Source organism: Sphingosinicella flava (assembly GCF_016025255.1).
Taxonomy (GTDB): domain Bacteria; phylum Pseudomonadota; class Alphaproteobacteria; order Sphingomonadales; family Sphingomonadaceae; genus Allosphingosinicella; species Allosphingosinicella flava.
The window spans coordinates 845,614-900,699 of the sequence record NZ_CP065592.1 but is presented as its reverse complement, the minus strand read 5'-3'; the positions used below and the strand labels follow the sequence as shown (position 1 = coordinate 900,699).

General features: G+C 63.5%; 56 protein-coding genes and 1 tRNA gene (1 of these 57 only partly in view). 30 read left to right on the top strand and 27 right to left on the bottom strand.

Translation table 11 applies throughout. The features are described 5' to 3' along the window. Nucleotides 1–147: 147 nt before the first annotated feature. Together folK and IC614_RS04690 are read left to right on the top strand one after the other, a co-directional pair. Nucleotides 148–654 carry a 2-amino-4-hydroxy-6-hydroxymethyldihydropteridine diphosphokinase gene (folK, locus tag IC614_RS04695; protein WP_200972748.1) on the top strand — a complete coding sequence of 169 codons (507 nt, stop codon included), beginning with the start codon at nucleotides 148–150 and terminating at the stop codon, nucleotides 652–654. A 16-nt stretch (nucleotides 655–670) separates the two neighbouring features. Then, a tRNA-Lys gene (locus IC614_RS04690) sits at nucleotides 671–746 on the top strand. Nucleotides 747–756: 10 nt separating this feature from the next. On the opposite strand, the gene IC614_RS04685 is transcribed toward IC614_RS04690, so the two are convergent. Then, complete coding sequence (locus tag IC614_RS04685; protein ID WP_200972747.1) at nucleotides 757–1,068, bottom strand: hypothetical protein; 312 nt, start codon at nucleotides 1,066–1,068, stop codon at nucleotides 757–759. A gap of 150 nt (nucleotides 1,069–1,218) precedes the next feature. Between IC614_RS04685 and IC614_RS04680 the strand changes: the two genes are divergently transcribed. After that, a complete protein-coding gene (locus tag IC614_RS04680; protein WP_200972746.1) occupies nucleotides 1,219–1,827 on the top strand; it encodes a phosphatase PAP2 family protein in 609 nt (202 codons plus the stop codon). A gap of 31 nt (nucleotides 1,828–1,858) precedes the next feature. Here the strand turns inward: IC614_RS04680 and ilvC are convergent, their stop codons facing one another. The 8 genes from ilvC to IC614_RS04640 form a co-directional block, all read right to left on the bottom strand. Continuing rightward, nucleotides 1,859–2,842, bottom strand: coding sequence for a ketol-acid reductoisomerase (gene ilvC, locus IC614_RS04675; protein WP_200972745.1), 984 nt, complete (start codon nucleotides 2,840–2,842; stop codon nucleotides 1,859–1,861). Nucleotides 2,843–2,956: 114 nt separating this feature from the next. After that, nucleotides 2,957–3,295: a VOC family protein gene (locus tag IC614_RS04670; RefSeq protein WP_200972744.1), complete on the bottom strand. Its 339-nt coding sequence runs from the start codon at nucleotides 3,293–3,295 to the stop codon at nucleotides 2,957–2,959. 12 nt (nucleotides 3,296–3,307) lie between these two features. Next, entirely contained in the window at nucleotides 3,308–3,979 is a 672-nt protein-coding gene (lexA, locus tag IC614_RS04665) for a transcriptional repressor LexA (protein ID WP_200972743.1), read from the bottom strand. An 84-nt stretch (nucleotides 3,980–4,063) separates the two neighbouring features. Continuing rightward, nucleotides 4,064–4,468: a TadE/TadG family type IV pilus assembly protein gene (locus IC614_RS04660; RefSeq protein WP_200972742.1), complete on the bottom strand. Its 405-nt coding sequence runs from the start codon at nucleotides 4,466–4,468 to the stop codon at nucleotides 4,064–4,066. Continuing rightward, complete coding sequence (locus IC614_RS04655) at nucleotides 4,465–4,932, bottom strand: TadE/TadG family type IV pilus assembly protein (protein WP_207791154.1); 468 nt, start codon at nucleotides 4,930–4,932, stop codon at nucleotides 4,465–4,467. Before IC614_RS04655 ends, IC614_RS04660 begins: the two co-directional genes overlap by 4 nt. After that, nucleotides 4,932–6,176, bottom strand: a complete 1,245-nt coding sequence (locus tag IC614_RS04650; protein WP_207791153.1) for a TadE/TadG family type IV pilus assembly protein — start codon at nucleotides 6,174–6,176, stop codon at nucleotides 4,932–4,934. The genes IC614_RS04655 and IC614_RS04650 overlap by 1 nt, the downstream gene beginning before the upstream one ends. A 122-nt stretch (nucleotides 6,177–6,298) precedes the next feature. Next, nucleotides 6,299–6,880 carry an anthranilate synthase component II gene (locus IC614_RS04645; RefSeq protein WP_200972739.1) on the bottom strand — a complete coding sequence of 194 codons (582 nt, stop codon included), beginning with the start codon at nucleotides 6,878–6,880 and terminating at the stop codon, nucleotides 6,299–6,301. A 57-nt stretch (nucleotides 6,881–6,937) separates the two neighbouring features. Continuing rightward, complete coding sequence (locus tag IC614_RS04640; RefSeq protein WP_200972738.1) at nucleotides 6,938–8,875, bottom strand: peptidylprolyl isomerase; 1,938 nt, start codon at nucleotides 8,873–8,875, stop codon at nucleotides 6,938–6,940. Nucleotides 8,876–9,030: 155 nt separating this feature from the next. On the opposite strand from IC614_RS04640, the gene tpiA reads away from it, so the two are divergent. The 3 genes from tpiA (at nucleotide 9,031) to IC614_RS04625 (ending at nucleotide 11,948) form a co-directional block, all read left to right on the top strand. Next, nucleotides 9,031–9,765 carry a triose-phosphate isomerase gene (tpiA, locus tag IC614_RS04635; RefSeq protein WP_200972737.1) on the top strand — a complete coding sequence of 245 codons (735 nt, stop codon included), beginning with the start codon at nucleotides 9,031–9,033 and terminating at the stop codon, nucleotides 9,763–9,765. 315 nt (nucleotides 9,766–10,080) lie between these two features. After that, nucleotides 10,081–10,992, top strand: a complete 912-nt coding sequence (gene yghU / locus IC614_RS04630; RefSeq protein ID WP_200972736.1) for a glutathione-dependent disulfide-bond oxidoreductase — start codon at nucleotides 10,081–10,083, stop codon at nucleotides 10,990–10,992. A gap of 203 nt (nucleotides 10,993–11,195) precedes the next feature. Next, nucleotides 11,196–11,948: a hypothetical protein gene (locus IC614_RS04625; RefSeq protein WP_200972735.1), complete on the top strand. Its 753-nt coding sequence runs from the start codon at nucleotides 11,196–11,198 to the stop codon at nucleotides 11,946–11,948. Nucleotides 11,949–12,263: 315 nt separating this feature from the next. On the opposite strand, the gene IC614_RS04620 is transcribed toward IC614_RS04625, so the two are convergent. The 3 genes from IC614_RS04620 to IC614_RS04610 form a co-directional block, all read right to left on the bottom strand. Beyond that, complete coding sequence (locus IC614_RS04620) at nucleotides 12,264–12,980, bottom strand: SIMPL domain-containing protein (protein ID WP_200972733.1); 717 nt, start codon at nucleotides 12,978–12,980, stop codon at nucleotides 12,264–12,266. Between the two features lie 156 nt (nucleotides 12,981–13,136). Beyond that, entirely contained in the window at nucleotides 13,137–14,645 is a 1,509-nt protein-coding gene (locus IC614_RS04615) for a serine hydrolase domain-containing protein (protein ID WP_200972731.1), read from the bottom strand. A gap of 86 nt (nucleotides 14,646–14,731) precedes the next feature. Further along, the gene (locus tag IC614_RS04610) at nucleotides 14,732–15,247 is read right to left on the bottom strand and encodes an IS5 family transposase (protein WP_264175507.1); all 516 of its coding nucleotides are present in this window, start codon (nucleotides 15,245–15,247) and stop codon (nucleotides 14,732–14,734) included. A 69-nt stretch (nucleotides 15,248–15,316) separates the two neighbouring features. On the opposite strand from IC614_RS04610, the gene IC614_RS04605 reads away from it, so the two are divergent. Further along, on the top strand, nucleotides 15,317–16,111 hold the full coding sequence (locus IC614_RS04605) for a hypothetical protein (protein WP_200972729.1): 795 nt from the start codon (nucleotides 15,317–15,319) through the stop codon (nucleotides 16,109–16,111). A gap of 89 nt (nucleotides 16,112–16,200) precedes the next feature. Here the strand turns inward: IC614_RS04605 and IC614_RS04600 are convergent, their stop codons facing one another. Then, nucleotides 16,201–16,437, bottom strand: a complete 237-nt coding sequence (locus IC614_RS04600) for a helix-turn-helix domain-containing protein (RefSeq protein WP_200972727.1) — start codon at nucleotides 16,435–16,437, stop codon at nucleotides 16,201–16,203. Continuing rightward, nucleotides 16,437–17,063, bottom strand: a complete 627-nt coding sequence (locus tag IC614_RS04595) for a hypothetical protein (protein ID WP_200972726.1) — start codon at nucleotides 17,061–17,063, stop codon at nucleotides 16,437–16,439. The genes IC614_RS04600 and IC614_RS04595 overlap by 1 nt, the downstream gene beginning before the upstream one ends. Between IC614_RS04595 and IC614_RS04590 the strand changes: the two genes are divergently transcribed. After that, a complete protein-coding gene (locus tag IC614_RS04590; protein WP_200972725.1) occupies nucleotides 17,037–17,999 on the top strand; it encodes an alpha/beta hydrolase in 963 nt (320 codons plus the stop codon). The genes IC614_RS04595 and IC614_RS04590 overlap by 27 nt on opposite strands. 1 nt (nucleotide 18,000) lies before the next feature. Here the strand turns inward: IC614_RS04590 and IC614_RS04585 are convergent, their stop codons facing one another. Together IC614_RS04585 and secG are read right to left on the bottom strand one after the other, a co-directional pair. After that, nucleotides 18,001–19,638, bottom strand: coding sequence for a CTP synthase (locus tag IC614_RS04585; protein WP_200972724.1), 1,638 nt, complete (start codon nucleotides 19,636–19,638; stop codon nucleotides 18,001–18,003). 163 nt (nucleotides 19,639–19,801) lie between these two features. Next, nucleotides 19,802–20,206, bottom strand: a complete 405-nt coding sequence (secG, locus tag IC614_RS04580; RefSeq protein WP_200972723.1) for a preprotein translocase subunit SecG — start codon at nucleotides 20,204–20,206, stop codon at nucleotides 19,802–19,804. A 274-nt stretch (nucleotides 20,207–20,480) separates the two neighbouring features. Here secG and IC614_RS04575 point away from each other — a divergent pair, with 274 nt between their 5' ends. The 4 genes from IC614_RS04575 to IC614_RS04560 all read left to right on the top strand — a co-directional run bounded on the left by IC614_RS04575 (nucleotide 20,481) and on the right by IC614_RS04560 (nucleotide 23,004). Next, entirely contained in the window at nucleotides 20,481–21,146 is a 666-nt protein-coding gene (locus IC614_RS04575) for a hypothetical protein (protein ID WP_200972717.1), read from the top strand. A gap of 62 nt (nucleotides 21,147–21,208) precedes the next feature. Then, nucleotides 21,209–21,646, top strand: coding sequence for a hypothetical protein (locus IC614_RS04570; protein ID WP_200972715.1), 438 nt, complete (start codon nucleotides 21,209–21,211; stop codon nucleotides 21,644–21,646). A 4-nt stretch (nucleotides 21,647–21,650) separates the two neighbouring features. Further along, a complete protein-coding gene (locus IC614_RS04565) occupies nucleotides 21,651–22,427 on the top strand; it encodes a C39 family peptidase (protein WP_200972713.1) in 777 nt (258 codons plus the stop codon). A gap of 1 nt (nucleotide 22,428) precedes the next feature. After that, complete coding sequence (locus IC614_RS04560; RefSeq protein WP_200972711.1) at nucleotides 22,429–23,004, top strand: hypothetical protein; 576 nt, start codon at nucleotides 22,429–22,431, stop codon at nucleotides 23,002–23,004. Between the two features lie 25 nt (nucleotides 23,005–23,029). Here IC614_RS04560 and IC614_RS04555 read toward each other — a convergent pair whose 3' ends face one another. After that, nucleotides 23,030–24,346, bottom strand: a complete 1,317-nt coding sequence (locus tag IC614_RS04555; protein ID WP_200972709.1) for a transporter — start codon at nucleotides 24,344–24,346, stop codon at nucleotides 23,030–23,032. Nucleotides 24,347–24,389: 43 nt separating this feature from the next. After that, nucleotides 24,390–25,085: a helix-turn-helix domain-containing protein gene (locus IC614_RS04550; protein ID WP_200972707.1), complete on the bottom strand. Its 696-nt coding sequence runs from the start codon at nucleotides 25,083–25,085 to the stop codon at nucleotides 24,390–24,392. Nucleotides 25,086–25,429: 344 nt separating this feature from the next. Between IC614_RS04550 and IC614_RS04545 the strand changes: the two genes are divergently transcribed. The 6 genes from IC614_RS04545 (at nucleotide 25,430) to dnaE (ending at nucleotide 34,171) form a co-directional block, all read left to right on the top strand. Continuing rightward, a complete protein-coding gene (locus IC614_RS04545; protein ID WP_226372727.1) occupies nucleotides 25,430–25,705 on the top strand; it encodes a response regulator transcription factor in 276 nt (91 codons plus the stop codon). Between the two features lie 470 nt (nucleotides 25,706–26,175). After that, nucleotides 26,176–27,483, top strand: coding sequence for a proline--tRNA ligase (gene proS, locus IC614_RS04540; RefSeq protein ID WP_200972703.1), 1,308 nt, complete (start codon nucleotides 26,176–26,178; stop codon nucleotides 27,481–27,483). A gap of 103 nt (nucleotides 27,484–27,586) precedes the next feature. Continuing rightward, nucleotides 27,587–28,837, top strand: a complete 1,251-nt coding sequence (locus IC614_RS04535) for a lipoprotein-releasing ABC transporter permease subunit (protein ID WP_200972701.1) — start codon at nucleotides 27,587–27,589, stop codon at nucleotides 28,835–28,837. Continuing rightward, complete coding sequence (locus IC614_RS04530) at nucleotides 28,830–29,501, top strand: ABC transporter ATP-binding protein (protein ID WP_200972699.1); 672 nt, start codon at nucleotides 28,830–28,832, stop codon at nucleotides 29,499–29,501. The genes IC614_RS04535 and IC614_RS04530 overlap by 8 nt, the downstream gene beginning before the upstream one ends. A gap of 150 nt (nucleotides 29,502–29,651) precedes the next feature. Further along, a complete protein-coding gene (locus tag IC614_RS04525) occupies nucleotides 29,652–30,620 on the top strand; it encodes a lysozyme inhibitor LprI family protein (RefSeq protein WP_200972697.1) in 969 nt (322 codons plus the stop codon). Nucleotides 30,621–30,688: 68 nt separating this feature from the next. Next, nucleotides 30,689–34,171: a DNA polymerase III subunit alpha gene (gene dnaE / locus IC614_RS04520; protein ID WP_200972695.1), complete on the top strand. Its 3,483-nt coding sequence runs from the start codon at nucleotides 30,689–30,691 to the stop codon at nucleotides 34,169–34,171. An 82-nt stretch (nucleotides 34,172–34,253) separates the two neighbouring features. Here dnaE and IC614_RS04515 read toward each other — a convergent pair whose 3' ends face one another. From IC614_RS04515 to IC614_RS04505, 3 genes are read right to left on the bottom strand one after another with little or no spacing between them, the layout of a single operon-like run. Continuing rightward, nucleotides 34,254–35,327 (bottom strand): PA0069 family radical SAM protein, encoded by a 1,074-nt coding sequence (locus IC614_RS04515; protein WP_200972694.1) that lies wholly within the window; start codon nucleotides 35,325–35,327, stop codon nucleotides 34,254–34,256. Between the two features lie 44 nt (nucleotides 35,328–35,371). Next, nucleotides 35,372–37,123, bottom strand: coding sequence for a lytic transglycosylase domain-containing protein (locus tag IC614_RS04510; protein WP_200972693.1), 1,752 nt, complete (start codon nucleotides 37,121–37,123; stop codon nucleotides 35,372–35,374). After that, nucleotides 37,120–37,884 (bottom strand): uracil-DNA glycosylase, encoded by a 765-nt coding sequence (locus tag IC614_RS04505; RefSeq protein WP_200972692.1) that lies wholly within the window; start codon nucleotides 37,882–37,884, stop codon nucleotides 37,120–37,122. Before IC614_RS04505 ends, IC614_RS04510 begins: the two co-directional genes overlap by 4 nt. 84 nt (nucleotides 37,885–37,968) lie before the next feature. Between IC614_RS04505 and IC614_RS04500 the strand changes: the two genes are divergently transcribed. The 3 genes from IC614_RS04500 (at nucleotide 37,969) to IC614_RS04490 (ending at nucleotide 41,366) form a co-directional block, all read left to right on the top strand. Beyond that, nucleotides 37,969–39,618: an electron transfer flavoprotein-ubiquinone oxidoreductase gene (locus IC614_RS04500; protein ID WP_200973096.1), complete on the top strand. Its 1,650-nt coding sequence runs from the start codon at nucleotides 37,969–37,971 to the stop codon at nucleotides 39,616–39,618. Nucleotides 39,619–39,628: 10 nt separating this feature from the next. Continuing rightward, on the top strand, nucleotides 39,629–40,531 hold the full coding sequence (locus tag IC614_RS04495; protein WP_200972691.1) for a GHMP family kinase ATP-binding protein: 903 nt from the start codon (nucleotides 39,629–39,631) through the stop codon (nucleotides 40,529–40,531). Nucleotides 40,532–40,598: 67 nt separating this feature from the next. Beyond that, nucleotides 40,599–41,366: a tellurite resistance TerB family protein gene (locus IC614_RS04490; RefSeq protein ID WP_200972690.1), complete on the top strand. Its 768-nt coding sequence runs from the start codon at nucleotides 40,599–40,601 to the stop codon at nucleotides 41,364–41,366. A 33-nt stretch (nucleotides 41,367–41,399) separates the two neighbouring features. Here IC614_RS04490 and map read toward each other — a convergent pair whose 3' ends face one another. Together map and IC614_RS04480 are read right to left on the bottom strand one after the other, a co-directional pair. Further along, nucleotides 41,400–42,185, bottom strand: coding sequence for a type I methionyl aminopeptidase (gene map, locus IC614_RS04485; protein ID WP_200972689.1), 786 nt, complete (start codon nucleotides 42,183–42,185; stop codon nucleotides 41,400–41,402). After that, entirely contained in the window at nucleotides 42,182–42,394 is a 213-nt protein-coding gene (locus tag IC614_RS04480) for a ParD-like family protein (protein WP_200972688.1), read from the bottom strand. The genes map and IC614_RS04480 overlap by 4 nt, the downstream gene beginning before the upstream one ends. Before the next feature lie 121 nt (nucleotides 42,395–42,515). On the opposite strand from IC614_RS04480, the gene IC614_RS04475 reads away from it, so the two are divergent. Genes IC614_RS04475 through IC614_RS04460 form a run of 4 tightly spaced genes read left to right on the top strand, consistent with a single transcriptional unit; the run spans nucleotide 42,516 to nucleotide 46,609 of the window. After that, complete coding sequence (locus IC614_RS04475) at nucleotides 42,516–43,253, top strand: enoyl-CoA hydratase/isomerase family protein (protein ID WP_200972686.1); 738 nt, start codon at nucleotides 42,516–42,518, stop codon at nucleotides 43,251–43,253. Beyond that, a complete protein-coding gene (locus tag IC614_RS04470) occupies nucleotides 43,250–43,972 on the top strand; it encodes an N-formylglutamate amidohydrolase (protein ID WP_200972683.1) in 723 nt (240 codons plus the stop codon). Before IC614_RS04475 ends, IC614_RS04470 begins: the two co-directional genes overlap by 4 nt. Beyond that, complete coding sequence (locus IC614_RS04465) at nucleotides 43,956–45,422, top strand: NAD(P)H-hydrate dehydratase (RefSeq protein ID WP_318963530.1); 1,467 nt, start codon at nucleotides 43,956–43,958, stop codon at nucleotides 45,420–45,422. Before IC614_RS04470 ends, IC614_RS04465 begins: the two co-directional genes overlap by 17 nt. Beyond that, nucleotides 45,419–46,609 (top strand): class I SAM-dependent RNA methyltransferase, encoded by a 1,191-nt coding sequence (locus IC614_RS04460; RefSeq protein ID WP_200973094.1) that lies wholly within the window; start codon nucleotides 45,419–45,421, stop codon nucleotides 46,607–46,609. Before IC614_RS04465 ends, IC614_RS04460 begins: the two co-directional genes overlap by 4 nt. Nucleotides 46,610–46,728: 119 nt before the next feature. Here the strand turns inward: IC614_RS04460 and IC614_RS04455 are convergent, their stop codons facing one another. Beyond that, nucleotides 46,729–47,166 (bottom strand): MAPEG family protein, encoded by a 438-nt coding sequence (locus IC614_RS04455; protein ID WP_200972681.1) that lies wholly within the window; start codon nucleotides 47,164–47,166, stop codon nucleotides 46,729–46,731. Between the two features lie 283 nt (nucleotides 47,167–47,449). Between IC614_RS04455 and IC614_RS04450 the strand changes: the two genes are divergently transcribed. Further along, a complete protein-coding gene (locus tag IC614_RS04450; protein ID WP_200972679.1) occupies nucleotides 47,450–48,553 on the top strand; it encodes a serine hydrolase domain-containing protein in 1,104 nt (367 codons plus the stop codon). A gap of 123 nt (nucleotides 48,554–48,676) precedes the next feature. Here IC614_RS04450 and IC614_RS04445 read toward each other — a convergent pair whose 3' ends face one another. Beyond that, nucleotides 48,677–49,732, bottom strand: coding sequence for a 1,9-bis(guanidino)-5-aza-nonane synthase (locus IC614_RS04445; RefSeq protein ID WP_200972677.1), 1,056 nt, complete (start codon nucleotides 49,730–49,732; stop codon nucleotides 48,677–48,679). A 132-nt stretch (nucleotides 49,733–49,864) separates the two neighbouring features. Then, entirely contained in the window at nucleotides 49,865–51,052 is a 1,188-nt protein-coding gene (locus tag IC614_RS04440) for a type III PLP-dependent enzyme (RefSeq protein WP_200972675.1), read from the bottom strand. A 213-nt stretch (nucleotides 51,053–51,265) separates the two neighbouring features. Between IC614_RS04440 and IC614_RS04435 the strand changes: the two genes are divergently transcribed. After that, nucleotides 51,266–52,240, top strand: coding sequence for a threonine ammonia-lyase (locus IC614_RS04435; RefSeq protein ID WP_200972674.1), 975 nt, complete (start codon nucleotides 51,266–51,268; stop codon nucleotides 52,238–52,240). Next, nucleotides 52,237–52,416 carry a hypothetical protein gene (locus tag IC614_RS04430; RefSeq protein ID WP_200972673.1) on the top strand — a complete coding sequence of 60 codons (180 nt, stop codon included), beginning with the start codon at nucleotides 52,237–52,239 and terminating at the stop codon, nucleotides 52,414–52,416. Before IC614_RS04435 ends, IC614_RS04430 begins: the two co-directional genes overlap by 4 nt. 27 nt (nucleotides 52,417–52,443) lie before the next feature. Here IC614_RS04430 and IC614_RS04425 read toward each other — a convergent pair whose 3' ends face one another. Next, nucleotides 52,444–53,100 carry an alpha/beta hydrolase gene (locus IC614_RS04425; RefSeq protein WP_200972671.1) on the bottom strand — a complete coding sequence of 219 codons (657 nt, stop codon included), beginning with the start codon at nucleotides 53,098–53,100 and terminating at the stop codon, nucleotides 52,444–52,446. Nucleotides 53,101–53,207: 107 nt separating this feature from the next. Between IC614_RS04425 and IC614_RS04420 the strand changes: the two genes are divergently transcribed. Beyond that, nucleotides 53,208–54,296: a cysteine desulfurase family protein gene (locus IC614_RS04420; RefSeq protein ID WP_200972669.1), complete on the top strand. Its 1,089-nt coding sequence runs from the start codon at nucleotides 53,208–53,210 to the stop codon at nucleotides 54,294–54,296. Beyond that, a protein-coding gene (locus tag IC614_RS04415; protein WP_200972667.1) for a cysteine desulfurase family protein crosses the window boundary here: on the top strand, nucleotides 54,293–55,086 show its 5' portion. 415 nt of this gene lie beyond the right edge of the window; only the first 794 of its 1,209 coding nucleotides appear in the window; the start codon lies at nucleotides 54,293–54,295; its stop codon lies off the right edge, out of view. The genes IC614_RS04420 and IC614_RS04415 overlap by 4 nt, the downstream gene beginning before the upstream one ends.

Here is a 55,086-nt window from a genome sequence, read left to right as displayed (position 1 = left end):
GTCTCGCTAACTCCCTGATGCGTAACATGACTTTGGCGGCTTGCAAGATGGCTGGAAGCGCATTTGCGACGGACCGATGAATGCCCGCCTTTCACGGGCGAAACGCAGGGTGTGGCGGAAGCAACGGCGTTGGTTTAGGCGGCGGGCATGATGCGCACCCGTTACGCCATCGCCCTGGGATCGAACCGGCGCCACGGCCGTCACGGCGCTCCGGCAAATGTGCTGCGCGCGGCGATCCGGGGCCTTGGCGCGCTCGGCGATGTAGAGGTGATATCGCCGATCGTCGCAACGCCCGCCTTGGGGCCAGCCGGACGCGGCTTCGCCAATGCCGCGCTGATCCTGACGAGCGATCTTTCGCCCGATAGCCTCTTGCGCGCGCTCAAGCAGGTGGAGAGGGACTTTGGACGGAGGGCAGGACAAAGGTGGGGACCGCGGGTGCTGGATCTCGACATCCTGCTCTGGTCGCAAGGGGCGTGGGAAAGCGCGGGCCTCGTCGTGCCGCACACCGCCTTTCGCGATCGCATGTTCGTGCTGCAGCCGCTGGCCGCGATCGCACCGGGCTGGCGCGATCCCGTGACTGGCCTGACGGTCCGCCAGCTTTTGAAAAGACTTGCGGCGCCAAGGCCTGTTGACCCGGACGCCGCCCGTCCGTAGGAGCCCAGACGTGGTCGGGCCGTTAGCTCAGTCGGTAGAGCAACTGACTTTTAATCAGTAGGTCGCTGGTTCGAATCCAGCACGGCTCACCACCTTTTTCCTCTATCGGCAACGATCCGGGTCGACATATTGGCGATAGCCGTTGCCGTCGACATAGTAGCAGCGGCCGTCATAGTCCCAGGCGTAGCGGCGCTGGCTCGACGACACCGCGCCGACGATCGCGCCGCCGACGGCACCGGCCGCGACGCCTTCTTCCACGCTGACACCATCGACCGCCGCGCCGACGCCTGCACCGACCGCCGCGCCGATCGCCGCGCCCGTCGCGCCGCCGCGCAGCGCCGGATCGGTATCGGTCGCGCAGGCACCCAGGGTCGAAGCGGCGAACATTGCCGCCATCAGTCCAATCTTACGCATAAATCACCTCATCATCGTTTCGAGGCGGCCTCTCGCGCAACGGCGCCGCTTTCCTTCGAAAGACGGGCCGGGGACGCCCTTGCGCAATGAACGGGCGCTTCGCCGCGATCGTTCCGGACAAGCGACGACTGGACGTGTAGGGAAGGCGGAATGGTATCCAAGCGATTGTCCTTCCTGCTTGCCGCCTTGACCTTGCTATGGGTCGCGATGCTCGTCTTGGGCGGCGTCGAGGCGGCGGGCGATCGCGCGGTCTATCTCGCGCTTCACGGCGGCGGGCATCCCTGGCTGACCCGACTGGCGGAGGCGGCGACGGTGCTGGGCGGCTGGGCGGCCGTGGTGCCCGCCAGCCTGGCGGGAGCGCTTTACCTGACTTTGCGCAAGCGGCGGCGCGATGCCGCCATTCTCCTCGCCATCACATTTGGCGGGCGGGCGGCGGTGGCGTTGCAGAAGATCGCGGTCGATCGCGACCGGCCCGTCCTTGCCGATCGGCTTGCCACGGTCGATTCGGCGAGTTTCCCGAGCGGCCATGCCGCGAACGGCCTGATCGTGTGGCTCGCCTTGGCGCTTTTGCTGCCCAGGCGAAGGCGGCCGGGCTGGGTCGCCGCGGCCTTGCTGCTCGCTTTCATCATCGGGTTGAGCCGCGTGGTGCTGGGCGTGCACTGGCCGAGCGACGTGGCGGCCGGCTGGTCGTTCGGGCTCGCCTGGACGGCATGTCTTGCCGCCTTGCTGCGCAAGGATGGGGTATCGCGGCAAGGATGAGGGGGCGGCCTCATTGAAGAGGGCCGGGGATTTACCGATTATCCAGCGCGCGCATCGTTTCGGCAATCTTTTCCAGCGGATGGCGCGCGGAAGCGGCGCGCGCGGCCTTGAGGCGCGGATAGCCCGCCTTCGCCTCCGCGACCAGCGCGCGGGCGAAGCCGCCGTCCTGCACCTCGGCGAGGATGCGCCGCATTTCGGCGCGGGTGCCGTCGTTCACAATACGCAGGCCGCCGGTCATGGCGCCATATTCGGCGGTATTGGAAATGGCTTCGCGCATGCCGGCGATGCCGCGCGCGACGAGAAGGTCGGCCAGCAATTTCACTTCGGTCAGGCATTCGAAATAGGCGATTTCCGGGGAGAATCCCGCCTCCGTCAGCGTGTCGTAGCCGGCGAGAATGAGTTCGGGGATCGCGCCCCAGAGCACCGCCTGCTCGTTGAACAGATCGGCCTCGCATTCTTCGGCGAAGGTGGTTTCGATCATGCCCTTCCGCCCGCCACCGAGCGCGGCGGCATAGGATAAAGCAAGCGCGCGCGCCTGGCCGCTGGCATTCTGGTGGGCTGCGAAGAGGGTGATGAGGCCGCTTCCGGCGAGATAGTCGTCGCGCAGAGCGGTGCCGGGGCCTTTCGGGGCGACGAGCAGGATATCGAGATCGGCACGCGGCACGATGAGGTCGAAGCGGATGGCGAGGCCATGCGCGAAAATGAGGGCCGCGCCGGGCTTCAGCCGGTCGTGCAGTTCTTGGGTATAAAGATCGCCCTGATATTCGTCGGGAATAAGGATGGCGACGACGTCCGCCCAGACCGCCGCTTCGGCCGGGGCAAATACCTGGAAACCGTCGGTTCGCGCTTGCACGATGCGCGTCGAGCCCGGCTGAAGGGCGACGCGGATGTCGTGAACGCCGCTGTCACGCAGGTTCAGCGCTTGAGCGCGGCCCTGATTGCCGTAACCGATGACGGCGACTTTCTTTGCCTGGATCAGGGCAAGGTCCGCATCCGCATCGCGATAGATGGTCATGACAATCCTCCGATGCGCGACCCGGCCAGACGGAAAGGCCGGAAGGCACGGCATAGACCCGTTGCCCGGCCCGGCGAAAGCCCAGGATCGACAAGCGGGCGAACCTCCGCGGCGTCAGTCGCCGCTCTTCACGACGGCCAGCTCGTTGCCGCTGGGATCGGTGAAATGGAAGCGGCGGCCGCCGGGAAAGGCGAAGATCGGGCGCGTGACGATCGCGCCTTCGGCACGCACCTTAGCGAGCGCCGCCTCCAGATCCGGAACTTCGATCACCGGCAGGGGCGCGGCGGTCGCTTCATCCGGATCGCCCTGGAGGCCGAGATCGACATCGCCAGTCGTCGTCGCCGCGTAAGAGGGGCCGAATTCGGCGAGGCTCCAGCCGAAAGCCTGCTGGTAGAAGGTGCGCGTCGCCGCGATGTCCTTCACCGGCAGCTCGACATAATTGATCCTGGCCATCCGAGCCTCCGGTCAGTAGCGCCGGAGCAGGCCGGCGAGGCGGCCCTGCACGACGACCTGTTCGGGCCGGTAACGCTGCGGATCGTAGAGGCGGTTGGCGGGATCCAGGCGGACCATCGAGCCTTCACGGCGGAAGGTCTTGAGCGTCGCTTCGCTATTGTCGATCAGCGCCACCACGATTTCTCCGTCCCGCGCGGTGTCGGTGCGGCGGATCAGCGCATAGTCGCCGTCGAGAATGCCTTCCTCGACCATGGAATCACCGGACACTTCGAGGGCATAATGCTCGCCCGGGCCGAGCAAGGCGGCCGGAACGGGCAGGCTTTCGGTGCCTTGCAGCGCCTCGATCGGCGTGCCCGCCGCGATCTTGCCGTGCAGGGGAAGCTCGACGATGTCGTTCGCGGCGGCGGGAAGGGCTGGCTTGGCCGCCTGAACGCGCATTGGGGATGCCGCCAAACCCTTTGCCTCCGTCCGCTCCGGCGCCTTCAATATTTCGAGCGCACGGGCGCGGTTGGGCAGGCGGCGGATGAAGCCGCGCTCCTCCAATGCCGAAATGAGCCGGTGGACGCCGGATTTGGACTTGAGCTCGAGAGCATCCTTCATCTCCTCGAACGAGGGCGATACGCCGCTCGCGGCGAGATGATCGTGAATATAGCAGAGCAATTCGTGTTGCTTGCGCGTGAGCATGTCCCGCACTCTCCATAAGGAACGAACGGAGAACGTGTAGGAAACGCAATGATCCCTGTCAAGCGGCTCCGTCGCGGCGCGCCATCATGGCGCCGGCATGCGCTGAAGATAGACGCGGCGGCTCTTTTGCAACAGGATCGGATCCGGGCGGAAAAAACCGAAGTCGAGCTGCACATTATAGCGCATCGTGATTTCCGCATAATCGGCGCCATCGCTGTTTCCATAAGCAAGCGGCGCGATAGTGAGTGCGGAGGGTTTGAGGCCGAACTGGCCGGCGGCGATGCGTGCCTTGATCTGGGCCTCATCGGGACGCGGCCAGAGCGTCGCCTGGCGCGCGCCCTCGGCCAGGGCGTTGTTGAGCCCGGCATTGGCGAAATAGAGCATGCCGATCTGGGGAATGCCGATCAGAAACAGGATGAGAGCCGGGGCGACCAGCGCGAATTCGAGCGTCGAGGCGCCCCGTTCATCGCGGCGAAGCGGGCGGATCATTGGACCCTCATCGTTGCCGTGGCCCGAAGCGGGAAGCTGCCATTCGGGCTGGCGCCGACCGCGCGGGAGACGATGCTGGCGGTGAATTTCGGTTTGTAATAGCCGCGGATCGTCACCGACACGAAGCGCGCCGTTTCCTCTGTGCCGGTGCAGGCGCCGTTGATGCTGGGCTGCTCCACCCGGTTGCATTCGAGCCAGGAGCGGATCGTGACATTGGTTTCATCTTCTCCCGCCACCGCCGCCGCTTCGCGCCGGATAGAGTCCATGGTTGCGCCGACGGTGCCGGCGGTGATTTTTTCGAGGGCGCGATAGCTTGCCTGTTCCAGCTCGAACTTGCGGGCCAGGCCCTCGGCAAGGTCGATGGCGTTCACCAGCACCATCGCCAGCACGGGCGCGGCGAAGGCGAATTCGATCACGCTCGCCCCGCGCTCGTTTGTCCGCAGCCGGTGGAGAAGCCCGCGCATCACCGGACCAGCCGGACCCAGCTTGCGTCGAACGACTTGGCGCCGCCGTCGGAGGGGCAGCTATTGGTGATTTCGGTATTGCCGGTAAAGGTCAGGCGGTTCGCCACCAGCTGGATGCAATTGCTGTCCATGCCGGAATTGCCGTTGAAGGTGAGCCTCTGCTTGGGGAAATAGAAAGCGCCTTCGAGCTTCGAATAGCTGTTGCCGTTGATATAATGGTCGCCGTCGATGCGGCGGCCGTCATAATACATGAGGACGCCCTTATAGTCGCCGCTGCTGGGGGCGGTCAGATCCAGCTTCGCGCCGCCGTCGATGCGGATGTTGGGAAAGGACGTCTGGATCGTCGGCGTCGGGCTGGTGAAGACCAGGGTGACGCCGGTGCCCTTGACGGTCGATTGCGCGTTAATCGTGATGTCGCCGGTGATGTAATAAGTGCCGGGCGCGAGGTTCAGCGTCCCGTGGACCGCCAGGCCGGTATAGCAGCCCGGGCCGATATTTTGCGTGGCCTTGCTGCCCACATCGATCGCGCCGCCGCTGCAGGGGGAGGGAGGCGAGGGGTGCGGCAGATTGGCGAAGGGATCGGCCTGCTTCAGCGAGTAAGGCAGGAGGAGGGTTTCCCCCTTATAGGCGCTGCTCGGCGGCACGCCGCCCACCGCGGCGATCGGCGAAGCGACGACGGCGGCGCTGCCCGCGCCCGAAACGGCCGCGGCGCCGCTATTGTTGGCGATGACGCCGCAGCCCAGGTTCACCGTGCTGTTGCCGGAGAAGGTGATGCCGGTTCCAACCGATTCATCCAGCGCGACCATGCAATATTTGCCGGTATAGACGAGGGCGGCGGTCGCCTCGACCCGAAGCGGATGATCGTGGCCGGTGAAGAAGGACATGAAGGGCACGGACCGCTTGGCGGTGAGAATGACGCGAACCGCGCGGTTGTTGTTCGCATAAGGGCCGGTCGTGGGCGCATTTTCGATGACCGGCGGGGCGGCGAGCCGGACCGAACCGTTATAGTCCAGCGCCTGCTGGACCGCGGCGCCGATCGTTTTGTTCTGGACGCGGGCAAAGGCCCCGGCGAGGGCGCCGCTGTCGGCCGCGCGCTGCATCTGGCGTTTGAGGAGGCTGAGCTGAATGGTGTCGACCGCGAGGCCGGCCGAGCCGACGATGACCGGCATCGCGGCGCCGATCAAGACGAGCGCATTGCCCCGTCTGTCCATCCGCAACCTGCGGAGAAAAGCGCGTACACCCATATGTCGCCTCTCAGGCTTATTATCGGCACGACAATAGCTTAGGCTTCTTTACAGATGCTTAGGGTGAATGGTTAACGGCAGGCTTTACGCGCGGATAAAGGCGGCGAATTCCGTATGCGGCGTTAACCAGGCGCCCCGGCCAGGGCGAGAAAATTGGCGAGCAGCGCATGCCCCCCCTCGCTCGCGATGCTTTCCGGGTGGAATTGGACGCCGTGGATGGGAAGATCGCGATGCGCAATGCCCATGATCACCCCGTCGTCGGTTCGCGCCGTGACCGACAGGCAAGCGGGCAGGGTCGTTTCCGGAACGACGAGAGAATGGTAACGGGCGACGGTCAGCGGATCGGGCAGGCCCGTAAAGAGGCCGGTGCCGTCATGCCAGATGGCGGAGGTCTTGCCGTGCATCACCGTGCCGCAGCGTTCGACCCGGCCGCCGAAATGCCGGCCGATCGCTTGGTGGCCGAGGCACACGCCAAGCAAGGGCTTTCGGGCATGCGCGCATGCCGCGACGAGATCGAGCGAAATGCCCGCTTCGTCCGGCGTGCCGGGGCCGGGCGAGATGAGGAAAGCGCCGGCACCGGAGCCGAGCGCTTCATTCACGGTCATCGCGTCGTTGCGCACGACACGGACGTCCGCACCCAATTCGTTCAGATAATGGACGAGGTTCCAGGTGAAGCTGTCGTAATTGTCCACGACGAGAATCATTGGAACGGCCCCTTGCGGCTTCCCGGCGCGGACGGGGGTCCGCGCCGCATCAAGCCTTTATTGCGCGCCGCGTCCGAGCAGCTGGCTCTTCAGGCGCTGGATCGCGGCGTCGTGCCGCTCGACCTTCAGGCTGCGCTGGGCGGCGCGGGCGAATTGCAGCGCATATTCGTCGCCAAGCGCCTGGCCGAATTGCTGGCGCGTGGCGGCGACGAGCTGCGGCTGGCCGCGGGCGTCGCCGGGAATGACCTCGTTGAGGTGAACGACGAACCAGCCGATGCCGTCCGGTGCCGGGATGACGCGCGCCTTGCCCTTCGGAATCGAGAACATGAGGGCGACGGGCGGCGGCACCTGCTGACCCTGGCGGGCGATCTCGATACGCTGGGCGCTGACCGGGCGCGGACCTTCCACCTTGACCCCGGCAGCGGCGAAGGCGGCTTGCGGCGCCATTCCGCCGTTGATGCGGGCGGCGATCTGGTCGGCGATCCGCTTGGCCTGATCGCTGGCGCGCTTGGCGATGAAATCGGCGCGAACCCGGTCCTGGATCTGCGCGAGCGCCGGCGGGGCGGCGGGGATGACATCGCCGAGCGCGATCACCGCATAACGCTGATTGGCCTCGATCGCCTGGACGACGGGATCGTCGTCGGCGGTCAGCTCGAAGGCGGGCTGAAGCAAGGGCTGGACGCCTTCGGGAAGCTGGTAATTGGCGGTGCCGGGCGCCTGGCCGGTGGCGGTAACGGGCACGGTCTGGGCGACGGTGAGCTTTTCGGCACGCACCGCTTCGTCGAAGGTCGAGCCGTCGGCGATCGCATCCTCGATCCGGGTGGCGAGCGCGCTCAAGGCCTCCTGCGTCTTTTGGGTGCGCAGCTGCGTCGCGATTTCCGCGCGGACCGAGGCAAGGGGACGGGCGGGCGTATTCGTCACGGAATCGACGCGCAGGATGTGCCAGCCAAGCTCCGAGCGGGCGGGCTGCGTGGTGGTGCCCGCGGCGGCCGAGAAAGCGGCGTTGGCGATGGCGGCATTGGTAAGGCGGGTCAGGCTTTCGCGAGTCTGCTCGCCGATCGAGGTGTCGCCGGCCGCGAAGCCCGCTTCCTGCGCGGCCTGGGCGAAGCTCTTGCCGCCCGAGAGCTTCTGGGCAAAGGCACGGGCGGCGGCTTCGTCGGGCAGCACGACCTGGCTGAACGAACGGCCCTGCTTGGCGCCATAGGTCGCCTGGTTGGCCTGGTAGAAAGCGGCGATTTCCTGATCGCTTGGCTGGGCGGCGGCGGCGACCTGATCGGCGCCGAACATGGCGTAACGGATCACGCGCCGTTCGGGGATCGTGTAGCGGGCCTGGTTCCGCGTGTAGAAGGCGTTGAGCTCCGCAGCGGTCGGCGCGGGGCCCGGGGGCACGGCGTCGAGCGAGATGGCGCCGACGCTGCCCGAGCGGCGTTCCAGCAGCAGCGAGGCATATTGCAAGGCGACGCCTTCCGGAATGCGCGGCGCGGCGCCGACGGGAAGCATCAGCTGACGTTCGATGAGCGAAGCGGCGAGATCCTTGCGCAGCTGATCCTCGGTGATGTTCTGGGCCTGGAGCGCCCGGCGGAAGGTCTGCTGATCGAACTGGCCGGCGAGATTGTGGAAGGCGGGAAGGCTGGCGATTTCGGTGTCGACCAGCTTGCGCGGGGCGGCGAGGCCCTGTTCGTCGCCGAATTGCGCGATGGCGCGGGCGGTGATCATCTGGTCGACGAGCCGTTCCAGCGTATCGCCCTCAAGAAACTGCGCCATGGTGAGCTCCGGCTGCTGCTGGCGGGCGCGGCTCAATTGGCGATTGACCTGATCGGCGACCTCCGTGGCGGTGATCGCCTCGCCATTCACTTCCGCGACCGTATCGCCGCCGCCGATATTGCCGAGGCCCGAGGGCGTGCCGACGCCCGTGATGATGAAGGCGAGGGCGATGAGGCCGAGAAGGGCGACCACGATCCAGGATGAAAGGCCGCGGCGAAGGAAGGAAATCATCAGTCAGCTACCGGTATGATTGAGGTTCGATACGGCTCTTAAGGCCTGTTGACCGCGCGCGGAAGCCCAGATTGCACCGGCGTCCGCCACCGCTCCTTCGACAAGCCCATCGGGAGCCGATATGGCGGCCGCAAACAAGCAAGGGAGGATGGCCGATGCGCCGCAAGTTGATCGTCGGAAACTGGAAGATGAATGGCAGCCTGGGCGCGCTGGCGGAGATGGACGCGATCGCGGCGGCGGCATCCCGGCGCGCCGACGTGGATACCGGCATCTGCCCGCCCTTCACATTGATCGCGCCCGCGAAGGAACGCGCGCCCTCTCTCGCCATCGGCGCGCAGGACTGCCACGCCAAGGACAAAGGCGCCCATACCGGCTGCGTGTCGGTGCCGATGATCCGGGAAGCGGGCGCGACGATGGTGATCGTCGGCCATTCCGAACGGCGGGCGGACCAGCATGAGACCGATGCCGATGTCCGCGCCAAGGCGCAAGCCGCGCTGGCGGAAGGACTGCTGACCATCGTGTGCGTCGGCGAGAGCGAAAGCCAGCGCGAGGCGGGGGATGCCGCAACCGTCGTCACCGGACAGCTTGCCGGATCGCTGCCCGACGATTGGAGGGGCGGGGAGCTGACCGTCGCCTATGAACCCATCTGGGCGATCGGCACGGGCAAGGTCGCCACCCCGGCCGACGTCGCCAGCATGCATGCGGCGATCCGCGCGCATCTGGCCGCCCGCTTCGGCCCGCGCGGCGATGCGATCCGCATTCTTTATGGCGGATCGGTGAAGGCGGACAATGCGGCCGAGTTGCTGGCGGTCGACGATGTCGACGGCGCCCTGGTCGGCGGCGCGAGCCTGACGGCGGCGCAGTTCGTGCCGATTATCGAGGCGGCTTGACTGGCATCGGTCCGCACGGACGGGTTAGCAAATAAGGTTCGTGCAGCCGGCCTCACAGCGAACTTCAGCCCTTATAGCGACGTCTTATAAGGCTGCCCTTATAAGGGAGTTCCAATGGCCGGGCCTGTTATCGTTATTCAGCAGGATGCCGTTGATCCGCGCTTCAAACGTCGTTGTTTGGCGGCGAGCGACCCAGGGGATCCCTTTCGCGACGGGCAAGAAGGCCCCTGCTTGAATTCTTGTTTCGGCGCCGCATTTGAAGGCAGCGCGGGCGGCGGCAAAGCCGGGCGTTCGCGAGAGCGAGGAGATGCGACGATGAGCAAGGAATTCGACCCCGCCGACAGCCAGCCCGCCGGCTATGTGCCGCCGAAGGTGTGGTCCTGGGATAAGGCCAGCGGCGGCAAGTTCGCCAACATCAACCGTCCCATTTCCGGCGCCACGCATGAAAAAGCACTGCCGGTGGGCGCGCATCCGCTTCAGCTCTATTCGCTCGGCACGCCGAACGGGGTCAAGGTGACAATCATGCTGGAGGAGCTATTGGCGGCAGGCCATGCGGGCGCCGAGTATGACGCCTGGCTGATCGACATCAATGAGGGCGACCAGTTTTCCAGCGGCTTCGTCGACGTGAACCCCAATTCCAAGATTCCCGCGCTGGTGGACCGCTCGACGGCCCCGGAGACCAAGGTGTTCGAAAGCGGGGCGATCCTCTTCTACCTCGCCGAAAAGTTCGGCGCCTTCCTGCCCACGGACCCGCAGAAACGGGTGAACACGATGAGCTGGCTGATGTGGCAGATGGGGTCCGGCCCGTTCATCGGCGGCGGCTTCGGCCATTTCTTCGCCTACGCCCCGATCAAGATCGAATATGCGATCAACCGCTATGCGATGGAGGCCAAGCGCCAGCTCCACGTGCTCGACACGCATTTGGCCAAGAACGAGTATATGGCGGGCGACGAATATACCATCGCCGACATGGCGATCTGGCCCTGGTATGGCGGCGTCGTGAAGGGCGAGGCCTATGGCGCGCAGGAATTCCTGGCCGTGCACGAATATAGGAACCTCCTGCGGTGGACCGACCAGATCGGCGCGCGCGCGGCGGTGAAGCGCGGGCGGATGGTCAACCGCAAGCTGGGCGCGCCGGAAACCCAGCTCCGCGAACGCCACGATGCGCGCGATTTCGAGGTGAATACAGAGGACAAGGTGCAGGCGCGGGGCGGTCTCTGGGTTTGATTCCTTCCAACTTCCTGGGGCCAGCTTCAATTCACGACGCGCCTGAAGGGCAGTCCGGGCCTGAACCGTAATGCCTGTCTCGAAGAGAATTTTCATTGAATATTGTTAGAAATATCCGCCCTGAAACTGACCTCTCTAATTTGCAGATGTGCAAATATTGTCGCATGTAATAGACAAGTTTCATAAAGTGGAAGGGGAGTGTCATGAATCCTTTGAAATGGCTTTACATCGTTGCACTTGTTGCGACCTCTGTTGCGAGCCCTGTTCTTGCGCAGTCACGCAGCGGCGCCAATGATAAGGGGCGTCCGGCAGGCGTTAACAAAATCCGGCCGGGCCTTGGCGACGATCCGGGGGATCCGGAAGTATCTCCCTGGCTGCCGCCTGGAGTAGAAATCGATGGACCAATAACCGGGGTAGATGCCGAGGAGCAGGAATGCGAAGGCAAGAGCATGACCGTAGGAAGTGGCAGATCGGTGCAAGTCTGTGCCGCTTTCTGCTTCAATCCGGAAGACGCGCGATGGACACCTACATATGACGCGAACGGTGAACCTACAGGCCGGTTCGAATTCGCCAGGGGATTTACTCTCATAAGTGAATATCAGGATGGGCAGAACGGGCTTCTAGTGGAACGCGTGCGGATCAATCAGCCCCTTCCCTTCTGTGCGGCCGGCGGCGGCGAAGACGAGGAAGAAGAGCGCGAGAAGTTCATCGTCCAGCTCAACATGTACTGCCTCAACGCGAAAAAAAGCCCCTCTTTTGATCGTCTACAATACAGGGCTGCTGGGGTAACACAAGACGAGGATCTGCAGGAACTTCTCGCGATCCTGGATCGCAAGCAAATTACTACCCAGGAGCACAAGGATTTGGTTCAGGATGCGATTTGGGAAATCACGGAAAAAGAAGGCCTGAAGCCGCAAACGCGGGCCAATCTGCAATTGCTTCCGAACAAGGCGTGACCTCGCCTTCAAGCAGATAGGACTTAATGAACCGGATGCGGCTGCCATCGGGGCCCGGCGGCTCATCCGTATAGCCCCAATCGTTGCAATCGCCCCGCCCGCTGACGACCCTTCCTTTTGCAATGGATATGCTGAAAATCGCGACCTGAAACGGGAATGCCGTTCAAGTTCACGGCTTTCCAGAAGCCGTCTTCATCTCGTGCGGAAAGAATTGCTCGTAATGTCCCGTCGTCCCTGCGGATCGGCGATCCCCATCAGCATCAGAGCGAACGCAGCGACCAGCAGCAAAAACAATCGTCGCGATCCCCCAGCGCCTCATTCGCCAAGGGCAAAATCGACGCGGACCCGCACTTCGGAAGTCGTCACACCCGGATTGAAGGGCGCTGCCGCCACCGGCGGCGGGGGCGCGGCAGCGCTTTGCTCCACGCTGACCGGCCTGGGGTAGAGATAAGGCGGCGCGGCATATTCGCCGCCATCATAGATGCCGAGCACGCGCTTGACCTTCAGGCCCGCGGCACCGGCATAGGCGTCGGCACGCGATCGCGCGGCGCGATAGGCGGCCGCATAAGCCGAGCGCGTCGACCCTTCGCGGTCCGAAATGCGGAGATCCGGCCCGGACAGGACGTTCGCGCCTGCTTCCGTCACCAGGGTCACGGCGTCGCCCACCCGGGACATGTCGCGCAGCGTGACCTCGACGATATTCTCGGCCCGGAAGCGGCCCTTGTCGCGGCCATAGTCGATCCGGTTGAGGCTGAGATTGCGGGTCTGCAAATCGTCGGGCTTGACGCCAAGGCGCGACAGCGCGGCGCTCACGCGCTCCATTTTCTCGCGATTGCCCCGGCTCGCCTCGTCGGCGGTCGGCGCGATGGATTGCACGCCGAGCTGGAGCCTCGCTTCGTCCGGGCGGGTTTCGGCCTTGCCGCTCGCCGATACGGTCAGCAGGGTTTCGTTGCCCTTCACGCCGCGCGGATCGGGAGCGGAGGCTTGGCAGCCCCCCAAGAGAAGCGGGATGGACAAGGCAAATATGCGCATGAGGCGGTGCTCCTTTGTGGAGCCGGGCCAACGAACGCCGTTTTTCTTTGGTTTCTTCGCCCTGTGCTGCCTCTGATGCATAGACATGCAAGAGAGGGTTATTAGCCTTGACATTAGACGGATGAGACTAAAGAAGTCATTCCAATCCCGAAGTCATTACGGCTGCGCGGCGACCATTTTGACAATGTCGTCACCGACCCATTCAATGAGGGGAGCGTCATAATTACCCATGACGACAACGCTATAGCCATTTTCCCATACCATACGGCTAATGCCATTGATTCCCGAAAAAGCACCTCCGCCAGTGTGACCCCTGACAGTTTTATCGCCCAACTTCCGGTGGAGAAAGCCATACCCATATTGCTCATAGCCCTTCTGAAGTCCGGTCATTGTTTCCGTCAAGGTGGGGGACATGAGCTTGTAAGCTCTTAGCGCTTTCAGGAATAATGTCATGTCGCCAACAGTTGAGTAGCTTCCACCATTCGCGCCCCCACGATAGCCGAAACCCATGAAGGTCAAATTGTTTATCCTCTGGCCGAAGCCGAGAAAATCTTCGTCGGGGAAACGATAGCCTACAGCGCGCAACGGCGCGATTTCGTCAATGCGATAATAGACTGTATTCTTCATGCCAGCGCGGTCAAATATGCGCTTTTGGACAAGGTCGTAAAAAGTTGTATCCGTCAGCTTCTCAAGCACCGCTCCAAGTATTGTAAAGCCTTCATTGCTATAATCAGCTCTTGTCCCAGGTTCGAAATCCAGGGGCTTAGATGCAAAACCGGCCAGTTGTTCCGAGACTCGCTCGAAAGGCTTGAAGCGGTCGCTTTCGGAACCGCCGAAGTTCGATGCCACACCGCTTTGATGACTGAGCAGGTGACGGATTGTGATTTTATGCGCTGCGTCCTTGTTCGGGTAATCAGGAAGCACTTCGGCGAGCCGCGTATCAAGAGTTAGCTTTCCCTCGTCAATGAGCTGGCCTATCATAGTCGCCGTGAACATCTTGTCCATTGACCCGGTGTGAAAGCGAGTATCGAGAGTGTTGGGCACAGCGAAATTCTTGTCCGCTTGGCCGAAGGCACCTTTGTAGATCAACTCGTCACCCTTCATGACGAGTACCGATCCTGAAAATTCATCCTTTGCCGCCGCGAACTTCAGTCTCTCATCAATTGCAGCGCGAAGAACTTCTCTGGATACGGGTTTATCCACCAGGGGAATTGGATAGGTAGAAGGACGCGCATATGCATTAAAACCAAGAACTTTGTTACCATCGGCTTGGTCTGTTTGAAGCCGGAGCTGCCCCGTTTTTCCGTTTGCGGCACGCAGGTTGACTCCGATCCACTCTCCTCGCCGCTTTACTCCAATAAGTGAAACACTGTGGCCGGCATTGGAGATGTCAGTTAGCATTTTCGTTAGAGCTTCAACGCTATATGCGCCGTCTTTCGTAGAATGATACTGCGTCGCCCAGCGCCTCCGCTCAGCGGGATCAATGGAATTGATGGCCGTGACTAAAGATGCAGCAAGCTGGTTATCGGCTGCCTCTATCGCCTGGGCGTTGGTTGACGGTTGCGCCGTCACGCTTGCTGAAGTTTGCGTGCTTCCGCTAGCGGCCCATGCCGTAACCCACAACGCCGCGCCAGCCATGCACGTACGCAAAGTACCTTTAACCATTGCTCCCCTCCAATATCAAAATTTGACGGATTCGAATACCATCTTACCAGATGGTCTTGAGCGTCAAAGGACAGCGAGGCATCCTTTTAGGCCGTAGACTCGTAAGCGCGCAGCCACAGCCGCATTGAGGCGAGCTGGACCATCGCGAGGAAGTTTTCGGCGCGCTTGTCGTAGCGGATGGCGATGCGGCGGAAGTGTTTGAGCTTGCTGGAGAAGCACTCGATCAGGTTGCGCTTGCGGTAGAGTCGTTTGGAGAAGCAGGGCTTCCATTTGCGATTGGACTTGGCTGGGATGTTGGGCGTGGCGCCCTGTTCCTCGATCAGCGACCGGATGCGGTCGGCGTCATAGGCCTTGTCGGCGAGCACGATGGTGCGTGGCCCGAGATGGTCGAGTAGCTTGTCGGCGATCTGGCCGTCGTGCGCCTGGCCGGCAGTCAGGCCGAGCCGGATCGGGAGCCCCTGCGCGTCGACGGTGCCGTTCGCTGATATCGGCGCCCTCAAGGCGGTGGCGAACGCCGTTTTTCTTTGGTTTCGCGGCCATGGCCTCGCGCTCGTCGCTCCGGTCCCGCCCCTTCGTCGACGAAAAGTCGACAAGATCTTCATTCCCTTCAACAATCACGTGTGATTAAGGGTGATGGTCATTCGTTCAAGGCATGATTTGGGGATGAGCCGATGCTGAAAAAGTTTTTCTTGTTCCTCCTGCTCGCGGCGACGCCCGCTCTTGCAAATGCGGCGCAGGGACTGACCAAAGCGGAAACAGAGGCGTTGAAGCGGTCGATCAGCGAGGGACAAGCGGCCGCGGACGCCAAGAACCCGAATAAATTCCGTCCCGCCCTAGGGGATGATGAAGGCGAGCCGGACGTCAATCCCAATTGGCTTCCGCCCGGCGTTCGAATCCTAGGCCCCGTCAAGGGCATCGATGCGGGCGAGGGCGAATGCGAAGACAAGGATATGGAAATCGGCACCGGAAGGTCGGTCATGTCCTGTATCGCCTTGTGCATCGATTCCGCTGACGGGGAATGGCGGGAATATTTCGACGAGAACGGAAATCCGACCGGCAAGTTCGAATTCGTGCAGGGGCTCATCCTGATCAGCGAGCATCCGGACGGGCAAAACGGGATGCTGGTGGAGCGAACCAGGATCAACATGCCGATCCCCTTCTGCCGGGCAAGTGGCGGGATGGAAACGGACGATGAGGACAAGAAGCAGCAGGCCTTGATCATCCAGCTCAACATGTATTGCCTCAACGAGAGCAAATCGCCGTCCTTCGAGAACATGGATTACACCATGGCTGGCGTGACGAAGGATCCCGATCTTCTGGAACTCCTCGGCATTCTGGATCGCAAACAGGTCGACTCGGACGAAAACGGCGCTCTCGTGCAGGAAGCCATTTACGAAATCACCGAACGTCGAGGCCTGACGCCGGACACGCGCAGAAAACTGAACGATCTTCCAGATCGGGCATAGCTAAAGGCGCGGACGGCTAAATCACGCGCCTTAACCTGAAGGCAGGCGTCCCATTGAGGCTGGACGGCTTCGGCAGCAGTACCCAATCGCTATTCTTCTGCCGATCCACTCAGATCGGCATCGGAGGAGACGTAGCCTAAAAGGTCACCAGGCTCACATTCCAAATAGCGGCAGATCGCTGCGAGCGTGGAAAAGCGCACGCCCTTCACCTTGCCCGACTTAAGCAGCGACAGGTTTGATTCCGTGATCCCGACCGCCTTGGCGAGTTCGTAGGATTTCACCTTTCGTCTGGCCAGCATGACATCGAGATTGACGACAATGGGCATCAGACGATCTCGGCCAGTTCGATTTCCGCGCGTCGCGCCTTTTCCAATGCCCAGACGGACATCCATGCAGCGCCCGTCAATAATATACCCTCGAGAAACGCGCCACCGCTGAGCCACACGGACAATCCTTCACGCCCGAGAAGCACGGGCGACAAGGCCGTCGCGCGAAGCGTGTTGGCAATTTGTTGAGCGAGGACAAGAACGAAAGCGGATATAGCCGCACGTCTCAACCAGCCCATGATCGCGCTGAATCCGGCGCCGGCGGCAATCGCACGTGAAGCCAATGCCAGGCTGACGAATAGAAATATGCCGGGAAGGGAGCGGACGAATTCAGCCGCAAACATTAAGTTCCTGGCGCGCGGTGTTCGAATGACTTCGGGAAGCCGCACGAGCTGCGCCTCCGGTAAGGAACCTGCCTGAAGACTGCGGGGCGGAAGCAAGCGCATTGGATCCGTTTCCGGCCAGCACATGTCGATCCTGCAATAGACCTTCAGCGTTGAAAGCGCCGGATCGGCCAGGGGCAGGAAACCGGCAACCAGCTTTCCGGCCGCCACCGCGAAGAAAAGCATCATCATCGCCAGGCAGAACAAGCGTGCGCGGTGAGCCAGGTTCACATCGTTTTCCATAATATTCTTTCTGTTTTACAGAAAAATATTTCTGCTTTATACGATGTGCATACAAGCGTCAGTGGACCCGTGCAAAGGAAGAATATGATCGTTTCACGAACAGGAATTGCTATCGCCCAACTTGCCTTGATCGGCGCCATTTTGTCGGCTTGCTCCGTCCGGATTCAGGAGGATAACCTTTTAAGGCCGATGGCGGGTGGCACCCTTAGTCAAGAAGTTCTTACAATCGGCAATTCGCCATATAGCGTTGCCCGTCAGGAGATACGCGCGGCGGACGGCACCCGGCTTCATGCCGTGCATCTCACCCGGCCCGGGGCGAATGTTACGGTTCTGTATTTCGGCGGAAACGGTTACACGGTGGGCGCTTTCGGGACGAAGACGGCTGAGGTGTTCGCCCCACTGGGCGTCAATCTGATGATCGTCGACCATCGCGGTTACGGCCAGAGCGAGGGGCAACCAAGCGTTGCCGCTCTCATGAGCGACGGCATCGCGGCTTTCGATCATCTGGCTGCTCTCCCGGGGGCCGGAAAGATACTGGTGCACGGACAATCCCTCGGCAGTTTCATCGCAGGCCACGTGGCGGCGCACCGCCCGACGGCGGGCGTCGTGCTGGAAAGCTCCGTCACCACCGCCGAAGCCTGGGTGAAGGCGCGCGCGAAGAACATGCCGGTAAAAATCAGACTCGCGGACACGTTGAAGGGTCAGGGCAACCTTCGGAACATGGCCCTGATCGACGAACCCATGCTGATCCTGGCCGGGTCCGAGGACAAGGCCACCCCGCCGCAATTATCGAGGGATTTGTATAACGCCTCGCATCTGCCGGAGGGACGAAAGCTGCTCGCCATCGTCGAGGGCGCCAGCCACAATGACGTTCTGTTGAAACCGGAAGCGATCGAGGCTTATCGCGTGCTGATCGATCGCATCAACGGAAATTGAGCTAAACCAGCCGGCTCTGCTTCACCGCCGCTTCAATGAAGCTGGCGAAGAGGGGGTGGGGGTCGAAGGGCTTGCTCTTCAATTCCGGGTGGAACTGGACGCCGATGAACCAGGGATGGTCGGGACGCTCGACGATTTCGGGGAGCTGGCCGTCCGGGCTCATGCCGCTGAAGACGAGGCCGCCTTGTTCCAGCGCGTCCTTGTAGTGGGCGTTGACTTCGTAGCGGTGGCGGTGGCGCTCGCTGATGTCGGTGCCGCCATAAACTGACGCGACATGGCTGTTGCCGGTCAGTTTCGCATCATAGGCGCCGAGGCGCATGGTGCCGCCGAGGTCGCCGCCCGCCTCGCGCTTCTGGAGGCCTTCCGCCGTCATCCATTCGGTGATGAGGCCGACGACGGGCTCCTCGGTCTGGCCGAATTCGGTGGTGCCGGCCTTGGCGAGCCCCGCCGTGTTCCGCGCGCCTTCGATGCAGGCCATCTGCATGCCGAGGCAGATGCCGAAATAGGGGACGTTGCGGGTGCGGGCGAATTCGACCGCCGCGATCTTGCCTTCGCTGCCGCGCTCGCCGAAGCCGCCGGGGACGAGGATGCCGTGGCAGGGCTCCAGGGTCGCGGCGACTTCCGCTTCGGGGTGCTCGAACAGTTCGGCGTCGAGCCACTTGATGTTGACCTTCACCCGGTTCGCCATGCCGCCATGGACCAATGCTTCGGTAAGGCTCTTATAAGCGTCGGGCAGGACGACATATTTGCCGACCACGCCGATCGTCACTTCGCCTTCGGGATTGGCGAGGCGGTCCATCACATCGTCCCAGCGGGCCATGTTGGGGGCTGGCGCATTCTCGATCCCGAAGGCGCGGAGGACTTCGGCGTCGAGGCCCGCCGCATGATATTGGGCTGGAACGGCGTAGATCGACTTGGCGTCGAGCGCCGGAATGACGGCTTCCTTCCGCACGTTGCAGAAGAGGGCGATCTTGGCGCGCTCATTGTCCGGCAGCGGATGTTCGCAGCGGCAGACGATGATTTCCGGCTGGATGCCGAGGCTGGTGAGCTCGCGCACGCTATGCTGGGTCGGCTTGGTCTTCAGCTCGCCCGCCGCCGCGATATAGGGGACGAGCGTGGTGTGGATCGAGATGGCGTCGAAGCGGCCGCGCTCGTTGCGGAACTGGCGGATTGCTTCGATAAAGGGGAGGGATTCGATGTCCCCAACCGTGCCGCCGACTTCGCAGATCATGAAATCGAGATCGGGGTCGATGTCCGATCCGATGAAATCCTTGATCGCGTTGGTGACGTGGGGGACGACCTGCACCGTGGCGCCGAGATAGTCGCCCCGCCGCTCCTTGGCGATGATGTCGCGATAGATGCGCCCAGTGGTGATATTGTCCGACTGGCGCGCCGGAACGCCGGTGAAGCGTTCGTAATGGCCGAGATCGAGATCCGTTTCCGCCCCGTCGTCGGTCACATAGACTTCGCCATGCTGGTATGGGGACATCGTGCCCGGATCGACGTTCAGATAGGGATCGAGCTTGCGGATGCGGACCTTGTACCCGCGTGCCTGGAGGAGGGCCGCCAAGGAGGCTGCCATGAGACCTTTGCCGAGCGAGGAGACCACGCCGCCGGTGATGAAAATGAACCGCGCCATGGGAGTTGGGGCTTAAGCGGGTCGAGGCGGTTCAGGCAAGGGTGAGAATCGGTTGAAGGGCGGAATATTTCTCACGCCATGGTGAGGCGCGGATGCGACGAAACAATCCAGCGATCGCTGTGCCGCTGGATTGCTTCGCTGCGCTCGCAATGACGAGCGGGATTTACTGGGCGAGCGGAACGCTCTGATTGGCCGCGGGCTGCGCGGGAACCGCGACATTGCCCGCCTGCTCGGCAACGCCCGAAAGCGGATCGCCGGGCGCCGCGGTGCCTCCATTGGCGAGCGGCACGGCCGATGACGCGGGTGCGGCGCGCTGGAGCGTCGGATCGATCTCGCTCGGCGCGCGATCGACGGCGGCAAGGCCCGCCAGCACGATCGACAGGAGAATGAAGAGCGCGGCAAGGACGGCCGTCGCACGGGTCAGGAAGTCCGCCGCGCCACGCGCGGTCATGAGGCCCGACGAGCTGCCGCCGACGCCCAGGCCGCCGCCTTCCGAACGCTGCATCAGGATGACGGTGACGAGCGCCGCCGCGACGATCGTCTGAACGATGAGCAGGAAGGTGAACATGGATCGGACGACTTTCGGGAATGAAGCTGTGGCGCGCGACTTAGTCGATCGCCGCGCACGGTTCAACCTCGCGCCGTGCAAAACGTGGCTCCGTTTCGCCTCCGCTCCGCATTTTTGCGCATTTGGTGTCTTTTTTGGGAGCCTTTGCCTTATCGCAACGCCGCCCAACCGGGACTCTCCTACACCTTGCCAAGTTCGCAAAAGCGAGCGCCAAAAGCGAGTCTCGGGGGCCGCGGAAGCGGGGCCGGGACTTCCATAGGATGGGAGAAGAAGCATGCAACTCAAGCATATCCTGGCGGTTTCCGCCGCTACCCTGGCAATCGGTCTTGCCGCGCCTTCGGTCGCGCAAGATTCCTCGGTCAACGAAGCCGGGCCTGGGTCGTCCGATAACAATGACGTCGGCAGCTATAACGACGTCAACAGCTATAATGACGACAATGGCAATAATCGTGATAATGACGTCAACAGCTATAATGACGATAATGGTAACAATCGCGACAATGAAGTCGAAGACAACGGCGATAATCGCGACAACGAGAATTATGGCTCATGGTCTGCTTCTCGCGGTGGCGAAATTGAGGATTCGGGCAATACCTTGACTGGAAACTCGGAAGCCGAGGACTCCTATAACGACAATTCAGGCCAAGCCGAAATCGTCGCGACCCAGGTGCTGATCGCCGTCAATTCGAACAGCGAACTGGACGAAGTCGCCGACTTTGACGGAGAGGACGATACCGAAAGCAGCGTCGGCTACAATAGCGGCGACCAGTCGGTGAACGGCAATTCCTTCTCGGCCTTTGCCGGCATCCTCAATCAGGCATGGAATACCGGCCTGAATGCGAACGTGCAGGCGGCGACGAATATTGCGGCTCAGGGCACCGTGACCTTCGGCGACGGCGGTGCTGCGGCCGACGATGGCGGCGCCGGCGGCGGCGACTGAGCTTTCGCTCTACCGGGCCGGCATCCGCCGGCCCGGCTTTTTTATATTTGGGAGAAAGAGCCATGAAACCGCATTTGATAAAGGCTCTGGTCGCGGGCGGCCTCATCGCCGCAGCGTCTCCGGCGATCGCGGACCCTGCCAGAGTCGACGCGGTCGATACAAGCAGGACCGACGAAATGTTCTTCGCTCCGGCCGCGATCCTGCCGCTGCCGGTTGCCGAGGAGGACGTTGTGACGGACATCCTTCCGGACGACACGGCGGCCATTTCCAATGAGGAATTGGACGGGCAGCGCGGCGGCCAGACCATTCAGATCACCAACCAGACGATGACGGCGATCACGTCCGGCAACATCTTGAACGGCGATTATATCGCCGGGGCGGTGACGCTTTCCGACAACGCCCTGTCCAGCTTCAACGGGATCGGAAACCTGCTCATCAATACCGGCGCGCAGGTCAGCCTCCAGACGGGCATGAATTTCACGATCAACGTCGGCGATTGAGGGCATGATGGGAGAGCGGACATATCGCGGCAGGCGGGTGCTGCCGGCCTTGGCCATCGCGGCAGCGAGCGCCAGCCTGGTTCTGCTCATGCCGTCTCCGACGCTCGCGCAGGTCCGCCTCGGCACCGAGGCGACGGGCAGCAATTTCGACGTCAACGTGATGAGCTGGTGGGCGATTCCGTTTCGCAGCGTTGTCCGCCAGGCTTATGATTTCAGCTGCGGCTCTGCAGCGGTCGCCACCCTGCTCACCTATCATTTCGACCGACCCACGCCCGAGCGCGAAGCCTTTTCGCAGATGTGGAAGGCGGGCGACCAGGCGGCGATCCGCAAGGTCGGCTTTTCGATGTTCGACATGAAGACTTTCCTCGGCAGCCTCGGCTATGAGGCCGAAGGCTATCGCCTGTCGGTCGCCGATCTCGGCAAGATGAACCGGCCGAGCATCGTCCTCCTCGACCTCAACGGCTTCAAGCATTTCGTGGTGGTGAAGGGCGTGAAGGAGGGGCGGGTGCTGACCGGCGATCCGATGCTGGGTCTCACCGAATATAGCGCGGGCGATTTCAAGAAATATTGGAACAATATCGCGCTCGTCGTGCGGCAGACAGCGGGCGGTGAAGCGCCGCGCTTCAACCTCGCTTCCGATTGGGGGCCATGGTCGCGAGCGCCGATGGAGGAGGGCGGAGCCCTTCGGGTCGCGGCCAGCGACATTACCGACCATCTGCCCCCAGATTATCAGATCAGCCCGCAGCTTTTGCTGGCCGTGCGGGTAGGAACGGTGAATTGACATGAAACGACTTTTCTTCGTTCGCACGGCCGTGATCGGCCTTCTTCTCACCGCCAACGCCCCCGTGGCAGGCGACGAGATATTCGACACCCTTGAAATGGTAGACGACGAGGAGCTGGCCGAGCAGCGCGGCGGGTTCGTCTTCGCCGGAATGGACATCAATCTCGGTGCTCAGATCCGGACTTACCTCGACGGCGAGCTCGTGCTTCAGACCACGGTCAATTGGGGCGCCACGGGAACCAGCAATACCGAGGTCATGTCGGGCGCGTTGACGCCCGCCGATGCCGCGCAACTGCAGGCGGGCATCCTGTCGACGGGTGGTATCACGATGCGGGTCGGCGACAACACCGTCTATCTCGCCAACCAGGGCCAGACCGCGCTGATGCACCGGACGGATGGCGGGCTGCAGAACGTGCTCATCAACACGGCGAGCGGCGTCAATTTCACGCAGGAGGTCGACGCGAATCTTGACCTGGGCGGGTTCCAGCAATTCAGCGCCGGCCTCGTCAGCGAGCGGCTGTCGGATTCGATCGGCGCGTCGATTGCGAGCGCCACGCTCAATTCCCTTAACAACTGACCGATAGCATGGCCGATCGGCCGCGTCAGAAGCTGGTCGGGATCTTCAGCGTGATGCTGACGTCCGGCGCGTCTGACGTCACCCCGAATTCGAAGCCGAGATTGACGGATTGCCGAGGGGTCAGGCGATAGGACAGGCCCATGTTGAGCGACCCGACATGGCCCGTATTGGAGAATTGGGTGGTGTCGTTAATCTCCGTCTTCGTCCGCATCAGATAGGTATGGCGGTAGCCGAGCGAATAGGAGAAGCGCGGGTTGAGCGCGAAGCCGAAACCGACATTGGCAGAGATTGCGTCGCCCGGATCGACGCGGCCGATAAGCGCTTCGCCGACCAGGCGATTGACGTCCGCGGGCAAGTGATAAAGGTAGCTGCCGCCCCCGTAAATGACGACCGGGTCGGAGGGCAGGAGGAAGTTGAGGCCGGGCTGTATCGCCCAGAATCCGGAGCCGGTGGCGAGGCCGGTTGCCACGCCGAATTCGTCATAATCGATATCGAACGGGCCCTTGCCGGTGTTCGTTTTGACCCGCAGGCTGGCGACCCAGATGGGACGCTGGCCGCGCGGGCTGTTGAGCTGGTAGCGTGCGCCGAATTCGACGTCGCCAATGCCCTTTTCCTTGAGCTCGATCGTCCGGACGATGCTTTCGTCGCGTTGCTGGGCGACCTCGATCCGGTCGCGGCGATAGAGGTAGGGAAGGCGCGCCTCGACCTCGATCCGGCTCGTGACGCCATAGCGCACGCCGGCGGTGGAGATGATCGTATCGCGATCCGCGTCGCTCGCTTCGATAAGGCCGATCTGGATGCCCGGCACCAGTTCGATTCCCCGGAAGACGAGGCGATTGGTGGAGGAGCGCGTATATTCGATCGACGGTTCGAGGACGATCCGGCCGGTGGGGGTCAGGACACCCTGTTCCTGCGGAATGGCTTCGACCCGGGCGCGTACTTCGGCATCGGGTTCGGGCGGCGCTTCGCCTACCGGCTGCTCCGGCAGCTGCGGCCCCGACAACACCGTCGGTTGGCCGGTGGGCGTGGTTTGGACGAGGCCGCTGCCTCGCAAGGTCGAGAGATCGGGAATGTCAGTGCCGGGAGCGAGGCCGGGAATGGCAAGCTCGGCTCCGGAGCCTCCGGGAGCCAGGCCCGCCTTCAGGCCCTCGATCTCCCTTTGCTGCGCCTCGATTCGTGCATTCTGGTTCTGCAGCAAATCCTGCTGGCGCTTCAATTCCGCATGCAGCTTGCGAAGCTCTTCGGCGATGTCGGCCGACTGGGCTCGCGCTGGAATGGCCGAGGTGAGCATGGCCGCCAGGGCCAGGCCGTTCGCCATGTTTTTCACCGATCTTGCCGGCATCCTTTTTCCTCCGGTCTGTTTTCGTTGTTGCGCCTTTTTTCGGTCAGGCGAGTTCCCGGTAACCCCCTGGTCCAATAGGGATTTCAAGTGAGTGGTCTTGATGCGCCCGCGACGGATCCTCACCGGCGAGGTCGCGAAGGCCCGCTTCATCCAGGATGCGGAAGCGCTGCGGCCCTTCGAGCGCGATGAGCTGGCGCCGTGCCAAATCCGAAATGGTGCGGCTGACCGTGTGGATGGTCAGGCCGAGATGATCGGCAATGTCGTTGCGTGACATGGGGAGGGGCACGCCCTTCGTGGCGCCGAGGCGGAGCGCAGCTGCAAGGAGGAAGGCCGCGACCCGCTCGGCCGCCGTCCGGTGGCCCAAGAGGAAGATGCATTGCTGCGCGCTCGTGAGCGCCCGGCGCAGGGCCGTTTCGGTATCCTCGCCCCGGCCGTCGGTGCGGCCTTGCGCGGACGCCTCCGGCCCATGCCGGCGAATGACGACATTGGTGACGGCTTCGGCCGTTTCCTTGTAATGATCCTTGTCGACGCCGAAGAAATCGCCGGCGTAAAAGAAACCCGTCAGCTGACGGTGGCCATCCACGTGATAGCGGCAGGTGCGGACGATCCCCGACACAACCTCATACCAGCGGCGCGCCTTGTCCCCTTCGTAGTAAATGGCGACGCCCTTACCGATCCGCAGCAAACTCGAGGCAGCCGGACCGGCATTCTCAACGTCGTGCGGATAGAGTGTTATCACCGGCCGTCCCCTTCTTTTTTCCGTGGGTCGCTTATGAGGCCGAGAGTGAGGGAAACTTGTTGATTCGCAAATGGATAGAATACGCGGACGATTTGCGTAGGAACTTGGTCTAGGTAGATTTACCGAGTCGTTTTCCGTGCATTTTCCCCCTATAAGCAAAGGCTTCTGCATGGAGGCGTGGAGTGCGCGCAGCTACGCCGGAAACGTCGCTACAACAGGAGTATCCGCTTACGAAAATCGTGATGGAACGTCGCCTCCAGCAATGCCGACTGGCACTGGCGGCCGCGCCCCATAAAAACAGGGGAATTTGAATGTCGTGGAACGAGCAGGGGTCGGAACCCGATTTGACGCGCCGCGAAAACGAGGTGCTGGAGCTTGTCGCCAACGGCCTTTCCGCCAAGGAGGTGGCGCACCAAATCGGCATCGCGCCACGGACGGTCGAAAGGCATATCGAAAATGTGCGCATGAAGATGCGCGCGCGAAACCGGGCCCATATGATTGCGCAGGCCGTAGCAACCGGTATCCTGAACCTGGGTGCTCAGCCACCCGAGCCCCCGGTTTGCCAAGGATGTCTTTTTCACCCGCCGGCGGTCGTCGAGCCCAGCGGCGTCAAATCCTAGCCTTTTTCGACCTAGTCGAAATGATCCAATTGCTGCAGATCGCGGGCGCTTATCGCAGGCGTTCGCGATCTGCGCATCCGGACACGGCACAATGGCTTACCGCACGGTCATTCCCAGCACGTTGCCCAAAACGCAAGTGCCCGAGCCTTGCGGCCCGGGCACCTGTGTGACGATTTCTCGTCAAACCCCCTATTTCAAGACGCCTGGCCCGCGCGCATCCCCCACCTCGCCGAGGGAGCGGGGCTCAAGGCCTCCCCGAACCGTGGCCTTTGGCCGCTCGTCCGTGGATCCTGACTAGGTGAGCATGCCCGAATTGTCATTGCGAAAGTCACACTTGCGCCGCATTTGCGTGCCGCCTGTGTCGCCCGCGCCACATCATGCGGCGCCCACCTCCGATGCATTTGTTGCCAGAGCGGAACCACCCGCCTAGAGGATCGTATCCAGCCTTCTCACCCAGATCGACGAGACCGATGCGCCTCTCCCGTTATTTCCTGCCCGTCACCAAGGAAACGCCCTCCGATGCCCAGATCGTCAGCCACAAGCTGATGCTGCGCGCGGGCCTCATCCGCCAGACCGCGTCCGGCATCTATGCCTGGCTGCCATTGGGTCTGCGGGTGCTCAACAAGATCGAGCAGATCGTGCGGGAAGAGCAGGATAAGGCGGGCGCCATCGAGATGCTGATGCCGACCATCCAGTCCGCCGACCTGTGGCGCCAGTCGGGCCGCTACGACGCCTATGGACCGGAGATGCTGCGCTTCACCGACCGGCATGAGCGCGAGATGCTCTACGGACCGACCAACGAGGAGATGATCGCCGCCATCTTCCGCGATGCGGTGAAGTCCTATCGCGATCTGCCGCGCACGCTCTACCACATTCAATGGAAGTTCCGCGACGAGGTGCGCCCCCGTTTCGGCGTGATGCGCGGGCGCGAGTTCCTGATGAAGGACGCCTACAGCTTCGATCTCGACGAGGCGGGATTGCAGGCGAGCTATGAGGCGATGTTCGTCGCCTATCTGCGCACCTTCGCGCGGCTGGGGCTGCAGGCCGTGCCGGTGCGCGCGCCGACGGGACCGATCGGCGGCAATTTGAGTCACGAATTCCATATCCTCGCCGATACCGGCGAAAGCGCGGTTTTCTATGACGCGGCGCTCGAGGACGTGTCGCGGGACGAGCTGCTGTCCGCCGATGCGTCGACCATCGCCAAATTGACCGGCCTCTATGCGATGGAGGAAGAGGAGCATCAGAAGGTCGAAAATTGCCCGGTGTCCGCCGATCGCCTGCGCACGCGGCGCGGGATCGAGGTCGGGCATATCTTCGCCTTCGGCACCAAATATTCGGCAAGCATGGGGATGACCGTGCAGACCCGGGATGGCGGGCAGGTGCATCCGCAGATGGGCAGCTACGGCATCGGTGTGTCGCGTCTGATGGGCGCGATCATCGAGGCGAGCCATGACGATAATGGCATCGTCTGGCCCGACAGTGTCGCGCCGTTTCAGGCCGGCCTGGTCAACATGCGCGCCGACGATGCGGCCTGCGCGGCGGCTTCGGACGATATCTATGCGAAACTCCAGGCCGCGGGCGTCGAAGTGTTGTACGACGATCGCGACGAACGTGGCGGCGCGAAGTTCGCGACGATGGACGTGATCGGCCTGCCCTGGCAGCTGATCGTCGGCCCGAAGGGTCTGGAGAAGGGCGTGGTCGAATTGAAGCGGCGCGCAACCGGGGAGCGCGAGGAGCTTTCGGTCGAGGCTGCTTTGGCGAGGCTGACGTCCCAATGAGCTGTGTATTCCGTTCGCCCCGAGCGAAGTCGAGGGGCGTTTCACCTGCACCGTGCCAGCGCCTCTCGACTTCGCTCGGGGCGAACGGAATGGGAGTTCTCCCATGATCCTTAACCGCTACGAGCGGATGATCGCCAGGCGCTATCTGCTTCCCGGACGGGGCGAAGCGTTCATCTTCCTTGTCGCCGGGATCAGCCTCGTCGCGGTGATGCTGGGGGTGGCGGCGCTGATCATCGTGATGAGCGTGATGAACGGCTTCCGGGCGGAGCTCTTCGACAAGATCGTGGGCCTCAACGGCCATGCGGTGATCCAGGGTTATGGCGGTCGCCTGCCCGATTGGCGGGATATCGTGAAGGAAGCGCGCGCGACTCCCGGGGTGACCGAAGCAATTCCGCTGATCGAGCAGCCACTGATGGCGAGCTACGAAGGAAGGGTCGAAGGCGTGCTGGTGCGGGGCATGACCCGGCCCGATATCCTCGCCAATCCCGCATTAAACTCCAATGTCCTGTCCGGATCGCTGGAGAGCCTGCAGCCGGGCAGCAATAATGTCGCCATCGGCGCGCGGCTGGCCGATGCGCTGGGCGCGCGGGTCGGCGGCCAGATCAGCCTGATCAGCCCGCAAGGGCGGACGACGCCGTTCGGCACCGTACCGCGCATCGTGTCCTACAATGTCGCGGCGATTTTCGAGGTCGGCGTCTACGATTACGACAAGGCCTTCGTCGTCATGCCGATGGAGGATGCGCAGACGCTGCTGCTGCTCGGCGACGCGGTTGGCATCGTGGAGGTCGAGACGACGGATGCCGACAAGGTAGGCGAGATATTGGCGCCCCTTACGGCGCAAGTGGCAGGCAGGGCCGTCGTCGCCGACTGGCGTTCGATGAACGCAACCCTGTTCGAGGCGCTGGAGGTCGAGCGGATCGCGATGTTCGTCGTCCTTTCGCTCATCATCCTCGTCGCCGTGTTCAATATCCTCTCCTCGCTGATCATGCTGGTTCGCGCCAAGACGCGCGATATCGCGATCCTGCGCACCATGGGGGCGAGCCGGCCCAGTATGATGAAGGTGTTCATGACCGTGGGCGTCACGATCGGCGTGCTTGGCACCGTGGCCGGCATGGGCCTCGGCTTCGTTTTTCTCTATTTCCGACAGTCGGTGGTGAATTTCATCCAGCTCGTGACGGGACAGAATCTGTGGGATCCCTCGATCCGCTTCCTCACCGAATTGCCCTCCAAGACCGATCCTTTCGAGGTGCTGGCCATCGTGGCGCTCGCCGTTGGATCGGCCTTCGTCTTCACGCTCTACCCGGCCTGGAAGGCGGCGAGCACCGATCCCGTGCAGGTGCTGCGCTATGAGTGACGTTCTGGAAGTCCACGACCTGCGGCGCAGCTTCCGCCAAGGCGGCGAAACGATCGACGTCCTGCGCGGCGTCGAGCTGAAGGTCGGGAAGGGCGAAATCGTCGCTTTGCTCGGACCGTCGGGATCGGGCAAGTCGACTCTGCTGCAGGCGGTCGGGCTCCTGGAAGGCGGCTTCCAAGGCTCCATCCGCATTGCGGGTGAGGAAGCGGCCAAGCTCGACAATGAAGGGCGTACGCGGGTGCGGCGCGACTCGCTCGGTTTCGTCTATCAATTCCACCATCTGCTGCCGGACTTCACGGCGGCGGAGAATGTGATCCTGCCGCAGCTGATCCACGGCGCCGACCGGCCCGCGGCGGCGGGACGCGCGGAAGCCTTGCTCACCTCGCTTGGTCTCGGCCATCGCCTGACCCACCGGCCGAGCCAATTGTCGGGCGGCGAGCAGCAGCGGGTAGCGGTCGCCCGCGCGCTGGCCAATCGCCCCGCGCTCATCCTTGCCGACGAGCCGACCGGCAATCTCGACGAACGCACCGCCGATGTGGTGCTCGCCGAATTCTTGCGCCTTGTCCGGGAGGAGGGAAGTTCCGCCTTGGTCGCAACGCACAATGAACGGCTTGCGGCAAGAATGGACCGGGTCGTTCGCCTGCATGTTGGTGTTCTCGAATAAGTTCTGACTGGGCAACCACAACGTGCGTGTCTCCCCGTGGCATTGCCCGAATTCTCAATTCGCTCGCAAAGATGATGGCCCTCGTGCGTTAGCATGCGGGTGAGCCGTCGCTGGACACCAGATTCCGCGCCAGTTTTGTGAGAGCGAGAGATGATGATGGATCGACGCAAGATACTCCTGGCGCTTCTGGGCGTCCTCATATTTGCCGCCGCGATTTACGGTTATGGCTTGACCAAACCGAAGGAGAGCGCCGAGGCTTCCAAAGCGGCGGTCAAGGAGCAGCGGCGGGACGCGCTTCAGCAAGCCTGCGCATCGCCGGCCACCTACAATCGCCTGAAGGAAGTGCTGTTCGAGGAGGCGATCCGCATCCGCAACAGCGATCCCGTCAATCTCGACACGTTCGCGGCGCATAGCGTGGTCAGGATGGAAAATCCCGTGGTGAAGAGCCGGGACGAGGATCTGAACGTCACCGTCTGCAGCGGCTTGTTCATCCTCGAAGTGCCTCCGGGCGCGGAGGCCGCTTTCGGCGGCGAGCGGCATGTTGCGGCGCAGATCGAATATGCCGCGCAGGCGGCAGCGGACGGCAGCGGCCTTGTCTATCGCATGACGGGCGCCGAGCCGATCATCTATCGCCTCGCCGCCTTCGACCTGCAAAGGCAGGGCCCCGGAAGCGCCGTGCCCGGCCAACGGCAGGCGCAAGCCGGTCAGATCGAACCGTCGTTCGCCGCGCCGCCCGTTCCGCAAACGCCCGCCTCGCCGCCGCCAGAACGGCAGCCCGTGACCAAGGCTGCGCCAACACCGAGGGCTCCGCCAACGTCCAAACAGGCGCCGGTACGGCAGGCTTCGTCGTCCAATCCGAGCTTCAACTGCCGCTATGCCAAGACTCGCGGCGAGAGGATGGTCTGCGGCAGCAACCGGCTCGCGGCGCAGGACAGGGCCATGTCGTCGCTCTTCTATTCGGCTTTGTCGGACGCAGGGCCCCAAGCGCGCCGCGCGCTGCGTTCGACGCGCAGCCGGTTTCTTTCCTATCGCGACAGCTGCCCCAGCGAAGCCTGCGTGTCGGAAGCGTATGAAGGGCGGATGCGCGAGATCAGGGACATCATGACAGATACGCGCTGACGCCGAAATCTGTGGAAAAGATGGACCCGCCATTTGTCAGAATCGCGGGGCGCGCCCATAGTCCCGCCATGGCCTCCAACCCTTACGTCCCGCTGCGTGTCTTTTCCTGCTACACGATGCTGGACGGCGCGATCGAGCCGAAGGCGATCGCCAAGCAGGCGAAGAAGCTCGACTTGCCCGCCGTTGCCCTCACCGATCGCAACGGCCTCTATGCCGCCATGGCCTTCACCGATGCGTGCAAAGGAGAGGGCGTGCAGCCGATCATCGGCGCAATGCTCGCCGTGGCACGTCCGGGGCCTTCCGGGCCGCAGGGGCCGATGCTCGATTGGCTCGCGCTCTATGCGCAGGACACGACCGGCTACGACAATCTTTGCGCGCTTGTCTCGGCCGCCCATCTCGACCGGCCGGTTGAGGAAGATGCGCATGTCGGCTTTGCGGCCTTGGCCGGACGCACGGATGGCTTGATCGCGCTGACGGCGGGCGGGGAGGGAGGGCTTGCGCGCCTCGTTGCCGAAGAGCAGCAGGAGGCGGCGGAAGCTTATCTGACGCGGCTTGAGGGGCTGTTTCCGGGGCGCCTTTATATCGAACTGTGCCGGCGCGGCATGGAAGTGGAGCAGAAAGCGGAAGCGGGCCTCATCGACCTCGCCTATGCGCGCGATCTGCCGCTCGTGGCGACGAACCCGGCTTGCTTCGCCGACGCGCATTTCCACCAGGCGCACGACGCCATGCTGTGCATCGCCCAGTCGAGCCAGATTGACCGCGACGACCGCGTCCGCTCTTCGCCCGAAGCCTGGATGAAGCCGCCGCAGGACATGCGCGAGTTGTTCGGCGACATTCCCGAAGCGATCGACAATACGGCCGTCGTCGCCATGCGTTGCGCTGTCGGCGCGCCGAAGCGCAAACCGATCCTGCCGAGCCTTGCGGGCGATTTGGAAGGCGAAGCGGACCAGTTGCGGCGTGATGCCCGCGCGGGACTGGAGGCGCGGCTTGCGGCCTATAACGATCTCGGCGAAGAAGCGCGGCGACGTTACTTCGACCGGCTGGATTTCGAAGTGGACGTTATCGTCCGCATGGGCTTCCCCGGCTATTTCCTGATCGTCGCCGATTTCATCAAATGGGCGAAGGACAATGATATTCCGGTGGGGCCGGGGCGCGGTTCAGGCGCAGGATCCGTGGTCGCTTGGGCGCTCACCATCACCGACCTCGATCCGCTGAAACTGAACCTGCTGTTCGAACGCTTCCTCAATCCGGAACGCGTGTCGATGCCGGATTTCGACATCGACTTTTGCGAAACCCGGCGCGGCGAAGTGATCCGCTACGTCCAGCAGAAATATGGCCGCGATCAGGTCGCGCAGATCATCACTTTCGGTAAGCTGAAGGCGCGCGCCGTGTTGAAGGATACCGGGCGCGTGCTCCAGATGAGCTACGGGCAGGTGGACCGGCTGGCGAAATTGGTGCCGAACCATCCGACCGATCCCTGGACACTGGAGCGGGCGCTGAACGGCGTTTCCGAGCTTGCCGCCGAATATAAGAACGACCCGCAGGTGCGGCGCCTGTTCGATCTGGCGATGAAGCTGGAAGGCCTGCCGCGCCACAGCTCGACCCACGCGGCGGGCGTGGTGATCGGCGACCGGCGGCTCGACAAGCTCGTCCCGCTCTATCGCGACCCGCGCTCGGACATGCCGGTGACGCAGTTCGATATGAAATATGTCGAGGGTGCGGGATTGGTAAAGTTCGACTTCCTCGGTTTGAAGACGCTGTCGGTTCTGCAGAAGGCGGTGCAGATGCTGGCCAAGCGCGGGATCACCGTCGATCTCGACCGGCTCGAATGGGACGATGAGGAAGTCTACAAGCTCCTGCAACGCGGCGAGACGGTGGGCGTGTTCCAGCTGGAATCGGAGGGCATGCGCCGCACGCTCGCGGCAGTAAAGCCGACCAATTTCGAGGATATCATCGCGCTCGTCTCGCTCTACCGGCCGGGCCCGATGGACAATATTCCGATGTTCGGTGCGCGCAAGAACGGGCGGGAGCCGATCGAATATCCGCATCCGCTGCTGGAAGGGGTGCTGAAGGAAACCTACGGCATTTTCGTCTATCAGGAGCAGGTGATGCAGGCCGCGCAGGTGCTGGCCGGCTACAGCCTCGGCGAGGCAGATCTCCTCCGCCGCGCGATGGGCAAGAAGATCCAAGCGGAGATGGACGCGCAGCGCGAGCGCTTCGTCACCGGGTGCGCGGCACACCAGATCACGCCCGCTAAGGCCAATGAGCTGTTCGATTTGATCGACAAGTTCGCGGGTTACGGCTTCAACAAGAGCCACGCGGCGGCTTATGCGCTCGTCGCCTATCAAACGGCGTGGCTGAAGGCGCATCATCCGGTCGAATTCTATGCCGCGTCAATGTGCTTCGACATGCATCAGACGGACAAGCTCGCTATTTTCGTAGAGGATATGCGGCGGCTGGAGGTGCCGTTCCTGCCCCCCTGCATCAACGCCAGCGAGGCTGAATTCTCGGTCGAAGCGGCGGGTGAGGGCCATGCCGTCCGCTACGCCCTCGGCGCGCTGAAAGGGGTTGGCGAGAAGGCGATGGAGCAGCTTTGCGCCGAACGCGATGCTGCCGGACCTTATCAGGATCTCGACGATTTCGCGGCGCGGATCGATCCTCGCTTGCTCAACCGGCGGCAACTCGAAAGCCTCGCGGGCGCTGGGGCGTTCGATGCGATCGCGCGCGACCGGGCGATGGCCTTCGGCGCGGCTGAAACCCTGCTGGCCGCCGCCGCCAGTGCCGCCGACGCGCGGATCAGCGGGCAGGGCGGGCTGTTCGGCGAAGGCGCGGCGAACGTCGTGCCGATCCGCATGCCCTCCCCGCAGGGGTGGAGTCTCGCCGAGCGCATGGCGCAGGAGAAGGAGGCTTTCGGTTTCTATTTCTCCGCCCATCCGGTCGACAATTACCGCCATCTTGCCGACGGGCACGGGGCGAAGACCTTCGCGCAGATTTCAGCTCTGCCCGCACCCGCTGAGGGCGGCCGGTCGGCGGCTGTCATGGCAGGATTGATCGAGGAGGCGCGCTGGCGGACGTCGGCCAAAGGACGCCGCTATATGATGGGCACGGCGTCGGATTCGTCGGGGCAATTTCAGTTCACTGTGTTCGACGATGCAGTGGCGGCTCAGATCGAAGAGGCGGCGAAGGCGGGCGGATGCGGTCTCCTGAACGTCGAGCTCGATCGGCGGCCTGGCGAGGAGACGCCGCGTATCGCCATACGGTCGATCCAGCCGTTCGAAAGCCTGTCGAAGCGCAGTCGTCTAGAGATGGAGGTGGAGGTCGACACGGCGGAGGTGCTGACGCTGTTGTCGGATACATTGGCTTCTCATCGTGAGGGTAACGGCCGCTTGATGTTGCGGCTGGCAACGGAAGGCGGGCCTGTGCTCATGCTCCTTGGCCGCGACTTCTGCCTCGATGCCGAAGTGGCGGCGCATATCGAGCGGCTGCCCGGCGTGATGGCGGTCCGCCTGATCGCCGATCAGAATCGACTGGCTCTGGTTTCGAACCAATAGATTACTGAGTTGCACCTTCGGCGATATCCTCCACTTCATTCCAGCTTTCGCTGGAATGACGAAAGAAGGCGAGACGGGCGCTTCAGAATAGCCGCATCTGCGGGCCTTCAGGAGGACGGAAGAGATCGGTCCGGAGCGATAGCTTCTCCTTGTTGAGGCCATATTTCTGGCAGGCGATTTTGAAGCGGGTTGCGAGAAGTTCCGCCCAGGGCCCCGATCCGCGCATCCGGCTGAACCAATAGGGGTCGTTGTCGCGCCCGCCGCGCAGGGACTGGATGATGCTCATCACCTTGCCCGCCCGGTCCGGGAAGTGCTCGTCGAGCCAGGCGCGGAACAGGGGCGAGACCTCGTGCGGCAAGCGGACGGGGATGTAGAAGCAGCCGATGGCGCCCGCTTCCGCGGCGGCCTCGACGATATGTTCCAGCTCGTGATCGGTAATGCCGGGCACGACCGGCGCGATCGAGACATAGGCGGGGACGCCCGCTTCGCGCAGCGCCTTCACCGCCGCGAGCCGCTTGCGGGGCGCGGCGGCGCGGGGCTCCAGGGTGCGGGCGATCTCCGGTGTCAGGGATGTCACCGACAAAGCGACGCCGACCAGCCGCTGCGCCGCCATCGGAGCGAGAAGGTCGAGATCGCGCAGCACGCGGTCGGATTTCGTGGTGATCATCAGCGGGTGGCGGGTTTCGGCCAGCACTTCGATGATCGATCGGGTGATCCGCCATTTACCCTCGATCGGCTGATAGGGATCGGTGTTGGTGCCCATCGCCATGTTGCGCACGACGTAATTGGGTTTGGCGAGCTCCGCGCGAAGGAGGGCGGCGGCATCCGGCTTGGCGAACAGGCGGGATTCAAAATCCAGCCCCGGCGACAGGTCGTGATAAGCATGGGTCGGGCGGGCGAAACAGTAGATGCAGCCATGCTCGCAGCCGCGATAGGGATTGATCGAGCGATCGAAGCCGATGTCTGGCGAGCTGTTGCGGGTGATGATCGTCTTCGGTTTCTCGACGGTCACGGTGGTTCGGAGGGGAGGAGCGCCTTCGTCCAAATCCTCCCGCGCGTCCAGCCAGTCGCCGTCCGCCTCGCGCGTCGCAAGGCCGAAGCGGGTCGGCACCTTGTTCTCAGGCGCGCCGCGTCCGGGGCGGACTTCGTGTCTCATGACTGCAACATGCTGCAGTAATGAGAACAAAACAAGAACCTAAATTAGCGTGAGCCGTAGGAAGCTGAAGTCGCCTGTGAGTCGAGCCGGATGGCGGTAGGGCCGGAAAGGCCTGGAAATCGAGGCCACATTCCTTGTGCCAGTGCATGGCGCGAAGGGGAGTCCTTTTTTCCCGCCTGCTGCTCATAAACCCAGTAATTGCGCAGGATGATCGGCACGTAGCCACGCGTTTCCCAATAAGGGATCGACTCGATGTAAAGCAGGGGGTCGCCGCCCGCCATCTGCTGTTCGTTCCAGCGGGAAATCGGGGCAGGGCCTGCATTATAGGCGGCGATCACCTTGGGCAGCAGCCCGCCCGTGCCGCTATAGTCGCGTAAGTATTCGAGATAGGACTGGCCATATTCGACGTTCACATTGGGGTCGAACAGCATCTCGCGACTGAACGGATCGCCGCGCTTGCGGGCGATGTCGTTGGCGGTGCCGGGGACGACCTGCATCACGCCATGGGCGTTGGCAGGGCTCACCGCTTCGGTGCGAAAGCCGGATTCCTGGAGGGCATGGGCATAAGCGAGTGATGGATCGACCCGCCAGCCGCGCGCGGGACGCCATGAGGGCGCGGGATAGCGAGCGGAGAAAGCGAGGCGCTTGCCGCCCGGCACATTGTGGGCGAGCCACATCTGGGTCTGGGCGAGGTCGAGGCTGGCGGCAAGATGGAGCAGGCCTTCATGATCGGACGGGCTGATTCGCGCCTGATGGCGGATCACCTCGTCGGCCAGCCGGTTTTCGCCGATCTCGGCAAGGGCGATGGCGGTCTTCACATTGGACCGGGCAGCGATGGCGCGCCATTCGGGGTCTTTGAAATCGTGGATGCCGGGTCCGGCCGTCTTGATGCCGAGCGCGCTCGCGGCGAGCAGGCCATAGAAGGTCTCGTTCGCGCGCGCGGCGGTGCGGAGCTGGGATTGGACGCGCTCGGGACGGCCGCACTTCATGTCGGCACGTGCGGCCCAATAATGTCCGGCGGCAGCGAGTTCGGGATCACTGGAGCGGGCGGCGACGGTGGCAAAGGAGTAAGCGGCGTTGTTGCAATCCTGCATGCGCCAGGAGGCGAGGCCGTGCATCCATTCGGCCTGCAGCGCCCAATCGCCAATGCCGCGCCGGGCCTGGTCTGCGAGACGGCGGGCGGAGAGATTGTCGCCGGTGATATAATAGGACCAGCCGATGCGCTGCTGGAACTCGGTCAGCGCCTGGGGCGTGATTTCGGCGGCACGAGTGAGAAGCAACGTCTCGGCCGCGGCGGGCTGATCGTCGACGATCATCTTCTGGATGTCCGGTTCGATCATGGCGGCGACGGGATCGCCCTTGACGCTCTTTGCCCGTTCGCGGCGCGGCTGCTCGCCCGCCCAGCCGAGGCGCTGGGGCTGCGGAATGAAGGGAAGGGTGTTCGCACCCCGGCGCTCGGCGAGACGGCCGAGCTGCGCGGCCTGGGGCAGTTCGGGCGCGCGCTGGAGAAGGGCGTTCAACTGATCGAGCGAAACCTCCGGGCTTCCTTTCGCGGTGTAGAGTTCGGCGCGGGCAATGGCGTGGAGGGGCCCATCGCCCATGCCATCAAGGCGGGCGGCGGCGTCCGCCCATTGCTGGGCACGAATGGACGCGAAGACCTGACGATATTGGGCGCGCTGGTTCGTATCGAGCTGCGCGGAGGGCCGCGCATCCTGCGGCGCCATGTCCGCCAAAGCGGCGGCGGGGACGGGCAAGGCGAGGGTTGCGGCGAGCAGAAGGGTGCGGATGCGGATCATTGCGGCGGTCCTTTCATCAGCATTTGCAGGTCGGCCCAGGCATGGGCTTTGAGACGTGGGTGGGCGAGAAGCTGCGCGGGATTGAGCGTGACGAGGGCGGGAATGGGGCCGGCATGGGTCTGAACATCGTGCCAGCGCCCACGGGCCTGTGCGACGGACAGGCCGGTCAGCGCGCGCGCGCACGCGTCGCCGAACAGGAGGAGGGCTTGCGGCGCGGCAAGGCCGATATGATGGCGCGCCAGCGTCGTGCAGCGGGCGGCGTCGGGATCGGTCAGCGTGCCCGCGGGTGTGCGGAAGCAGGCAAGCGAGGCAAGATAGACGGACTGGCGGCCGCGCCCGATCGCTGCGAGCATCCGGTCGAAAAGCTGGCCCACATCGCCCGCAAGCAAGGCGCCGCTCGCGCAATCCTCCTCGGCAGGCATGTCGACCATCATCATCAGGCCGGATGCCGGATCGCCGGACGGGCAGACGCGCCGCGCGCCGGGAGTTGCAAGGGGCAAAGCGTCACTGTCGCGCAGATAGGCCTGGAACAGATCGATCTGTTCGGGGAGGGTTTCGGCGTGTGCTTTTTCGGGAGCGGCCGGAGCGGTGACGGGGGGCGTTCGCACAGGACGCAACCAGTCGCGCGGCTCGTCGCTCACCATCGTGTCGACGCCCGCTTCGATCCACCACTGCAACGCACTCATGGCGGTCGCAGGGGACAAGGTGTCGCTGCCCCGCTCCACGCCGCCATTAGGGTCAGACGGCGGCGGGCTGGTCAACCTTAAAAAGGGTGCTTATCTGCCAGTTGACGGCCATTTGCGACGACATGAGTCCGGCGCAAGGCCTTGGATACGGAGAGAATGATGTCGTCACGCGAGTCCATGGCCTATGATGTGGTGATCGTCGGGGCAGGCCCGGCGGGGCTCGCCGCCGCGATCCGCCTCAAGCAATTGGCCGAGGCCGAAGGGCGCGAGCTGTCCGTCTGCATCCTGGAAAAGGGATCGGAAGTCGGCGCGCATATCTTGTCGGGCGCGGTGATCGATCCGAAGGCGCTGGACGAGCTTCTGCCGAACTGGAAGGAGCTCGACAGTCCGCTCACAGTGCCGGTGACGGAGAACCATCACTGGTTCCTGTCCGAGACGAAGAAGCGGGAATTCCCCCACGCCTTGCTGCCGCCGTTCATGAACAACAAGGGTACCTATACCGGATCGCTCGGCAATCTCTGCCGCTGGCTCGCGGGACAGGCCGAGGCTTTGGGCGTCGAGATATTCCCCGGCTTCGCGGCGGCGGAAGTGCTCTTCAACGACGACGGATCGGTCAAGGGGGTCGCGACGGGCGACATGGGCGTTGCGCGCGACGGCACCCACAAGCCCGATTATCAGCCGGGCATGGAGCTCCACGCGCGCTACACCTTCTTCGCGGAGGGCGTGCGTGGACATCTGTCCAAGGAACTCATCCGCATCTTCAACCTCCGCGAAGGCCGGGAGCCGCAAGTCTATGCGATCGGCCTCAAGGAATTGTGGGACATTCCGGCCGACAAGCATGTGCCGGGCCGCGTCATTCACACGCAAGGCTGGCCGCTTAAGGACGAAGTAGGCGGCGGCTTCCTTTATCATCAGGACAACGGTCAGGTCGCCTTGGGCTTCGTCCTCGGCCTTGGTTACAAGAACCCCTATCTCTCGCCCTTCGAGGAATTCCAGCGCTGGAAGCAGCATCCCGCAGTGCGCGCGATCATCGAAGGCGGGCGGCGCGTCTCCTATGGCGCCCGTGCGATCAACGAGGGCGGATGGCAATCGGTGCCGAAGCTCACCTTTCCCGGCGGTGCCCTCATCGGTTGCTCGGCGGGTTTCGTGAACGTGCCACGCATCAAGGGCACGCATACCGCGATGAAATCCGGAATGCTCGCCGCCGAGGCCGCCTTCGATGCGATCAAGGCGGACCGGCAGGGCGACGAGATTTCCGCCTATCCGGAGGCCTTGGAGAAGAGCTGGGTCGCGAAGGAGCTGAGGACCGTCCGCAACGCCGAGCCCGCCGTCGCGAAGTTCGGCCCGAGGCTCGGGACGATGGTCGCGGGTCTCGACATGTGGATGCGGCATCTGGGGATCGGCTTGCCGTTCACCCTGCACCATCACCCGGACAATGAGGGGCTGCTGACCAAGGACGCGGCGAGGAGGATCGATTATCCCAAGCCCGACGGTGTGATCAGCTTCGATCGCCTGTCCTCGGTCTTCCTCTCCAACACCAATCACGAGGAAGACCAGCCGGTCCACCTGACGCTGAAGGACGCCAATGTCCCGATCGACGTCAACCTCACGCTCTACGACGCGCCGGAGCAAAGATACTGCCCGGCGGGCGTCTACGAGATCGTGGGGCAGGAGACAGGCGACCCGCGCCTGCAGATCAACGCCCAGAATTGCGTCCACTGCAAGACGTGCGACATCAAGGATCCGACGCAGAACATCAACTGGGTGGTTCCGGAAGGCGGCGGCGGCCCCAATTATCCGAACATGTAAGCAGCCCCACGTGGAGGAAATCGCTTACGCCAAGCTCAATCTCGCCCTCCACGTGCGGGCGCGGGAGCCGGACGGCTACCATCGCATCGAAACCCTCTTCGCCTTCTGCGCGGACGGCGACCGGCTGCGGGTGGAGGAAGGCGAGGGGCTAAGCCTTTCCATCACCGGCCCCTTCGCGGCAGGGCTGAGCGCGGGCGAGGACAATCTCGTTCTCCGCGCCGCCCACGCGCTGCGCGACCGCTTCGGCGTGAATACGGGTGCGCACCTGACGCTGGAAAAGAACCTCCCCGTCGCCTCCGGCATCGGCGGAGGCTCCGCCGACGCTGCCGCCGCCCTCCGCCTGCTGGCGCGGTGGTGGGATATTGCTGGTGACGCCAGCCCGAGTGCTCCTGCGAAAGCAGGAGCCCAGCCCCAGCAAAGCAACTGGGCTCCTGCTTTCGCAGGAGCACAACGGTCTCTGTACGCAGAAATCGAGGAAATCGCCCAAACCCTCGGCGCGGACGTGCCCGCCTGCCTCGCCTCCCGCACCGCGCGCGGCGATGGGCGTGGAGACCGGCTGCGGCCTGTGGACCTGGGCCTCGCCGGAACCCCGGTCCTCCTCGTCAACCCGCGCGTCGCCGTCTCTACCGCCGCGGTGTTCAAAGGCTGGGACGGCGTGGACAAGGGCCCGATGCCGGACGACCCGCGGGAAGCCCGCAACGACCTCCAACCCCCCGCCTGCGCCCTCGCCCCGGAAATTGAAACCGTCCTCGCCGCCCTCGCCGCCCAACCCGGAGCAACCTTCACCCGTATGTCAGGATCAGGCGCAACCTGCTTCGCCCTGTTCAAGGATGAAGCGGTGCGAGATGCGGCTTCGGCGTGCATTGCGTCGCTGCATCCGTATTGGTGGCGCCTTGCCATCTCGCTATTGTGAGTCTTGCGGGATAAGTTGCTGGCGCGTCGTCTTTTGATATGTTCCCTCATCTGAAGAGGAGGGGGCTATGCTGCAAGAGCTTTGGACGACCATTCAGGGTAAGGGACGAGGCCGAGCAGTCGCTCCTCTGCATGAAGAAGACGATGAAGACATCATCGTTCCTGAACTTCACCAAGCTCCGAAGCAGCCCTTAGAGGCCCTTTCCGGTTTCACCTGTATAATTGCTTACAGGAACGCGAAGGGCGTCGCCACACAGCGCCAAGTGACTTGCATTCGTCTCGAGGAGGCGGCTTCGACGAAATATCTTCGTGCTTTTTGTCACGCCCGGGCAGCCAATCGGCAATTCCGGCTAGATCGCATCGAAGCCGTGGCCGACCTTCATACCGCTGAGATTATAGCGGAAGATGGGGTAAGTTACTTTTCCCGCTTCGAAGTGACGTTTAGGCAGGAGTCGAAAATTGGCTGGGGCATAAGCGTTTCACAACGAGCGGATCTTTTGGCAGGGATGAATGCGCTCGTTTTCATGGCCCGCTGCGATAAGGATTATCATCCAACTGAGAGGGATGAGATTGAAAAATTTGTTTGCAGCTATTGGGTAAGGGAAGAGCTGCCGGGTGATCCACCGATGGAAGACATCTTGGCACATGCGGAACGGCTCTCGCCTGACCCAGAAGTGTTCTACGGATCGCTGATCAGATGTCATGAACATCCAAGATTAGCAAAAACAATTCGACGTCATATCCAAAGCGTGATCGAGGCTGATGGGTTGCTTCATGATCATGAAATTTATTGGGGAAAATCGATCGACGATTACTTTCGGTCTTTGACGGGCTAATCGTACTTTGCCTCCATCGGTTTGCGGTATTCTTCAAGCCGCAGTCTTCTTGCTCAACATCCCAACTTCATCCTCCCGTAGTGTCAGCACGTCTACCCCCGTCGCCGTCACGGCGACGGTATGCTCGAACTGTGCCGAGAGCGAGCCGTCTTTCGTGACCACCGTCCAGCCGTCCGCCTCGGTTCTGACGGCGCGGCGGCCGCGGTTGAGCATGGGTTCGATGGTGAAGGTCATGCCTTCGCGAAGGACGAGGCCGGTGCCCGGCTTTCCGAAGTGGAGGATTTGCGGGTCTTCATGCATGTCGCGGCCGATGCCGTGGCCGCAATATTCGCGGACCACGCTATAGCCGTTCTTCTTCGCGTGGCGTTCGATGGCGAAGCCGATGTCGCCGAGCCGCGCGCCGGGGCGGACCTGGGCTATGCCTTTCCACAGCGCTTCGTAGGTGGTGTGGACCAGCCTTTTGGCGGCGGGGTGGACGTCGCCCACGCAATAGGTTTTGCTGGAATCCGCGATATAGCCGTTCTTTTCCAGCGTGATGTCGAAATTGACGATGTCGCCGTCCTTCAGCACGTCCGATGCCGAGGGGACGCCGTGGCAGACCACATGATTGATCGAGCTATTGAGCACGAAGGCAAAGCCATATTGCCCCTTGCTCGCGGGGCGGGCCTGGAGATCGTCGACGATGAAGCGTTCGACGAGCGCATCGATCTCCAGCGTCGATTTGCCCGCGAGCGGAATGCGATCCAGCATTTCGAAGACGGAGGCGAGCAGACGGCCGGATTCCGCCATCAGCGCCAGTTCGTGCGGCTGCTTCGTCATGCGTCGGCAAGCGCGAGGGGTGGCGGCGAGAGGCCCGCAGCGCTCAGTTCGCGCGCGAGGATTTCGGTGAAGCTGAGCGTGGGGTTGGTTTCGCACAGCATGCCGATCTTGATCCAGTAAGCAGCCTGCGCGTTGATCGAGCGGCAGGAGACCTTGGCCGTCCGGCGCAGTTGATCGTGCAGATCGTCGTCTATGTTCACGATGCCCATGAGGGTTCCCTATATGATTCGTATATGGATCATATGCATTGTGTTTGAGCTTGAGCCAAGATGGCGGCACTCACTTCATTTCGCGGAAGACAAAATGGCCGCCGCAAGGCAGAGGAGCATCATGTTCAACCTCACTCTCGACGACGGCATTGCCCGGTTGCGGATGAACCGGCCGGAGGCGCGCAATGCGGTGCCCTTGGCGGGGTGGGGGATGCTGGAGGCGGCGCTCGGTGAGGCCGAGGAGAGCGGCGCGCGGGTGCTGGTGCTTTCCGGCGTGCCGGGCGGGGCCTTTTGCGCGGGGGCGGACATTTCGGATTTTGCGGGCTTTGCTGACGACGCGGCGGCGGCGGGCGCCTTTCGCGCGGCGATGCGGCGAGCGCTCGATCGGCTGGCGGGGCTTTCCATTCCGAGTGTCGCTGTGATCGAGGGGGCGTGTTATGGCGCGGGGGTGGCGATCGCCATGGCTTGCGACATTCGGGTCGCGGCGACCCATGCGCAGATGGCGATCACGCCCGCGAAGCTCGGCATATCATACCCCCAAGAAGACATTTACCGGCTCGTCCAGCTTGTCGGGCCGGGGCAGGCGCAACGGCTTTTGCTTTCCGCCGCTCCGGTGAGTGGGGGTGAGGCTTCCGTCATCGGCCTGGCCGAGATTGCCAGCGATTGCCCGGATGAGGCGGCGGAAGCCCTGGTCCGCAGCATTGCCTCCTTCGATCCCGAGAGCCTCGCGGCGCTGCGGCGCGGCGTCCGGTTGGCGGGCGCGGGGCAGCGGCAGGACGGGGAACAGGATCGATTGTTCGACGCCTTGATGGCATCCGAAGCGCTCGCCGCGCGCGTGGCGCTGAGGGTGAAGAAATGAGCGTGGCGGAGTTTATCGAGGGGCAGGCGGATGGCCTGCTGCTCGTCGCCGATCACGCCTCCAATCATGTGCCAGACGATATCGACCTCGGCATCGATCCCGCTCTGCTCGACGATCATATCGCGGTCGACATCGGCATCGATCCGCTTGCCCGGATCGTCGCGGCGCGGCTCGGTTGTCCGGCGATCCTGGCGCGGGTGTCGCGGCTGGTAGTCGATCTGCACCGGCACGAACATGAGCTTGCCGCCATTCCGCCGGTGAGCGACGGCCATGTCGTTCCCGGCAATACCGATCTTCACGCCGAAGGGCGGGAGGCGCGGATTGCGCGCTTCTACCGGCCCTATCATGCGCTGATCGAGGAGAAGGTCGAGGCGTTGAAGCCCGCCATGCTCTTCACCCTCCATAGCTTCACGCCCCGGCTGCGGACCGAACCCGATAAAGCGCGCCCGTGGGAAGTGGGCCTGCTCTACAACAATGACGACCGTGCGGCGCGGATCGCCATAGACCGCTTGCGCGCCCGGGGCATTCCGACCGGCGACAACGAACCCTATTCGGGCAAGCTGCTCAACGCGACGATGGATCGGCATGCGGAGAGCCGGGGGCTCCCCTATCTCGCCATCGAGGTGCGGCAGGATCTGATCCTGAAGGAAGCTGGCGTGACGCGCTGGGCCGACATTCTGGTTCCGGTCATTCGCGAAACCCATGATGCGCTCCGCTGACCCGATCCTCACCGCCGCCGAGATGCGCGCCGCGGAGGAAGCCGCCGTCGCGGCGGACACGCCCGCGCGGGCTCTGATGGAAAGAGCGGGGCAGGCGGCGGCGGCGGCGATCCGGGCCTTTGCCGGGCCCTTGCCGGCCCTGATACTGTGCGGGCCGGGCAATAATGGCGGCGACGGCTATGTGATCGCGCGGCGGCTGGCGGAGGCGGGTGTGGACGTGCGGATCGCGGTGACGGGTGACCCAGTGTCCCAGATCGCACGCGATGCCCGGGCGGCGTGGTCCGGGTCTGTCGAGCCCATCGAGGCCGCCGAGAGCGCGCCGCTGCTGATCGACGCCTTATTCGGAACAGGACTATCGAGGCCCTTGGATGCGGCGTTGAGCGGTGCCCTGCTGCGGCTGGCGGGCGAAGCGCGGGTCAAGGCGGCGGTCGACCTGCCGAGCGGCGTGGCGAGCGACGACGGCGCGATCCTGTCGCCGGTTCCGGACTTCGACATGACGGTGACCTTTGGGGCGTTGAAGCCGTCCCATCTGCTCCAGCCTGCCGCGCGGCATGTGGGGCGGATCGTGCTGGCCGATATCGGGATCGCGGCCCGGAGCAATCTTAGCCGGATCGGGCGCCCGCTCCTCAGCGCGCCGGGTCCGGACGAGCACAAATATGATCGTGGTTATGTCTCGGTCGTCGGCGGCGAAATGCCCGGCGCGGCGGCGCTGTGCGCGTCGGCGGCGATGCGGGCTGGAGCCGGCTATGTGCGGCTGATCGCCGATGCATTTGTCCCTGATGTGCCCCAGGCGGTGGTGCAATCTCCATTATGCTCCGGCGCAGGCCGGAGCCCAGCCGCGCCAAAAGGAGAAACTGGGCTCCGGCCTGCGCCGGAGCACAATGATGATGTTGCGGCCTTACTTGCCGACCCCCGCGTGAATGCTCTTCTCGCCGGGCCGGGTCTTGGGCGCTCGGGCCGCTCCAGGTCGCTTTTGCACCAAGCCATTGAAGCCCGGCACCCGCTCATTCTCGACGCCGACGCGCTGAACCTTGTCGGAGAGGATTGGGGCCTGTTTTCTGACTCCTCCGAACTGCCGATCCTCACCCCGCATGGCGGCGAATTCGCGCGGCTGTTCGGGACGCTGGCGGGGAGCAAGGTTGAGCAGGCGCGCGCCGCCGCCGTTCGCGCCAACGCCGTCATTCTTTTGAAGGGTGCGGACACCGTTGTCGCCGGGCCGGACGGGCGGGCGGCGATTTCAGCTGCTGCTCCCGCCTGGCTCGCGACGGCGGGGACGGGGGATGTGCTGGCCGGGATTGTCGCGGCGATGCGGGCGAGGGGAATGCCGCCGTTCGAGGCCGCTTGCGCCGCCGTCTGGCTGCATGGCCGGGCGGCCGAATTGGCCGGGCCGTTTCTGATCGCCGACGATCTGATCGGGCATCTGGGCGAGGCGCTTCGAGAATGTCTATGAGCGAAGAAGCGATCGTCCGCCTCGCGGCGCGCGGTGACGGCGTGACGGAAAGCGGGCGCCATGTGCCGATGACGGCACCGGGCGACCTGGTCGGCGCGGACGGGGCCGTAACGCCCGGACCGCATCATGCCGTGCCGCCCTGCCGCCATTTCCCCGAATGCGGCGGGTGCCAGCTTCAGCATATCGACGACATCGCTTTCGCCGGCTTCCTGCGCGACCGGGTGGCCTCGGCGCTGGCGGCGCAGGGGATTTTCGAAGCCGAGATCCGCTCGCCCCATATTTCGCCGCCGAGGAGCCGCCGCCGCGCCTCGCTGCGCGCGGAGAGCCGGGGCAAGACGGTCTTGCTCGGCTTCAATGCGGAGCGCAGCCACCGCATCGTCGACATGCGCGAATGCCATATCCTGCGGCCGGAATTGTTTGCCCTGGTCGCGCCGCTCCGGGCCTTGATGGGCACCTTGCTGGGGCCGCGCGGCAATGGCGGCGTGCGGCTGACGCTCTGCGATCAGGGCGTGGACGTGCTGCTCGAAAATGCCGCAGCCGACAGCCTGGCGGCGACCGAGGCGCTGGCGGCCTTCGCCGAGACGCATCGGCTGGCGCGGCTGGCGCTCGACGACGGCTACGGGCCGCAGACGCGGTGGGAACCGGAGCCGGTGACGGTCACCCTCGGCGGGGTTCCGGTGCCGTTGCCGCATGGCGCCTTCCTGCAGGCGACGGAGGAAGGCGAGGCGGCACTGGTCGCCGCGATGCGGGAAGCCGTCGGTCCCGCGCGGATCGTCGCGGACCTGTTCGCGGGGCTCGGCACCTTCGCGCTCGCATTGCCGGGCAAAACCTATGCCGCCGAAGGCGCGCGGGACGCGGCTTTGTCGCTGAAGGCGGCGGCGAACCGGGCGCAGCGGGAGGTATTCGTCGATCATCGCGACCTCTTCCGCCGCCCGCTAGACGAGAAGGAATTGGGTCGCTTCGAAGCCGTGATACTCGATCCGCCGCGCGCGGGCGCGAAGGAGCAGGTTGCTGTGCTCGCCCGGTCCGCCGCGCCGCGCGTCGCTTATATATCCTGTAACCCCTCCACCTTCGCGCGCGATGCCAGGATGTTGATCGACGGCGGCTACCGGCTCGAATGGGTGAAGCCGGTAGGGCAATTCCGCTGGTCCACGCACGCCGAATTGGCTGCCGCCTTTACGAAGTGAAGTTGATGAAATTGATGGTCCAGTGACAAAAAGCGGAATCCTGTTTCTGAAATGAGAAAGAGCGAGGGCATTGCCCTCGCTCATCCCTGGCAGAAAAAGAGTGTGTAGGAAAACCGCGCCTATGCGCGATGAAGCACGCTTATTGCCGCATGAAGCGTGAGGGCGACCAGGCAGAACGATGCGGCGGTGAACAGCAGGAAGCGATGCTGCACGACATTCGTCACTGCGTGAACGAGACTGTGGAGAATGCGCAGCCCGACATAGCCCCAGGCGAGATAGAGGTTGAGGCCGTCGCCGCTGCCCATCAGCGCCAGGGTAAGCGCGATGGCGTAGAATAAGGTGGGCTGTTCCATCAGGTGATTGTAATTGTGGGCTTTCCACTGGACGTTGTCTTCGACGACGCCGTCAAGCACGCCCGGACGGGTTCCCACCCGCCCCTTAAGGCTTATTCCCTTGCGCTTCATTGCTGGAAAGCGAGTGAAATACATCCAGAACATCATCATGAGCGACCACGCCACGAGCGCCACGACCGGCGCGAGAATGGGACTGTAGGACATCGAACGGCTCTCCCCGATTTTGCCCGAAGCTGGGGCAATCATTCCGGATACGCAAGCATCAAGACGGGCGGGAGAAATTTCAGTGATGGACGCCGGGGCATAATCGCCCGGATCGCTCGTTCGTCGATTGATGGAACGCATCCGTCGTTTAACCGTAGCGCCGCCATCCCCGCTTTCCCAAAGGAACCTTCATGTTTGGGGGGGGTCAGTGACGTCTAAACAGCTTCATTCCACGCGCCGTGACATGTTGTCGGCTTCTCTCTTGTTCCTTGCCGCATCGCCCTTGGGCGCTGCCGCGCTGAAGCAGTCTTCCCGGGACACGGGACTTCGCGATCGCATCAGGCGGCAGCTGGGGGATGGAGGTACCGCCGCGATGCAGCTTCGCAAGCTCGCTGACGAAGGGCGGCTCTCCGGCGTCGTCGCGGTCGCGTTGGATGACGAGATGCTGTTTGGCGGTGCCTATGGGATGGCGGATCGCGTCAAGAACGTGCACAATAAGCTGGATACGCGGTTCAATGTGGCGTCGGTGTCCAAGATGTTGACCGCAACGGCGGTCGCCCGCCTCGCGGAACAGAAGCGTATCTCGTTCGAAGATTCCGTCACACAGCATCTCACCGACCTGCCCGCGGAGTTCGCGCCTATTCTCGTCCATCACGTGCTGAGCCACCGGTCCGGGCTTGGCGATTATTTCAATTCTCCGCTGTGGAGCGCGAAGCTGCGGCGGGGAGGAACCACGGTTTCCTCCTATATGGAGGCCGTACGGCAGGACCGCCCTGCTTTTACTCCCGGAAGCGCCTATGCCTATAGCAATAACGGTTTCGTGCTGCTTGGCGCCTTAATCGAAAAGGTGACGGGAACCGATTATTTCACCGCCGTGGAGGATCTCGTCTACAAACCGGCGGGGATGCACCATACCGAACACCGGCTGGATACCGAAGTTCGTCCGAACGACGCCGTTTCCTACACAACGGGTTGCTTCCGGCGTCCGCCGAGTGTGTGCACGCCGGGGCCGGCGGAGGCTTTCTCGATCGGCATCCGGGGCACGCCGGCGGCTGGAGCTTATTCCACTGCTGGAGACTTGATCAAATTCGCGCATTCGTTCCGCAGCGGCAAGGTGGTCGGAAGGCCAATGCTTCAGACGATGAAGAGCTGGCACGTGGACAATCTGCCGCCTGGCGCCCCCACTCAAGGCTATGGCTACGGCCTCGGCCTCCTGCGCGTGGGTGGGCACGAGCTGTTCGGCCACAATGGCGGTACCCCCGGGGCCGGTGCCCAGATCGACATGCTGGACGATCCCGGCCTCACGATCGTCGTGCTGACGAATATCGACGCCGTGCAGCGGGAAGTTTCTGGTCTCGTGCGCAATGCGCTGTTGACGGAAGTCTGATTCAGGCGAATTGCCCCGGCGTCTTGCCATGATGCCGGGAAAATGTGCGCATGGCTCGTAGACCCAATATTTCCTGACTCGAGATAGAGAATAAAGGCCCTCCGCTATGGAGGGCCTTTTGTTTTAGTCGAACATCTTGCCGAAGGCGCGCTTGGCACGGGTTTTCCAGTGGCCGCGATGATAGGCGTCCGAGGCCAGGAGCGGGAGGACGCTCGTCGCTTCGGCGAACACCATCTGTTCAAGGGCCGTGGAGACCTTGCCCCAGCTCGCCGCTTCCTGCAGCGTCGAGGAGGAGCAGGCGCCGTCGCGGACGTCGGCGACGGTGATCTGCACCGCGTATTTGTGAACCTCGACGTCGTCGTGGCCGAGGATTTCGGCGCAGACGACGGTGTCCTGCGTGAAGTTCTTCGGAACGCCGCCGCCGATCATGAGAAGGCCCGTGGTACCCGCCTTGATCTTGAGGTTGGTGAGTTCGCGGAAGTCGGCGATGGCGTCGAGCACCATGTAGGGCTTGCCTTCCTTCATCCGGTCCACCTGGTGCTTGACGAGGCCGAAACCCGCCGAGCTGTCGACGAAGGCCGGGCAGAAGATCGGCACGTCATGCTCGTAAGCGAGCTTGACGAGGCTGTTGTCCTTCTTGCCGTGGGTCTGCAGCCACTTGCCCATTTCCTTGATGAACTCGCGCGACGAATAGGGACGCGCCTCAAGGCTGTTGGCGATGTCGCCGATCGTGTGATCGGTCTCCTGCAGCTTTTCCTCGTCGATATAGGTGTCGTAGATGCGGTCGATGTAGAGCGAGCGCAGCGTATCATCGTCAGGAATTTCAAGCGCTTGATAGTGCTTGTGGCCAAGCGCTTCGAAGAAATCCATGTCGACGATGGTGGCGCCGGTGGCGACGATGGCGTCCACCATGTTGTGCTTCACGAGATCGGCATAGAGATCCATGCAGCCGCCGGCCGAGGTCGAGCCCGCGATGACCAGGATCACCGAGCAATCCGGATCGGACAGCATCTGGTTGTAGATGTCCGTCGCGCGGCCGAGGTCGCGGCTGGTGAAGCTCATCTTCTTCATCGCGTCGACGATGGGACGCGCGTCGAAGCTCTTGATGTCGATATGCTCGACCTGCTTCGACAGCAGCTCCGCCTTGCGGGTGTCGTTGATCGGGGTTTCGGTGTTCATTTCAATCTCCAATGACCCGTCATTCCAGCGGAAGCTGGAATCTCGCTTCTTTGAAGGGGAAGGGAGATTCCGGCTTTGGGCTGCGCCCGTCTTCGACTCCGCCGGAATGACGCCAATATATGTGCCGAAGCCTTACAGCTTCACGACGTTCGAGGCCGCGCGACGTTCCTCTTGCGCCAGGTAGAGCGACGCCATCGGTTCGTCCTCGACGATCACCTTCAGGTCCGATCCGAAGCCGTTGAAGCCGGTGCGCATCGCGCAGCCATAGGCGCCGAGCATGCCGATTTCGATATAATCGCCCGCGGCGACATCGGCAGGCAGCATGAACGGCCCGGCCATATGGTCGAGGTCGTCACAGGTAGGCCCATAGAAGCTGAACGCCATGTCCCGGGCGTCCGAAGCGTCGTCCCGGACAAGCTTCACCGGGAAGCGCCAGCCGATATGCGCGGCATCGAACAGGGCGCCATAGGCACCGTCGTTAATGTACAGCTCCTCCCCCCGGCGCTTTTCGACGCGAACGAGGAGGCTGGCATATTCGGCGCAGAGCGCGCGGCCCGGTTCGCACCACAATTCCGCCGAATAGGAAATCGGCAGGCTTTCGAAGGCTTTGTGGATCACTTCGAAATAGGTTTCGAGCGGCGGCGGCTCCATGCCCGGATAGGTCGACGGAAAGCCGCCACCGACATCGACGATGTCCACGGTGACGGCCGCGCCGACGATGGCGGCGCGCACGCGCTCCATCGCCTCGGCATAGGCCGCCGGCGTCATCGCTTGGCTGCCGACATGGAAGCAGATGCCCAAAGCGTCCGCGACCTGGCGGGTGGCGATGAGCAAGGCCTTCATCTCGTCCGGTTCGGCACCGAATTTGGAGGCGAGGCTGAGCTTCGAATGATCCGACGAGACGCGGATACGCACGCAGAGGTTGAGGTCGGTGGCGCCCTTGGTCGCGCGGACGATCTTTTCCAGCTCCTCCATCGTGTCGAGCGAGAAGGTGCGCACGCCGTGGATGAAATAGGCCTCGGCGATGGCTTCTTCGGCCTTTACCGGGTGCATGAAGCAAAGAGTCGCGTCCGGCAGGGTGCGCGCAAGCAGCCGCACTTCCGCGATGGAGGCGACGTCATAGTGCGTGATCCCGCTGTCCCACAGAATCTCGAGGAGATCGGGTGACGGATTCGCCTTCACGGCATACATCGAGCGGCCCGGAAACTTCTCTGCAAAAAAGCGGGCGGCACGCTGTGCGGCATGCGGACGAAGGAGCGTGACCGGCTGGACCGGCCGATGAAGGGACGCTAGCCCCAGCGCGCTATGGTGCTTGTGCAATTCAAGGGACCTCCAGAGGCGTAGTTGACGAAACAGCTGCCTTGCGGTTTGGAAGTCCCCATGGGGCAGCGGAGGGCGCGATATATGAGCGTCTTTTGGTCATGTAAAGAGCTGCATTTTTGCGTTCTGCGCCAGCATGTTGGCAGGGTCGCGACGGGCCGAATTCCGTGCCGTTCATCCGTTTCGCACGTGCGACGAGTCGAGGGGTAGTTTATGAGTCGAATTCCAACGGGGGATGGAGTCCGCGCTGCTGCCGCCCGGATCCGGGATCATGTGGTGAAGACGCCGCTATTGCCGGCCGAAATCGGCGGTGTGACGGCGTGGGTGAAGGCGGAATGCCTGCAGACGGGCGGCAGCTTCAAGCTGCGCGGCGCGACGAACCGCCTGTTGCAGCTGAGCGCTGAGGAGCGGCAACGAGGTGTTGTCGCCTTTTCCTCTGGTAACCATGCGCAAGGTATAGCGATAGCGGCGAGGCGGCTCGGCATCCCTGCCGCCATTGTGATGCCCTCGGACGCGCCCGCCGTGAAAGTGGCTGCGACACAGGGCGCGGGCGCGGATATCGTTTTTTATGATCGCGCGACGGAAAGCCGCGAGGAGATCGGCGCGCGGCTGGCGGCTGAGAAAGGCGCGATTTTGGTGCCGTCCTTCGATGATGTCGACATCATCGAAGGACAAGGGACGACAGGGATCGAGATCGCCGAGCAATTGGGCGGGGTGCCGGACAAGGTGCTGGCCTGCTGCGGCGGCGGCGGATTGTCGGCTGGGATCGCGCTTGCCTTGCCGGGTGCCGAAATCGTCACGGTGGAGCCGGAAGGCTGGGACGACATGGCGAGATCATTGGCGGGGGGCGAGCGGGTGCCGGTGGCCGACGATGCGCCCGCGACTCTGTGTGATGCGCTGCAGACGACATTGGTGTCGCCGCTGACCTTCGGCGCATTGCGGGACGCCGGTGCGCGCGGCATTTGGGTGAGCGAGGCCGAAGTGAAGGCGGCCATGGCCTTCGCCGCGCGGCATCTGCGCCTCGTCGTGGAGCCGGGCGGCGCGGTGGCGCTGGCGGCGGCTCTGGCCGGAAAGGCGGGCCCCCTTACGAAGCGCAGTGTGATCCTGGTGTCGGGCGGCAATGTCGATCCGATACTTTATGCGGATATCTTGAGCGGCGAAGCGGCGCGTGCGAAGGGCGCGGCATGAACAGCGGTATCGGAAATCTCGCCCTTTCCCTCGGCATGCTGGCCGTATTCGCGCTTGGCGCGGGCGGCATATGGCTGATCGCGAAGAAGCGGGACGTGAAGCGCGGCGTCCTGATGCTGGTTGCCGGGGCGGTCATCCTCGGCAACGTGCTGATCTGGACAGTGCCGGTCGGTTGAACCGCCTTAAGCCGGAATGACGCTAGGTCAGCGGATCGGGCAGCTCGGGTCGAGGCGGAAATCGAGATAGTCGTCGACCGTCTTCATCAGTTCCGGCATTTCATTCTGGAAGAAATGGTTGGCGCCGGGGATGGTTTCGTGCGCGATGGTGATGTGGCGCTGGGTGCGGAGCTTGTCGACCAGCTTCTGCACCGCGATCGGCGTCACCACCTCGTCCGCCTCCCCCTGAACGATGATGCCCGAGGACGGGCAGGGGGCGAGGAAGGTGAAATCATACATGTTGGCGGGCGGCGCGATCGAGATGAAGCCGCGCACTTCCGGGCGGCGCATCAGAAGCTGCATGCCGATCCAGGCGCCGAAGCTGAAGCCAGCGACCCAGGTCTGCTCGGCTTCCGGATGGATGGACTGCACCCAGTCGAGCGCGGAGGCGGCGTCCGACAATTCGCCGATACCGTTGTCGAACACGCCCTGGCTTTTGCCGACGCCCCGAAAGTTGAAGCGCAGCACCGCGAAGCCGCGCCGCACGAACGTCTTGTAGAGCGCCTGGACGATGGCGTTGTTCATCGTGCCGCCGCTGTGCGGATGGGGATGCAGGATCATCGCCACCGGCGCACGTGGGCGCGGAGCGGGCTGGAAACGGCCTTCGAGACGGCCTTCGGGGCCAGGAAAGATGACTTCGGGCATTGCACCTCGGCGCGGGTTGCAAGAATAAGGGCGCGGCCCGGCTGGGCCGCGTTGTCGCGCGCTCCTATATATGGAGAGAAGGCGACTTAGCAATCTTGGGAGCCGGAGTGGCGCAAGACCGTATCTATCTGGACCATGCCGCGACCACGCCGATGCGGCCGGAGGCCAAGGCGGCAATGACGGCGGCGATGGACGCTTGGGCCAATCCAAGCTCGCCGCACGGGGAAGGGCGCGCAGCGAAGGCGGCGCTGCAGGATGCGCGGGCGCGGATGAAGACGGCGCTTGGTTGGAATGGAGAGGTGATCTTCACGTCCGGTGCCAGCGAAGGGCTGGCGATTGCGCTGCGTGGGCGGCAAGGGGTGGCGACATCGCCGGTCGAACATGATGCGGTGTTGAGACTGACGCCGGACGCGGAGAGGTTGTCCGTCGACTCAAGCGGTATTGTGCTCCTGCGAAAGCAGGAGCCCAGCGGCTCGAACGGCGGAACTGGGCTCCTGCCTTCGCAGGAACACAACAAACTCTACGCCATCCAGCAAGCCAGTAACGAGACCGGCGTGATTCAACCGCTCGACGAAATTGCAGCGGCGGTACGCGAAGAAGGCGGTCTCCTCCTCGCCGACTGCGCGCAGTCGGCGGGCAAATTGCCGCTCCCCGAGGCTGACATGATCGTCCTCTCCGCCCACAAGTTCGGCGGGCCGCCGGGTGTCGGGGCCTTGCTGGTACGCGATTACGGGCTGATCGACGCGGTCGGGGGGCAGGAGCATGGCTACCGCCCGGGCACGGAGAACCTGCCGGGCATCCTCGCCATGGCCGCCGCATTGGAGGCGCCGAAGGATTGGCTCGCGGAAGCAGACCGTCTTCGCGCGTTGCTCGATGCGCGGATCGCTGAAGCGGGCGGCACGGCGGTCGCGGCGGAGGCCCCGCGCATTCCCACCATCGGCGCCTATCGCATGCCGGGCGTCCCCGCGCTGGCGCAGCTTATCCAGTTCGACGCGGCGGGTATTTCGGTGTCGGCGGGCAGCGCCTGTTCGTCGGGGAGCCTGAAGCCCAGCCGCGTCCTTTCCGCCATGGGCCTGGACGATGATGTGGCGCGCGAGGTGGTGCGGGTGAGCTTCGGCTGGTCCACGACGGAAAGCGACGTGCTGCGCTTCGCGGGCGCCTGGGCCGACATGGCGGCGCGGAAGCGGGCAGCATGAAGACGCCGATCTACCTCGATTATCAGGCGACCACGCCGATAGCGCCTGAAGTGGCGGCGGCGATGCGGCCATGGATCGAGGACGGATTCGGCAATCCCCACTCGCCGCATCGGCTGGGACGGGAGGCGGCGGCGGCGGTCGAAGTGGCGCGGGAGCGCACCATCGAGGCGCTACATTTGGCATCCGCACCTTTGTGTTCCGGCGTAGGCCGGAACCCAGCAGCGCCACCCGAGCGGACTGGACCCCGGCTTTCGCCGGGAAACGGGAAGCTGTATTTCACCTCCGGCGCGACGGAAGCCGCCAATTGGGCGCTCAAGGGCACGGCGGCGCGGCTGCCCGAAGGGAAACGCAAGATCGTCACCCTCGCGACCGAACATGCTTGCGTGCTCGATACCGTGGCGTGGCTCGGCGGGCAGGGTTTCGATATCGATATTCTGCCGGTGAAGCCTGACGGCCTGATCGACCTCGATCTGGCGGCGGAAAGGATCGACGAGCGCACCGGCTTCGTTGCCGCGATGCTGGTCAACAACGAAATTGGCGTCGTTCAGCCGATCTGTGAGATTGCCGATATAGCGCATTCTAAAGGCGCGATTTTCTTTTGCGATGCGGTGCAAGGTTTTGGTCGCGTTCCCCTACCCGTGCACGCCTGCGACCTGATCGCCTTGTCCGCGCACAAGGTGCATGGACCCAAAGGCATTGGCGCCTTGTGGGTGCGCGACGGCCTGGCCCTGGAACCGCTCCTGCATGGCGGCGGACAGGAAGGCGGGGTTCGGTCCGGCACCTTGTCGCC

Bases quoted from the DNA above. Each gene is read 5' to 3' on its own strand.
- folK (WP_200972748.1), top strand. From the start codon at position 148: ATGATGCGCACCCGTTACGCCATCGCCCTGGGATCGAACCGGCGCCAC.
- IC614_RS04685 (WP_200972747.1), bottom strand. From the start codon at position 1,068: ATGCGTAAGATTGGACTGATGGCGGCAATGTTCGCCGCTTCGACCCTG.
- IC614_RS04680 (WP_200972746.1), top strand. From the start codon at position 1,219: ATGGTATCCAAGCGATTGTCCTTCCTGCTTGCCGCCTTGACCTTGCTA.
- ilvC (WP_200972745.1), bottom strand. From the start codon at position 2,842: ATGACCATCTATCGCGATGCGGATGCGGACCTTGCCCTGATCCAGGCA.
- IC614_RS04670 (WP_200972744.1), bottom strand. From the start codon at position 3,295: ATGGCCAGGATCAATTATGTCGAGCTGCCGGTGAAGGACATCGCGGCG.
- lexA (WP_200972743.1), bottom strand. From the start codon at position 3,979: ATGCTCACGCGCAAGCAACACGAATTGCTCTGCTATATTCACGATCAT.
- IC614_RS04660 (WP_200972742.1), bottom strand. From the start codon at position 4,468: ATGATCCGCCCGCTTCGCCGCGATGAACGGGGCGCCTCGACGCTCGAA.
- IC614_RS04655 (WP_207791154.1), bottom strand. From the start codon at position 4,932: ATGCGCGGGCTTCTCCACCGGCTGCGGACAAACGAGCGCGGGGCGAGC.
- IC614_RS04650 (WP_207791153.1), bottom strand. From the start codon at position 6,176: ATGGGTGTACGCGCTTTTCTCCGCAGGTTGCGGATGGACAGACGGGGC.
- IC614_RS04645 (WP_200972739.1), bottom strand. From the start codon at position 6,880: ATGATTCTCGTCGTGGACAATTACGACAGCTTCACCTGGAACCTCGTC.
- IC614_RS04640 (WP_200972738.1), bottom strand. From the start codon at position 8,875: ATGATTTCCTTCCTTCGCCGCGGCCTTTCATCCTGGATCGTGGTCGCC.
- tpiA (WP_200972737.1), top strand. From the start codon at position 9,031: ATGCGCCGCAAGTTGATCGTCGGAAACTGGAAGATGAATGGCAGCCTG.
- yghU (WP_200972736.1), top strand. From the start codon at position 10,081: ATGAGCAAGGAATTCGACCCCGCCGACAGCCAGCCCGCCGGCTATGTG.
- IC614_RS04625 (WP_200972735.1), top strand. From the start codon at position 11,196: ATGAATCCTTTGAAATGGCTTTACATCGTTGCACTTGTTGCGACCTCT.
- IC614_RS04620 (WP_200972733.1), bottom strand. From the start codon at position 12,980: ATGCGCATATTTGCCTTGTCCATCCCGCTTCTCTTGGGGGGCTGCCAA.
- IC614_RS04615 (WP_200972731.1), bottom strand. From the start codon at position 14,645: ATGGTTAAAGGTACTTTGCGTACGTGCATGGCTGGCGCGGCGTTGTGG.
- IC614_RS04610 (WP_264175507.1), bottom strand. From the start codon at position 15,247: ATGAAGATCTTGTCGACTTTTCGTCGACGAAGGGGCGGGACCGGAGCG.
- IC614_RS04605 (WP_200972729.1), top strand. From the start codon at position 15,317: ATGCTGAAAAAGTTTTTCTTGTTCCTCCTGCTCGCGGCGACGCCCGCT.
- IC614_RS04600 (WP_200972727.1), bottom strand. From the start codon at position 16,437: ATGCCCATTGTCGTCAATCTCGATGTCATGCTGGCCAGACGAAAGGTG.
- IC614_RS04595 (WP_200972726.1), bottom strand. From the start codon at position 17,063: ATGGAAAACGATGTGAACCTGGCTCACCGCGCACGCTTGTTCTGCCTG.
- IC614_RS04585 (WP_200972724.1), bottom strand. From the start codon at position 19,638: ATGGCGCGGTTCATTTTCATCACCGGCGGCGTGGTCTCCTCGCTCGGC.
- secG (WP_200972723.1), bottom strand. From the start codon at position 20,206: ATGTTCACCTTCCTGCTCATCGTTCAGACGATCGTCGCGGCGGCGCTC.
- IC614_RS04575 (WP_200972717.1), top strand. From the start codon at position 20,481: ATGCAACTCAAGCATATCCTGGCGGTTTCCGCCGCTACCCTGGCAATC.
- IC614_RS04570 (WP_200972715.1), top strand. From the start codon at position 21,209: ATGAAACCGCATTTGATAAAGGCTCTGGTCGCGGGCGGCCTCATCGCC.
- IC614_RS04565 (WP_200972713.1), top strand. From the start codon at position 21,651: ATGATGGGAGAGCGGACATATCGCGGCAGGCGGGTGCTGCCGGCCTTG.
- IC614_RS04560 (WP_200972711.1), top strand. From the start codon at position 22,429: ATGAAACGACTTTTCTTCGTTCGCACGGCCGTGATCGGCCTTCTTCTC.
- IC614_RS04555 (WP_200972709.1), bottom strand. From the start codon at position 24,346: ATGCCGGCAAGATCGGTGAAAAACATGGCGAACGGCCTGGCCCTGGCG.
- proS (WP_200972703.1), top strand. From the start codon at position 26,176: ATGCGCCTCTCCCGTTATTTCCTGCCCGTCACCAAGGAAACGCCCTCC.
- IC614_RS04535 (WP_200972701.1), top strand. From the start codon at position 27,587: ATGATCCTTAACCGCTACGAGCGGATGATCGCCAGGCGCTATCTGCTT.
- IC614_RS04530 (WP_200972699.1), top strand. From the start codon at position 28,830: ATGAGTGACGTTCTGGAAGTCCACGACCTGCGGCGCAGCTTCCGCCAA.
- IC614_RS04525 (WP_200972697.1), top strand. From the start codon at position 29,652: ATGATGATGGATCGACGCAAGATACTCCTGGCGCTTCTGGGCGTCCTC.
- dnaE (WP_200972695.1), top strand. From the start codon at position 30,689: ATGGCCTCCAACCCTTACGTCCCGCTGCGTGTCTTTTCCTGCTACACG.
- IC614_RS04515 (WP_200972694.1), bottom strand. From the start codon at position 35,327: ATGAGACACGAAGTCCGCCCCGGACGCGGCGCGCCTGAGAACAAGGTG.
- IC614_RS04510 (WP_200972693.1), bottom strand. From the start codon at position 37,123: ATGATCCGCATCCGCACCCTTCTGCTCGCCGCAACCCTCGCCTTGCCC.
- IC614_RS04500 (WP_200973096.1), top strand. From the start codon at position 37,969: ATGTCGTCACGCGAGTCCATGGCCTATGATGTGGTGATCGTCGGGGCA.
- IC614_RS04490 (WP_200972690.1), top strand. From the start codon at position 40,599: ATGCTGCAAGAGCTTTGGACGACCATTCAGGGTAAGGGACGAGGCCGA.
- map (WP_200972689.1), bottom strand. From the start codon at position 42,185: ATGACGAAGCAGCCGCACGAACTGGCGCTGATGGCGGAATCCGGCCGT.
- IC614_RS04480 (WP_200972688.1), bottom strand. From the start codon at position 42,394: ATGGGCATCGTGAACATAGACGACGATCTGCACGATCAACTGCGCCGG.
- IC614_RS04475 (WP_200972686.1), top strand. From the start codon at position 42,516: ATGTTCAACCTCACTCTCGACGACGGCATTGCCCGGTTGCGGATGAAC.
- IC614_RS04470 (WP_200972683.1), top strand. From the start codon at position 43,250: ATGAGCGTGGCGGAGTTTATCGAGGGGCAGGCGGATGGCCTGCTGCTC.
- IC614_RS04465 (WP_318963530.1), top strand. From the start codon at position 43,956: ATGATGCGCTCCGCTGACCCGATCCTCACCGCCGCCGAGATGCGCGCC.
- IC614_RS04460 (WP_200973094.1), top strand. From the start codon at position 45,419: ATGAGCGAAGAAGCGATCGTCCGCCTCGCGGCGCGCGGTGACGGCGTG.
- IC614_RS04455 (WP_200972681.1), bottom strand. From the start codon at position 47,166: ATGTCCTACAGTCCCATTCTCGCGCCGGTCGTGGCGCTCGTGGCGTGG.
- IC614_RS04445 (WP_200972677.1), bottom strand. From the start codon at position 49,732: ATGAACACCGAAACCCCGATCAACGACACCCGCAAGGCGGAGCTGCTG.
- IC614_RS04435 (WP_200972674.1), top strand. From the start codon at position 51,266: ATGAGTCGAATTCCAACGGGGGATGGAGTCCGCGCTGCTGCCGCCCGG.
- IC614_RS04430 (WP_200972673.1), top strand. From the start codon at position 52,237: ATGAACAGCGGTATCGGAAATCTCGCCCTTTCCCTCGGCATGCTGGCC.
- IC614_RS04425 (WP_200972671.1), bottom strand. From the start codon at position 53,100: ATGCCCGAAGTCATCTTTCCTGGCCCCGAAGGCCGTCTCGAAGGCCGT.